This window comes from Streptomyces sp. NPDC050423 (assembly GCF_040655445.1).
Taxonomy (GTDB): domain Bacteria; phylum Actinomycetota; class Actinomycetes; order Streptomycetales; family Streptomycetaceae; genus Streptomyces.
Window position 1 is genome coordinate 1 of sequence record NZ_JBFAJY010000039.1, and the last position, 56,829, is coordinate 56,829.

The window sequence follows — 56,829 nt, forward strand, 5'->3', positions numbered from 1 at the left end:
GTGGGGGAGTTGGAGGGGTTGGGTGCTGTGGTGTCGGTGGTGGCGTGTGATGTGTCGGATCGTGGTGCGGTGGCGGGGTTGGTTGAGGGTGTGGGGGCTGGGTTGGTGGGTGTGGTGCATGCGGCCGGCGCGGGTGATAACGGGTTGGTCGGGTCGATGGACGGGGCTCGGTTGGATCGGGTGTTGGGTGCGAAGGCTGATGGGGCTTGGTATTTGCATGAGTTGACGCGGGATCGTGAGCTGGCGTTCTTCGTGATGTTCTCGTCGGCGGGTGGTTCGGTGCTGGCGGCGGGTCAGGCGAACTATGCGGCGGCGAATGTGTTCCTGGACGCGTTGGCGGTGCACCGTCGCGCGGAGGGTCTGCCGGCCACCTCACTCGCCTACGGGCTGTGGGCGGGCGCGGGGATGGGCGAGTGGCTGGGTGAGGCGGATCTTGAGCGGATGAGGCGTCAGGGGCTGCCGGCGTTGAAGCCGGAGCAGGGTCTCGCGTTGTTCGACGCCGGTCTCGCTTCGGGCCGGGCCGCCCTGGTTCCCCTTCCGATCGACGTCACCGCACTCCGTACCCGTACCGACACCATCCCCGCACTCCTGCGCGACCTCGTCCCCACCACCAGGCGGCGCAGTGCGGTGTCCAGGACGGACGCGACGTCTCTGCGGCAACGATTCGCACAGGCCGATCCGGCAGGGCAGGAGGCCCTCCTCAGGACGCTCGTCATGGAGCGGGCGGCCGCACTCCTCGGCCACAGCAGCGCGGACGCCCTCGACGCCGAACGGGACTTCCTGGAGGCCGGGTTCGACTCGCTGAGCGCGATGGAACTCCGTAACGTCCTGATGAAGGACACCGGACTGCGGCTTCCTCCGATGGTGGTCTTCGACAGCAAGAGCCCGGCCGAGCTCGCCCGGATACTGCGTACGGATCTCCTGGCGTCGGCGCCCCTCACGGCCGACGACACCGACCAGGCGGGGCCGGGCGGAGCGGGAGCCTCCGAGGGGGCGGACGGGACGGAGCGCGCTTCCGCTTCCGCCGAGGCCCCCTCGGTCGGCAGGGCGCCGGAGACACTCCGTGACCTGTTCCACTCCGCCGTCGTCTCCGGCCGCGCGGACAAGGGCTTCGCGCTCCTCCAAGCGGCAGCCGACGTCCGGCCCGGCTTCGCCTCGGTGGACGAGATCGACCGGCTGCCCGCCGCGGTCCGGCTCGCGGACTCCTCCGAGGGGCCGCACCTCATCTGCCTCAGTACACCGATGGCCACCGGGGGCGTCCACCAGCACGCACGTCTGGTGTCCCACTTCGGAGGCAGGCACAAGATCTCCGCACTGCCCGTCCCCGGATTCCTCGCGGGCGAGAGCCTGCCCACGTCGTCCGACGCGGCCGTCCAGGCACTCGCCCGGAGCGTGCTCGACGCGGCTGACGGCCAACCGTTCGTCCTGCTCGGCTACTCGTCCGGAGGCACCCTCGCCTACGCCACCGCCGGACACCTGGAACGGGAATGCGGGGTACGCCCGGCGGGCGTCATCCTGCTGGACACGTTCAAGGTGCACGACGGCGGGAGCGACGGCGTCCCCCTCGACGGCCTCGCACTCGGCATGTTCGACAAGGAAGCGGTGTTCGGCCGGTTCGACAGCAGCAGACTCTCCGCGATGGGCCGCTGGGTGGAACTGGTACCGAAGCTTCCGCTCACCCCGGTCGAGGCCCCGGTGCTCTTCGTGCAGTGCACCCAGTCCTTCGTGCCGGACGGGGATGACACGTCCCCCGACCTGGTCAGCGGCCGTGCCGAGCCCTGGGAAGCCGGCCACACGCTGCGAACCGTGCGCGCCAACCACTTCACCCTCGTGGAGGACCGTGCGGAGGAGACGGCGCACGTCATCGACGAGTGGCTGGCGTCGGAGGAGTGGCCGGCGTCGAACGAGACTGCGGCCGACGCCCTGACAACCGAATGACCACCGGCCAACCGGCCAACCGGCCAACCGGCCAACTGGCCAACTGGCCAACTGGCCAACTGGCCAACCGGCCAACCGGCCGAACGCCCGGAGACGCCGGGCCCGAGCGGCCCGAGCGGCCCGAGCGGTCGCGGCGACTGAGCACAAGACCCACCACAGCTCCCATCCGCAAAACAGCGTGAGTGAAGCGAAGCGAGGCGAAGTGACGTGACTGTGGCACCCAGCACGAAGGGAACCCTGCCGTTCGGCGAGCACGAGACGTGGTACCGGGTGACGGGCGACCTCCGCTCCGACCGGCCCACTCTCGTCGTCGTGCACGGCGGCCCCGGATCGACCCACGACTATCTGCAGAACCTCTCCGACCTGGCCGACGACGGCTGGTCCGTCGTGCACTACGACCAGATCGGGAACGGCGGCTCGACGCATCTGCCCGACCGGGGAGCGGACTTCTGGACCGTGGACCTGTTCGCCGCCGAACTCGACAACCTGCTGACGGGTCTCGGGATCGCCGACAACTACGTACTGTTCGGCCAGTCCTGGGGCGGCATGCTCATCACGCACCACGCCGCGGCACGCCCGGCGGGCCTGCGCGGTCTGGTCATCGCCAACTCGCCCGCCTCCTATCCGCTCTGGCTCCAGGAGGCCAAGGTCCTGCGCGACCAGCTCCCGCCCGGCGTCAACGACACGCTGCTCCGGCACGAGGCCGCCGGAACCACCGAGACGGACGAGTACCACGGGGCCATGCGCACGTTCTACGAGCGCCACGTCTGCCGTCTCGAACCCTGGCCCCGTGACTACCTGGCCTCGTTCTACGAGGTGTACAACGACCCCACCGTCTACTACGCGATGAACGGCCCCAGCGAGTTCCATGTGAACGGCACCCTGCGCGACTGGTCGGTCATCGACCTCTGCCCGGACGTCGACGTGCCCACCCTGCTGATCTCCGGGCGCCACGACGAAGCCACACCCGCGACGGTGCAACCGTTCCAGGACCTCATTCCGGGAGCGCGCTGGGAGATATTCGAGGAGTCCAGCCACCTGCCGCACCTTGAGGAACCGGAACACTTCCGTCAGGTCATGAAGGAGTTCCTCCAGGAGATCGCCCCCGGCTGACCCCTGAGCGTCGCCGGCCGCACGTTGCATAGAGTGCTGAGAACATGCCGCGCCTCCGGTGCGGCGTCCCGGGTGTCATCGGTAACCCTGAACAAATGCATGGCTGTGCGGCAACACGGATGTGCGAATGTGTGGCCGCGCGGTGGTGACAACTGGGACAGTAGTGATCAGGTAGTCGCAAGGCGTGTCCGGAGTGGAGTACAAGTCCGGGCTGCCTGTCGCGGCGGGGTACCCCGGGCACGGGTCCGGGGTTTCGTTGAGAGGGCGGTTGTGATGGTCACCGGTCGTGTGGTGCGGTTCGACGGCGTGAAGGGCTATGGATTCATCGCCCCCGATCATGGAGGCGAGGACGTCTTCCTGCATGTCAACGACCTTCGTATTCCCGAGGCGTCTCTCAGGCCCGGTCTGATGGTCGAGTTCGAGATCGAGCAGGGCGACCGGGGCCTGAAGGCGTCCTCGGTGCAGCTCGCCCCCGGCAGCAGCGGCGGCACGGGGTCGGCGGCGGCTCCGGCGTCCGCGTTCTCGGGGCGTCCCGAGACCCCGGGCAGGCAGGTCGCGGACGGCGACGACGTGTTGTGCGATGTGCTCAACTCGCAGGAGTACGTGCGGGACGTCACGGAGGTGCTGCTGGAATCGGCACCTGGCCTCACCGCGGCGCACATCCTTCAGGTACGCCAGGGGATGCTGCAGTTCGCCAAGAAGCACGGCTGGGTCGAGGGCTGAGCCGGTAGGCCGGCCGGCGCTGTCGCCGGCCGCGGCCCGGGGAGCACGGACAGCGGCGGGCGTGTCGTCCGCCGTCCCCGCTGTCCGTCCCCGTCGCCCGCTGTCCGCCGTCCGTAGGCTGTGACGAACGGCACCGGCCCCAGGCCTGTCCGGCGCCGTGTTAGCGCCGGTTAACCTGCCTCTCATGACCGTATCCCTCGAAGTAAGCGGCGGCGTCGGCACGATCCGGCTGGACCGTCCGCCGATGAACGCACTGGACACCGCCACCCAGGACCGGCTGCGCGAGCTGGCCGAGGAGGCCTCCGGGCGCGACGACGTGCGCGCCGTGGTGCTCTACGGCGGCGAGAAGGTGTTCGCGGCGGGCGCGGACATCAAGGAGATGCAGGCGATGGACCACCCGGCGATGGTCGTCCGGTCCAAGGCCCTGCAGGAGTCCTTCACCGCGGTGGCCAGGATCCCCAAGCCCGTCGTCGCGGCCGTCACCGGCTACGCGCTCGGCGGCGGCTGCGAACTGGCCCTCTGCGCCGACTTCCGGATCGCCGGCGACAACGCCAAGCTGGGGCAGCCGGAGATCATGCTCGGCCTGATCCCGGGTGCGGGTGGCACCCAGCGGCTCGCCCGTCTGGTGGGCCCCGCCAAGGCCAAGGACCTGATCTTCACCGGCCGCCACGTGAAGGCCGACGAGGCTCTCGCCATGGGCCTGGTGGACCGGGTGGTGCCCGCCGCCGAAGTGTACGAGCACGCGCACGCCTGGGCCGCCAGGCTGGCGAAGGGCCCGGCCCTCGCGCTGCGTGCCGCCAAGGAGGCCGTCGACGCCGGGCTGGAGACGGACATCGACACCGGCCTCACGATCGAGCGGACCTGGTTCGCCGGACTCTTCGCCACGGAGGACCGGGAGCGCGGTATGCGCAGCTTTGTGGACGAAGGACCGGGCAAGGCCAAATTCCTCTGACCGAACGCCAGTTGGGAACAGATCGCGGCGCGTTCATCCGTGCGGGCGGATTAGCTGAGCCTTAAGGCAACCTTAAGGCTCAGTGCTCCGCCCGTGCCGGCAAAACCGTTCGGGCGCGGTGTTCGCGCAGGTCGGCGGGGGTGTGGACGAGGGCATTCTGCCACTGGCATATGCCAAGAGCTCTCTGTGGAATTGCTGATTCCGGGTCGGGGATTCCCTCGGAACGGCCACGGGAGGCCCGCCGTGCAGCCATGATGGTGTCCATGGCGGGCCTGGAGGGTGTGGAGCAGTCGCGACAGCGCAGCAGCGCGGCAGCGGCACGGAGGATTCCGGCCGTCGAGGACGAACAGGCGTTCAAGGCGCTGGAGTTGTTCGGGAATCCGACGGAGGACGAAGTCCGGCTGCCCTCCCGTCCGGAGTCCGCGGCCACCGCGCGCCGGCTCACTTCCTGTGTGGTGCTGCGTCAGTGGGGGCTCTCCCCGCAGACCGGCGAGCACGCCGTTCTGCTCGTGTCCGAACTCGTCGGCAACGCGGTGCGGCACACCGGCGCCAGGGTCTTCGGTCTGCGGATGCTGCGCCGTCGCGGCTGGATCAGGATCGAGGTGCGTGACCCCTCGCGCGGACTGCCGTGTCTCATGCCCGTCCAGGTGATGGACATCAGCGGGCGAGGCCTCTTCCTCGTCGACAAGCTCTCCGACCGGTGGGGCGTGGATCTGCTGCCGCGCGGCAAGATCACCTGGTTCGAGATGCGGATCTCCGACCGCTGACGGCCGCCCGGGTCATCGGCCCGGAGGGCCCCGGACGCACAGAAGCCCCCGGATCGGCCGTGATGCGGCGCTGCGGGGGCTGCTGTGTGGGGGCCGTGAAATGGGGGGTGTGTTCACGGCCGCTTATGACGACCCGGCCCGGGTCAGTGCGGGTCGTGTCACCGACTATGGCAGACGGGCGACTCCATCGCCAAAGCCGCAAAATGCTCATGAGGTGATGAATTCGGGCAATTCTTCAATGAATCATAGGTGTGCTGGGTCACCTGCCTGGAAATCTATGAATGCCGACCAGCCCACGCGAGTGATTCATTGATCGCCGAGGGGCCGGGCGGTGCGCATCCGTGTGACCTGCGAAAGTGGCGGCAAGGGTCAATTGTCATTTTTCTGACATCTCGCACTTAATGTTCTGCACATGAACGACTCCGGCACACCGGTGCACCGCCGCAGCGCCCTGCGCGCAGGAGCTGGGGCCGCGCTCGCCGCGGCCCTCGCCACCGGTTGCGGGGACCACGACACCGCCGGGACCGCGGCGAAGACCCTCACCCACCCGGCACCGAAGAAGCCGGCCGCCACCGCCGGGGCGCCCGCCCCCGCGCCCGCCCCGCGCCGCTTCCCCGGGCAGCCGGTGCAGATCGACCACGGTCCCCGCGACCGGGCGCGCGTCGCCCTCACCTTCCACGGCCAGGGCGACCCCGCCATCGCCCGGACCGTGCTGGCCGAGGCCGAACGGGCCCGCGCGCAGGTCACCGTCCTGGCCGTCGGCAGCTGGCTCGACGAGCACCCCGAGATGGCCCGCCGGATCCTCGACGGCGGCCACGACCTCGGCAACCACACCCAGCGCCACATCGACATCTCCTCGATGGGCGAGGCCCAGGCGTACGCGGAGATCACCGGCTGCGCCCAGCGGCTGCGCCGGCTCACCGGCTCCATCGGCACCTGGTTCCGTCCCTCGCGCACCCAGTACGCCACCCCGCTCGTCCAGCGGCTCGCCGTCCGCGCGGGGTATCCGCACGTCCTCTCGTACGACGTGGACTCCCTCGACTTCACCTCGCCCGGCGCCGCGGCCGTCACCCGCAAGGTGGCCGGGGAGATCCGTAACGGATCGGTGGTGAGCATGCACTTCGGCTACGCGGACACGGTCGCCGCGCTGCCCCTCCTTCTCACCGAACTCGACCGCCGCGGACTGCGTGCGGTGACGACCACGGAGCTGTTGACCTGATGCTTCCCTCCACCACGCGCACCGCGGCCCTGCTCGGGGGCGTCCTGTTCGCCGTACTCACCGGTTGCGGCACCCCCGCCGGCAAGGGGGCGTCGGACGCGGCCAGCGAGGCGGCCGCGCCACCCGCCAGACCCAAGCACGTCACCCCGCCGGCGCCGCCCGGACTGGCCGGGATGCCGCCGGTGCTCGATCCGGCGAACGTGTACGCGGCCGACGCCGCGGGGAAGCTGTCGCCGGCCGTCAAGGGCTTCCCGTCCCGGGTGTACGTACCCAACACCAACTCCAACACCGTGACGGTGATCGACCCCGCCACGTACAAGGTCGTCAAGACCATCCCGGTCGGCCGTCAGCCGCAGCACGTCGTCCCGTCCTGGGACCTGAAGACCCTCTGGGTCAACAACGACCTCGGCGACAGCCTCACCGCGATCGACCCGGCGACCGGCAAGGCGGGGAAGACGGTCGCCGTCTCCGATCCGTACAACCTCTACTTCACCCCGAACGGCAAGTACGCCATCGTGATGGCGTCGATGGACCGTCAACTGGTCTTCCGCGACGCGCACACCATGAAGACGGCCAAGGCCGTCCCGGTCAGCTGCGCGGGAGTGAACCACGCCGACTTCTCGGCGGACGGCCGGTACTTCATCGTCTCCTGCGAGTTCTCCGGCGAACTCCTCAAGGTCGACACGGAGAAGATGAAGGTGGTGGGCCAGCAGAAACTGCCGTTCAAGGGCGCCATGCCGCAGGACGTGAAGCTGTCGCCCGACGGAAGCACGTTCTACATCGCGGACATGATGGCGAACGGCATGTGGGTGCTGGACGGAAAGAAGTTCACCACCCCGAAGCTGCTGCCCACCGGCAAGGGCTGCCACGGGCTCTACGTCAGCCGCGACGCCAAGGAGATGTACATCTCCAACCGCGGTGAGGGCTCCGTCTCCGTCTTCGACTTCGCACAGAGGAAGCTGGCGAAGAAGTGGCACCTGCCGGGCGGTGGCAGCCCCGACATGGGCGGGGTCTCCGCGGACGGCAAGGTCCTCTGGCTGACCGGGCGTTACAACTCCGAGGTGTACGCGATCGACACCACCAGCGGCAAGCAGCTCGCCCGGATCCCGGTGGGCAGCGGACCGCACGGCCTCGCCGTCTACCCGCAACCGGGGCGCTACTCGCTCGGCCACACCGGCGTCTTCCGGTAGGAGGCCCGCCCGCGGCGTCTTCCGTTCTGGGCGCCGCCCGCCGGTGGCTCACCCCTCGATCAGCAGCGCCTCCGAGCCCACCGGCCGGTAGCCCGCCGCCTGGAACGTCCGCACACTGCGGGCGTTCCCCGGCGACTGCTGCGCCCACACCACCGTGTCCGGCACCAGATGCCGGGCCGCCCGCGCCAGCCGTTCGCCGAGCCGCTGCCCGCGCGCCTCCTCGGCCACCTCGATCGCGGTCTCCCAGCGCCCCGCGACACCGCGCCCGAGGATCAGCACACCGCCCTGCGTTCCCCAGACCCGCACCTCGTCACGGAACCTCATCGCCCGTGCCACCCGGGGGTGTTCGGGGTCCCGGATCTCCCGCAGCTCCACCTCCGGCGCGCCCGGCAGCGCGGGCGCGACCGTGAGCAGATCGATCGTGTTCATGTGCCGTCCGGTCCGGGCCAGCAGCGCGCCCAGGAAGTGCGGATTCATCGTCGCGGCGAGCGCGTCGCCCGGGGCGGCGGCCAGGGCGTCCCGCACCCACCGCGGGTCCTCGTCCGTGAACACCACCGAGTGCGCGGTGAACGCCAGCACCCCGGCGTCCCGTACGTTCGGCTGCCGCACCACCGTCGTGGCCCCGTCCGGCGGCGGGAACCGCCCCTGCGCCGCGGCTGCCAGGATCCCCGCCAGTGCATCGGTCATCGCGCCGCGCTCTCCCCGCTCCGGGCCACCGTCCGCCGGGCGGCGGACGGACCCACCCATGATCGACGACCGGCCGCCGCGATCGCCATCCGTCGCGCCCGTTAATCTGACCCCGTCATACAGGCATTACGAAGGGGCGGAACAGTGGCGGACATCGAGTCGGCGCGCAAGGCGTTCGAGCGGTTCGACCTGAACGGCGACGGGCTGATATCGGCTGCCGAGTACACGAGCGTCATGGCTCAGCTGGGGGACCCCTATGTCACCGAGCCGGTCGCGCAGGCCGTGATCAACTCCCACGACGCGAACGGCGACGGGCTCCTCACCTTCGACGAGTTCTGGGCCGCGCAGAACAAGGGCTGACGGCCGCGGACCCCCGGCCGGCGGGCCGGGGGCCGCGGACCCGCCCCGCTCACGAGCCGGGCGGGACGGACGAGCCGGACGGGACGGACAGGCCGGCGGCCCCGTCCGATTCGAAGGCCTCGTCCGGCGTCGCCACCGGGCGGAACACGTCGTGCAGCCGGCCCGCCCGCAGCAGCCGCAGGATCCTCGGGCAGTCGCAGATGAGCCAGAACCGCCCGTCCCGGTCCAGCGCCCGCCGCCGGGCCCGGCACAGCAGCGTCAGCCCCGAGCAGTCGAGGAAACTCACGTCGGTCAGGTCGACCACCACATGCGGTGACCGGTCCGACGTGGCGACGTCCAGGGCCGGTGCGATGAGGGCCGCGGTCGCGATGTCGATCTCGTCGCGCAGGGCCACCACCGTCCGGCCGTTCCTGCGGTACACGCGACCGCACGGCTCGGGCAGGGGGACCAGTACGGGGGATGCCGTGGGGGACAGCCTCTCGGTCATGATGCCTCTCCTCGCAGCGCCGAATCCGCGGAGGCATCCGGGCCTGGGTGGCTGTCAGTGAGGTGACAGTCGGTGAACCTAACCCGAGGCTCGCGTCGGGTGGGGATGCAGAAACGTTCGAGCCTGCCGTAATGCGTCCTTCCGGGTGAATGTTCGATGGTGCCGTGGACGTCGAAGGCTATTTGTATGGTTGTCGGTCAGAAAAGGGGGTGGGCGGTGCTCCGCTCACGTGTGCCCGCACCCGCCCGCCGCAGGTCCGCGCCGGCCGTACTCGTCACGGCGGGGGCCGGCCTCCTGGCCTTGGCAGCCGCTCTGCTGGGCGCCGCCGCCGTCGCCCGCGGCACCGGTGAACTGCGCATACCCGGCGCCGGAACCGCCACCGTGCTGCGTACGGTCCTCTTCGGCGCCCTCGCCGTTCACCTCGGCGGCCTCGCCGCCACCGCTCTGGCCCGTTCCCTGCCCGGCCGGCCGGAGACCGCCCCGCGCAGCTGGGCGGCGGCGGCCTCGGTCGCCGGGGCGCTGGCCGCGGCCGGACAGATCGTCCGGCTCGCCCGGGTCAGCGATCTCGGCCTCGTCGAGACCTACGGGACCCGCGAGGGCGGGCTGCTGCTGCTCACCGCCAACGGCTTCGCCCTCGCCGCGTGCTGCGCGGCGAGCAGGCGCCCGGCACTGGCCGCCGCCCCGCTCGCGCTCGTCATCGGCGCGGAGGCGTTGCGCGCCCACCCCGAGGCGTACAGCCCGGCGGTGGGCGCCGCGCTCACCGTCGTCCACCTGACCGCCGCGTCGCTCTGGTGCGGCGGGCTGCTCCACGTGCTGCGCACCATGCGGCTGTGGCGGCGGAACGGGCCCGGCGCCGCCCGCGCGCTGCTCGGCCGCTACGCCCGGCTCGCCGGGTGGCTGTACGCGGCCCTGGCGGTGACCGGTACGTTCAGCGCCCTGCGCCGGCTGCCGCCGGATACCGTCCTCACCTCGGCGTACGGGCGCACCCTGCTGGTCAAGCTGGTGCTGATGGCCGTGGTGAGCGCGCTGGCGCTCGGCGCGCGCCGGGGGCTGGCGTCGGACCCGGACCCCGCGGTCGCCCGGCGCAGGGCGCGCCGTGAACTGGCCGCGCTGGCAGCGGTCGTCCTGGTGTCGGCGGTCCTGACCGTCGTACCCGACCCGCACTGGCTCAGCACCCGCTGAGACGTGGCCGGGCACTCCCCGCGCCCCGCGCGCTGCATCCCGCTCCCCGCGCCCCGCTCAGCGCCTGTCACGGTACGGCGGCCAGCCGCACAGCTCGTCGTCGCGCGGGGCGCGCACCGTCGCGGGGGCGCCGGGGCCGAAGAGCATCACCGGACGCGACGCGTCCCAACCGGGCCAGCCCGGGTCGCCGGAGACGGCGAACCGTACCCACGCCGCGTGCATCGCGTCGGCCAGCTCCTGCGGGGCGTCCTCGCCCGCGAGTACCACCGCGTCCGGCCGGCCCAGATTGTCGAAGACGAAGCCGATCTCCAGCCCGTGGCAGGAACCGAGCCGCTGTACGGGGGACGGCCAGCCGAACTCGTAGAGGTGTGTGCCGCCGGCTGCGCCGATCCGGGCGTCGGCCAGCCGGTTCAGCGGTACGCGCAGGAGCAGGTCGGTGGCGAGGGCGCCGAGCAGTTCGCCCGGGGTCGCGCCGGGCCGGTTCGCGCGGTAGGTACGGGCCGTGGCGCCCGGCACCCTGAACTTCAGCAGGGCCAGCCGGAGTCTCGTACGGGAGAGCCGTTCGGTGAGCCCGCTGGGAACGAACCAGAGCCGGTACTCCTCGGTGTTGGAACCCATCAGCAGATCGATGCCGGACGCGGCGCCGTCCCGCAGCGCCTCGGCCGGCTCGCGGGGCAGCAGATCGCCGTCCACCACGATCTGGAAGGAGTTCCCGCCGGTCAGCGGGGAGCCGCCGCTCGTCACCGCGGTCTGCGCCGCCAGGAGCGCGGCGGGGTCCACGGCGGCCAGGGCCCGTGCCGTCGCGGCCACCCCGAGCCGTTTCGCGATCAGTTCGGTGGTGCGGCGGCCCTTGTCCACGGGGAGCGCGGCCGGGGCCCCGCTCTGCAGCACCGCGCGCCGGAACAGGCCCCGGGCCCGTGGCGCGGAGAGCAGCGCGCCGATGCTGATGGCCCCCGCCGACTCGCCGCACACCGTCACCAGGTCCGGATCGCCGCCGAACGCCGCGATGTTGTCCCGCACCCAGCCGAGCGCCGCCAGCTGGTCGAGCAGCCCGCGGTTGGCGGGCGCGTCCGGGAACACCCCGAACCCCTCGATGCCGAGCCGGTAGTTGAGCGACACGAGGACCAGACCGTCGCGGGCGAAGGCGGCCCCGTCGTACAGCGGGACGGCGGACGAGCCGTGCAGCAGCGAGCCGCCGTGGATCCAGACGAGGACGGGCAGCCCGGTGCGGGCGGGCGACGGCGTCCACACATTGAGGTTGAGGCAGCCGTCGCCGGGCACCTCGGGATCGGGCAGCAGCCGGTCCAGCGGCGGGGAGTACGGACGCTTGGGCGCGGTCGGGCCGAGGGCCACCGCCTCCCGTACGCCCTCCCAGGGTTCCGGTGGCGCCGGGGCCCGGAACCGGTGGGCGCCCACCGGCGGTGCCGCGTACGGGATGCCGCGGAAGACGGCGACGCCCGGTTCGTGTGTGCCGCGGACGGTGCCGTGGGCCGTGGCGGCGTGCGGAGCGGTCCGGTCGGCGCCGGATGCGGATATCGGAGGAGGTACGGCAGTCATGAGATGCCTCCAGCCCTTCTGCGGTACGGCCGGCGAGTTCGGTTCATCGGACTGCCGCCTGCCATCGGGCGTACGTACCAGCAGATCACGGCAGGGGGTGGCCGACCATTCGTGAGGGTGGCGGCCCTTGTGCGGCCGGCCCCTGATTCCTCGGTCCTGGTGCGGTCCTGGTGCGGTCTTGTGCGGCCGTGAAGGGACCGGAAGTGGCCGCTTTGCGTGCACGCGTTTCCGGCCGCGGGCGGGTGGGCCGGTGCCGGACGAGCCATCGGGGCTACGAATGTCCGGAAATCGCTGTCGAGTGCGTGGGTGCCGGTGCCGTGGGCCGTCTCGGCGGGGCCCGGCAGGGGCGTCGGCCCCCGCCGAGGGCCCCCGCCGGGCGTCCGTCAGGTGTCCTTCAGGCGACGAAGTTCCGGGACAGGGCGTCCTGTTCGTCGATCTCCACGAGGTCGGGACGGGTGTAGCGCTCCGCCCGCGCGTGGTAGTCGAAATCCCCTCGGACGAGCCCCCGGTAGTCCCGTACACAGCGTTCCAGAGCGACTCGCTGGGGGCCCTCGATTCCCGCCGCCTCCATCTCCTCGACGAGTTCCTTCTCCGCCCGTTGCACGCGCTCGGCAATGCGGGCCAGCAGGATTCCGGCCTCGTCCGCCGCCTCCTGGAGCGTGCCCCCGCGGTCCCGTTGGATCAGCCGGACGGTATTGTGCTCATAACCGAGCAGGGCTTCCTTCTCGAATGAGCAGATATCGTTGCAGAGGCCTGAGTGGTCGGTCACCGCATTACGTAGCGCGATATAGGCGGGAAGGCTTCGGGCGGATTCCGTGAGGTCGATTCCGGCCGTGATCTCATGCAGGTCGAGGAATGGCTGCATGGCCACCGAATCGCGGCGGTGCTTCACGAAATCGGCCATGCTCGGCACATGGCCGGCGGCCCGGTCGACGGCCTCGGCGTAGTACGTCCACAGCCAGGCGGCCGTGTCCCTGCGGAACTGCCGCACCCAGTGCGGCGGCCGGTCCGTGCAGGTCCGGACCAGTAGCTCGTCCAGGGCGTGCTCCATGGGGCCGACCGGTGTCCGGGCACCGTCGAGTACGTCCACCAGATGCGCGATGGCGGATTCGCACAGCCCGGGGTCGCGGCCGGCCGGGCCGTCGTCGAACTCGTCGTCGACGAGGAAGGCCCAGAAGAGCCACTGACAGAACAGGTCGAGGTGCTTCTGCGACGCCTCGGGAAATATCAGAGATATCCACAGTTCGGGGCGGGTCCGGATCATCTTCTTGTGGGCCACCGGAGAGAGGGCGAGGTTTCTGGTCTCGGCCCATTCCCAGGCGGCCTGCCTGGTCCTGTCGACTCCCGGATTACATCCCGTGCTCTCGAACGGCATGTGGAATTCTGGAAGCGCAATCTTACTCATGGTGCACCTCGTCCAGACGAATGCGAACAGGGAAGGGGGATGCGCGGAACGAATCGCGCACGCACGGCCGGAGCGGCGAGCGGCGAGCGGTGAACGCGGCTCTGCCGATCGGCGCTTCGATACGGCCGCGTCCTCGGGGACAGCTGTCCGCACCAGCCGAACGAGAGGGCGGTGGGACCGTGAACCGGCTGCGGCGGACCGCCGCAGGAGCGGATCAGCGGCGGCGGGGCGGCTGGTCGGTACGAGGGGGCCGAGACGCTGTTCGTGAAACGGCGCGGCCGGGCCGGACGGCCGGATCCCGTCGGGGGTGCGTCACGGGAGGGGCGGCTGTCATCGCTGTCCTCTTTCTTCCGCCGGGGCCTGGGCGTCGGAGCCGGGCCCGTGGGGCTCATGGCAGCGGACCGCCTGACGTGCACGGCGATTGCGTCACCACTCGTCACGACCAGTGAACTCCCAGTATGCGGGGGAGGGAAGCCGCCTGTGACTGAAAATGTGTGTTCGACAGGAACGCCTGCTCAGTTATGAGCAGTTGGACTACTCCCGTGTTGGCCGAGGTGGCGGACGCCGGGGGTGGGGCCGGCCGATTCGACGCACACGTCTGCCTCACCGGCCCCTCTCACCGTAGGGCCGGTTCAGCCGGCCAGCGAGGCGAGCCAGCCCGTCAGGATCCGGTTGACCTCCTCGGGGCGCTCCTGCTGGATCCAGTGGCCGCAGCCGTCCAGGACGTGGGAGGAGACCAGGCCGGGCAGCGTCGTGGGGTACGCCGCGATGGCATCGGCCAGCCAGGTGGTGGAGGCGTCCAGGGACCCGCCGAGGAAGAGGGACGGCTGAGTGACGGGTGCGCCGTCGAAGTCCGCGAGATCCTCCCAGTCCCGGTCCATGTTCCGGTAGCGGTTGAGTGCCCCGCTCATCCCCGTCCGCTCGAACTCGCCCGCGTAGAAGTCGAGGTCGGCCTCACCGAGCCAGCCGGGCCGCCGGTCGGGGAACCGCTCGCGCAGTGTCCCGCCGGACCCGGCGAAGTGCGGGTCCGGGGCGTCGGGCGCGGGCATGGTGTCGGCGGAGAACGCCGCGTAGAAGCCGGCGAGCCAGCCGCGCACGTCAGGCTCGATCTCGGCCTCGGCCCGGCCGGGCTCCTGGAAACGGGCGACGTAGAACTCCTCGCCCCCGCCCATCCCCGCGAAGACCTCGCTGGGGCGCGGACCGCCGCGCGGGGCGTAGGGAACGCTCAGGAGCCCCACCGCGCGGAAGACATCGGGCCTGATCAGCGCGGAGTTCGCCGCGATCGTCGCGCCCCAGTCATGGCCGACGACCACGGCACTTCGCTCCCCGAGCGCGTGCACCACGGCGGCGTTGTCCTCGACCAGTTCGAGCATCCGGTACGCCGCGACGTCCCCGGGCCGGGAGGACCGCCCGTATCCCCGGACATCGATGGCGACCGCCCGGTATCCGGCAGCGGCCAGCGCGGGCAGCTGGTGGCGCCACGAGTACCAGGACTCCGGGAATCCGTGCAGCAGCAGCACCAGGGGTCCGGTGCCCTGCTCCACCAGGTGGATACGGCCGGCGGGAGAGGGCACCGTGCGGTGCGTGGGCTCCGGGGACGGGGCGGGCTGATGCGACATGGGTCCTCCGCGGTTCTCGGTCTGCGCCGGTCACGGTCGGGTCCTGTAGGCCGACCGCGCTCCGGACCCGTACCGCCCGGAAGCGGTCGGCGGCCCGGAACACGATCATGCGCCGGACGCCGGGCCGGCCGCGAGCTCTGTTGCCGCTTCGGCAAATGGACAGGCGCCACTCACCGGATGACCGGCGCCACTACCGGATGACCGGCGTCACTCACCGGCTGAGCGGTGCTGGTCACCGGATGGCACGAGGCATGCACCGGATGTCAGGCGCCATTCACCGGCTGCCAAACGGCACTCACCAGGTGACGGGCAACGACCGGAGCCCGGGCATCGCCGCGTCCGGCTGGTGTGGCCGTGCTCGGCCAGGAGGGCCTGGACTTGGTGAACGGCCCTGGTGATGGTGCCGCCGTTGACTCCGAAGGGCTGGGCGATCAGGGCTCCGCGAGGTCCTGAAGCCGAACTGGAGTCCGGGAAGTCTCCCGGACTCGATATATTCCGGGAGTTCGGCGGACCCGCTCTCATGGTTCCCAAGAAATACGACGGGTTCGCGGCCTCCTTGACGGATGGCCTGTACGTCCAGCGGCTGTTGGGCGCGCGCTCCCCGTCCCTGTCCCTGGCCGGTGCCGAGGGGATCGAGGTACGGCCGCTCGGGGACGCGCAGGTGCTGCCGGGCTCCGAAACCCGTGAAGTGGTGCTGATCGACGTCGATGTGCCGGGCGACTACATATCGTCCGTGGGCGACCCCCAGGCCCTGGACGCCGCGCTCGCATGTATCAAATGGTGCCCCTCTGATGGGTTCAGGGGGTCGATTCGATACATCCTGGCGACGGCCGGCGGGCCGGGTGGATCCGAATGGTGAACGAGGGGAAGGCCCTGACAGCGCTGAAAGATGGAAACGCACTGGTCAGGGCCTATGTTTGCCTAGCACTCGATGATGTTCACCGCGAGCCCGCCCCGCGCCGTCTCCTTGTACTTGACGCTCATGTCGGCGCCGGTCTCCTTCATGGTCTTGATGACCTTGTCGAGGGAGACCTTGTGGCTGCCGTCGCCGCGCAGCGCCATCTTCGCGGCCGTGACGGCCTTCACCGCCGCCATGCCGTTGCGCTCGATGCACGGGATCTGCACGAGGCCGCCGACCGGGTCGCAGGTCAGGCCCAGATTGTGCTCCATGCCGATCTCGGCGGCGTTCTCGACCTGCTCGGGGGTGCCGCCCAGCACCTCGGCGAGGGCGCCCGCGGCCATGGAGCAGGCGGAGCCCACCTCGCCCTGGCAGCCGACCTCGGCGCCGGAGATGGAGGCGTTCTCCTTGAACAGCATGCCGATGGCTCCGGCGGCCAGGAGGAAGCGGACGATGCTGTCGTCCTTCTCCGCCTCGGTGGCGCCGCCGGCCGCGAAGTTCACGTAGTAGTGCAGCACCGCCGGGATGATGCCGGCCGCGCCGTTGGTCGGGGCGGTGACGACGCGGCCGCCCGCGGCGTTCTCCTCGTTGACCGCCATCGCGTAGAGGGTGATCCACTCCATCGCGTGGGTCTGAGGGTCGCCCTCGGCGCGCAGCTGGCGGGCGGTGTTCGCGGCGCGGCGGCGGACCTTGAGGCCGCCGGGCAGGATGCCCTCGCGGGACATGCCGCGGGACACGCACGCCTGCATGGAGCGCCAGATGTCCAGCAGGCCCGAGCGGATCTCGTCCTCGGTGCGCCAGGCCCGCTCGTTCTCCAGCATCAGGGAGGAGATCGACAGGCCGGTGTCACCGGCGAGCCGCAGCAGTTCGTCGCCGGTGCGGAACGGGTTCTTCAGCACGGTGTCGTCGAGGACGATCCGGTCCTCGCCCACCGCGTCCTCGTCGACCACGAAGCCGCCGCCGACCGAGTAGTACGTCTTCTCCAGGAGCGGGGCGCCGTCGCGGTCGTACGCGAAGACCGTCATGCCGTTCGCGTGGTACGGCAGGGCCTTGCGGCGGTGCAGGATCAGCTGTTCTTCGGCGTCGAAGGCGATGTCGTGCATGCCGAGGAGGTTGAGCCGGCCGGTGGAGCGGATCTCGGCGACCCGGTCGTCGGCCGTTTCGACGTCGACCGTACGGGGGGACTCGCCCTCCAGGCCGAGCAGGACGGCCTTGGGGGTGCCGTGGCCGTGGCCGGTGGCGCCGAGCGAGCCGAACAGCTCGGCGCGTATCGAGGCGGTGTGGGCGAGCAGGCCCTCGTTCTTCAGCCGGCGCGCGAACATACGGGCCGCGCGCATCGGGCCGACCGTATGGGAGCTGGACGGGCCGATGCCGATCGAGAACAGGTCGAAGACCGAGATGGCCACGGGTGACTCCTCAAAGCGCTGGTAGACGCCGTTGTCTGCCGGGTGGTGCGGTACGGGCCGGGTCGGCCCGGAGAGCGGGGGACAAGGGATGGGGCACCGCGCTCACTGTTCAGTGTGCGTGGTGCCCCGCCCCAACGTGCAAATGCGCAGGTCCGGACTACAGACCGGGGTACAGCGGGAACTTCTCGGCGAGCGCGACGACGCGGGCCTTCAGGTCGTCCGCGTCGTAGGACGGCTTGAGGGCGGACGCGATGATCTCCGCGACCTCGGTGAAGTCCTCCGCCCGGAAACCGCGGGTCGCCAGGGCCGGGGTGCCGATCCGCAGGCCCGAGGTGACCATCGGCGGCCGCGGGTCGTTCGGGATGGCGTTCCGGTTGACCGTGATGCCCAGCTCGTGGAGCCGGTCCTCGGCCTGCTGGCCGTCCAGCTCGGAGTTGCGCAGGTCCACCAGGACCAGGTGCACGTCCGTGCCGCCGGACAGGACGGAGACGCCGACCTCGGTGACGTCCGGCTGCACCAGACGCTCGGCGAGGATGCGGGCGCCGTCCAGGGTGCGCTGCTGGCGCTCCTTGAACTCCTCGGTCGCCGCGACCTTGAACGAGACCGCCTTGGCCGCGATCACGTGCTCCAGCGGGCCGCCCTGCTGACCCGGGAAGACCGCCGAGTTGATCTTCTTGGCGAGCTCCTGCGTCGACAGGATGACGCCACCGCGCGGACCGCCGAGGGTCTTGTGCGTGGTGGTGGTGACGACATGGGCGTGCGGCACCGGGCTGGGGTGCAGACCCGCGGCGACCAGACCGGCGAAGTGCGCCATGTCGACCATCAGGTACGCGCCGACCTCGTCCGCGATCCGGCGGAAGGCGGCGAAGTCCAGCTGGCGCGGGTACGCGGACCAGCCGGCCACGATCAGCTTCGGCTTGGACTCCTTGGCGAGGCGCTCGACCTCGGCCATGTCCACGAGGCCGGTCTCGTCCACGTGGTACGGGACCACGTTGTAGAGCTTGCCCGAGAAGTTGATCTTCATGCCGTGGGTCAGGTGACCGCCGTGGGCCAGGTTCAGGCCCATGATCGTGTCGCCCGGCTTCAGCAGCGCGAACATCGCGGCGGCGTTGGCCTGCGCGCCGGAGTGCGGCTGCACGTTCGCGGCCTCGGCCCCGAAGAGCGCCTTGACGCGGTCGATGGCGATCTGCTCGATCACATCGACGTGCTCACAGCCGCCGTAGTAGCGGCGGCCGGGGTAGCCCTCGGCGTACTTGTTGGTCAGGACGGTGCCCTGGGCCTCCATGACCGCGACCGGAGCGAAGTTCTCCGAGGCGATCATTTCGAGGGTGGACTGCTGACGGTGGAGCTCGGCGTCGACAGCGGCGGCGACGTCCGGGTCCAGCTCGTGGAGGGAGGAGTTGAGAAGCGACATCAGGTGGTCCCTTGGGGTCTCAGTTGCCGGAGAACGCGGTGTACTCGTCGGCGGAGAGCAGATCCTCCGGCTCCTCCGCGACACGTACCTTGAACAGCCAGCCGCCTTCGAACGGTGCGGAGTTCACCAGCGAGGGGTCGTCCACCACGTCCTGGTTCGCGGCCGTGATCTCGCCGGTCACCGGCGAGTACAGGTCGCTGACCGACTTGGTCGACTCCAGCTCACCGCAGGTCTCGCCCGCGGTCACCGTGTCACCGACCTCGGGGAGCTGGGCGTAGACGACGTCACCGAGCGCGTTGGCCGCGTACTCCGTGATGCCGATCGTGGCCACACCGTCCTCGACGGCCGACAGCCACTCGTGCTCCTTGCTGTACCGCAGCTGCTGGGGGTTGCTCATGACCTGAATTCTCCTGTACGCGGGGGAGTGCTGATGAACGATGGTCTTACGGTGTGAGACAGGACTGCGTCACGTACGCGGTGCCCTGTTCCGCCTGCGGACTACTTCTGGCGCTTGTAGAACGGCAGCGCCACGACCTCGTACGGCTCGTGGCTGCCCCGGATGTCCACCGCGACGCCCTCGGTGCCGGGCGCGGCGTGCCCGGCGTCGACGTACGCCATGGCGATCGGCTTGCCGAGGGTGGGCGACGGGGCGCCCGAGGTGACCTCGCCGATGACCTGGCCGCCGGCGACGACGGGGAACCCGGCGCGCGGGACCCGGCGGCCCTCGGCGACCAGGCCGACGAGCTTGCGGGGCGGGGCGGTCTCGGCGCGTTCGGCGGCGGCCTCCAGGGCCTTGCGGCCGACGAAGTCGCCCTCCTTCTCGAACTTCACGACCCGGCCGAACCCGGCGTCGAACGGGGTCAGCCCGGTCGTCAGCTCGTGCCCGTACAGCGGCATGCCCGCCTCCAGGCGCAGCGTGTCGCGGCAGGAGAGCCCGCAGGGGATCAGGCCGCGCGAGGCGCCGGCCTCGGTCAGCGCCCGCCACAGCTGCTCGGCGTGCCCGGGGGCGACGAACAGCTCGAAGCCGTCCTCGCCGGTGTAGCCCGTACGGGCGATCAGCGCGGGGACCCCGGCGACCGTGCCGGGCAGTCCGGCGTAGTACTTCAGCCCGTCCAGGTCGGCGTCGGTGACGGCGGCCAGGATGGCGGAGGACTCGGGGCCCTGGACGGCCAGCAGCGCGTACGCGTCGTGGTCGTCGCGCACCTCGGCGTCGAAACCCTCGCCGCGGGCGGTCAGCTCGTCCAGCACGATCTGGGCGTTGCCGGCGTTGGCGACCACCATGTACTCGGTCTCTCCCAGCCGGTACACGATCAGGTCGTCCAGGATGCCGCCGTCCTCGGCGCAGATCATCGTGTAGCGGGCCCGGCCCACCGACACGGTGGCGATGTTGCCGACCAGCGCGAAGTTCAGCAGATCCACGGCCGCCGGGCCGGTGACGGTGATCTCGCCCATGTGGGAGAGGTCGAAGAGGCCGGCCTTCGTGCGCACGGCGATGTGCTCGTCGCGCTCACTGGCGTACCGCAGGGGCATGTCCCAGCCCGCGAAGTCGGTCATCGTGGCGCCCAGCGAACGGTGCAGGGCGTCGAGGGTGGTGAGACGGGGGGCGGTGCTCATGGATATGGCTCCCAGGGCATGACGACGAGGACGATCCCTCCCCATCTGTCATCGGAACCTGAGAGGTTCGCCGAGAGGCCCCGGAGGGGTTCGGCTTGCACCTTGGGTGGAGCCGCTGGGCGACTCGCTTTTCAGATCTGCCTCATCCACGCGGTACGGGGCCTGAGAGATTCAAGGGAGGATCTTGCTCCTTCGGCGCCCGGCCCGGAGGCCGGAACTCTCCCGCGCGGATTCAAGCGGCCTTTATGCAGTTGGCCGGGTCATCATCGCACGCATCGCCGGGCAGTGGGGCGCCGGTACCCCACCGGATCCGGCGGGTCGCACGCTTGTGTCGCATTACCTTTTCTTTACACTTCGTGGCAGGTGTGGGTCGGCCGACAGGGGGATGGCGATGACGTTGCAGCGGTACGCGACGACCGCGGGGGTCGCACACGGGGCACTGCCCGCACAGCCGGGCGCACCGGCCCGGGAGACGCGGGGCCCGCACGGACCCGTCGTACGGGATCTGCGGGGCCGGTCCGGGCGCGGCCCGCGCGGCCTGCACTTCGTGGCGGGTGACGTCGTGGTGGTATCCGGGCTGCCGGGCAGCGGCAAGTCGACGCTGATCAGGCGGGCCGTGTCCGCCCGCGTCATCGACTCCCAGGACACCAGGGACCGCTGGGCCGCTCTGCTGCCGCGCTTAGTCCCGTACGCCCTCTACCGCCCGTTCGTCCGCGTCGCCCACTACTGGGGACTGTGGCAGGTGCTGCGCTCCGGCGTCTCCGTCGTCGTCCACGACTGCGGCACCCAGGCCTGGGTGCGCGGCTGGCTGGCGCGCGACGCCCGGCGGCGCGGCGGCGTCCTGCACCTCGTCCTGCTCGACGTCACCCCGCAGACAGCGCGGGCGGGCCAGCTGGAGCGGGGGCGCGGCGTCTCCGGGTACGCGTTCGCCCGGCACCGCAGGGCCCTGCGGAGGCTGCTGCGGGACACCGAGACGGGCACACTGCCGCTCGGCTGCGTCTCGGCGGTGCTCCTGGACCGCGAGGCGGCGGCGCTGCTGACGCGGATCACCTTCGCGGACGCGCGGGGCGAGAACCGGTAGCGGGCCTTCCGATGCCCGGACACCCGGCGCGCGGCGCTAACCTCTTGCTGCACGGCACGGGGCGAGAGAGGGAAGCAGTGGACATTCCGGCACAGGGCCACACCGTTCCGCAGGGCGGATGGCCGGCCAACGAGCTCGAAGAAGTGCTGAGCGCCTCGCTCGGCAACCCGGAAGCGGGCGGCCGGCTCGTGGAGGTGCTCGGCCGCAGCCATCTCTGGGTGCCCCTGCCCAACGGCGGCGGACCGGACGCCACCGATCTGGACCTGCCGACACTGGAGATCGACGGCGCCGCGTACGTCCCCGTGTTCAGTTCCGAGCAGCAGTTCCTCGGCTGCGTCGGCGCCCGTATGTCCTTCACCGTGGCGCCCGCCGTCGAGTTCGCCCGCGGACTGCCCCCGCAGCTCGGCATCGCGGTGAACCCGGGCGGCGCGGTCGGCATGCCGCTCCCGCCGCCCGCCGTCGCCGAACTCTGCCGGTCCGGGCGCAGCCTGCTCGACGGACCGGCCAGCGGCGGCCGGGTCCGGCTCTACGAGCCGGACTGGAAGGAGGAGCCCGTCGACTTCCTCGCCGCCGCCGCCGGTGAGTTCGAGGAGAGCGGTGTCGTGCTCAGCGCCCGCAGGACCCTGGCCAGCATCGAGGGCGGCGACCCCGTCCTCTTCGTCGGCGTCGAGTTCTCGACCTGGGACGGTGCCGGGCGCAACGCCCCCATGGACGCGCTCGGCCGCGCGCTCGGCCGCGTCGAGCTGCCGTGGCCGGTCAACCTGGTGCTGCTCGACGTGGCGCAGGACCCGGTCGCCGACTGGATGCGGGCGAGGATCCGGCCGTTCTATCAGCGGGCAGGCGAGTAGCGCCGCCCGTCGGTCCGCGCGGGACGGCTGCGGCCCATGGCGTCAAGTCGGTGTCAGGACCGGCGCCTAAGCTGGTTTGATGGCTGGTGCCTCGGCACCGCGCCGTACCCGCGTGCCCCGGGAGCGGCAGGCCGACACAGTGGATCGAAGAGGGGCGGGACCCAGGGTGAGTGCGTCAGGCACCGCGGCGGCCGGGAAGGTCGAGCACATGCTGCGCCAGGTGACACCCGGGCGCTACGACGCGTACGAGGCCTTGCTCCAGGCCCTGGCGGCCGACCGGATCTGGATGCTGCTCTGGCACGGCCGGGCCGGTTCGCCCGACGCCCAGTACGGCAACATGGAGATCGACGGCCTCGGCTACGCCCCCTGTGTCACCTCCGCCCAGGAGCTCTCCGCCAGCGGCTGGAACCGCGCCCATGAGGTGGTGGGCGGCCGCGACATCGCCCGCGCCCTCTTCCCCGACCGCTGGGGCATCTGGCTGAACCCGCACGCCCCGGGCGGCGGCGTGGGCATTCCCTGGCTCGACCTGCGCCGGATCGCCACCGGCCTCGACCGGATGCCCGCCGGTCCGCTGCGGATCAGCGACCCCGCCGTCGAGACCCCGCAGTTCTACGCCCAGCTGACGCAGAACGCCCACCACACCCCGGCGATCCGCTCGCTGCGCCGCGCCTGGGTGCAGCCCGCGCTCGGTGTCCCGTACCTCGCCATCGGCCTCGATCTGTACGACACCAGCCAGCCGTCCGTCGACGCGGTGCGCGCGATGATGCAGCAGTCGATCGGCACGGTCCCGGAGGGGCTGCCGGTCTCCACCGTCGCCATGTCCGACGAGTACGACCCGGTCGCGATGTGGCTGCGGGGCAACTCCCGTCCGTTCTACGACCGCGAGTCGCACGCTCCGGCCGGCCGGAGCGGCGTCGTCGCTCCGGGTTACGGCTACCCGCAGCCGCCCGGTCCGGCCCCGCACGCCTACTAGGCCCGCCGGGCCCGCTCACCCGAGCGGACAAAGCACCCTCGGGCGGACAAGGCAACCGCCGTGGTCACCCAAATAGCCACCCAATAACGCCTGTTGGGTGGCATGTCCGTTCTGATGGATTAGTGGCCGAGTGGTCCGCTCACTCGATCAAGCTGTCCGGATAACGGAAGCTCACTGACCGCATCACGTTTGAGCAAACATTCCCCGTCAGGTCTGGCGGGTGATCGCAACCGCGTTGAAGACTCCCGACTAGTGGGGATCGTCGCTCCTTTGTACGAGGTTGCCCCGGCGGACATTTCGTGGACGCTTCAGACGCTTCAGACGTATCTCAGTACCAGGACATCAGCCGCATGATCGTGCGCGGCTGATGCGCGCCAGGCCGTTACCGCGGCGAGCAAGGGCCGGCCACCGCCGGCGGGAGGGGTCAAAGGCACTGTGACCGCACCGATCGAGACCACCGGATCGGCTGCCGAGGCTCAGCCGGAGGCAGTACTCACGGGAGTCAAGCAGAGCCAGATCGAGGGCCGTTCGCTCGGACAGATCGCCTGGACGCGCTTCAAGCGCGACAAGGTGGCCGTTGCCGGCGGCATCGTTGTCATCCTGCTGATCCTGCTCGCCGTCCTCTCCAAGCCGATCCAGGCCGTCTTCGGTCTGGACCCCAACGCCTTCCACCAGGAACTCATCGACCCCGCGCTGCTCGCCCCCAAGGGCGACTGGGGCGGCATGAGCTGGAGCCACCCGCTCGGCGTCGAACCGCAGTACGGGCGCGACATCATGACCCGCATCATCGAGGGCTCCTGGGTCTCCCTCGTCGTCGCCGTCGGCGCCACCCTGCTCTCCGTGGTGATCGGCGTCTTCTTCGGTGTGGTCTCGGGCTTCTACGGCGGCTGGGTGGACACGGTCATCAGCCGCATGATGGACACCTTCCTGGCCTTCCCGCTGCTGCTGTTCGCGATCTCCATCTCGGCGGCACTCCAGGACGGCGCCTTCGGCCTGACGGGGCTGCCGCTGCGGATCGCGGTACTGATCTTCGTGATCGGCTTCTTCAGCTGGCCGTACATGGGACGTATCGTCCGAGCCCAGACGATGAGCCTGCGCAACCGCGAATTCGTCGAAGCTGCCCGGTCGCTGGGCGCCCGGGGACCCTTCATCCTCTTCCGGGAGCTGCTGCCGAACCTGGTGGCACCCGTTCTGGTCTACTCCACGCTGCTGATCCCCTCGAACATCCTCTTCGAGGCCGGTCTCAGCTATCTAGGGGTCGGTATCGCCCCGCCGCAGGCCTCCTGGGGCGGGATGCTCACCAACGCGATCGACTTCTACCAGAACGACCCGATGTACATGATCGTGCCGGGCGTGGCCATCTTCGTCACGGTCCTGGCGTTCAACCTGTTGGGAGACGGGCTGCGCGATGCCCTCGACCCCCGCAGCAAGTAGTGCCCGGGTCCTCGTCACAACGACGTGCGACATGCCATGGCAACCATCGATTGAGGGGAATTTCCTCAGGTGAAGACCAGAAAAACGACAGCGGTGGTTGCCACGGCTGTGGTCCTGATGCTGGGCGCCTCCGCGTGCAGCGGCTCCAAGGACGACAACGGCGGCGGCGGCGACAAGGGCGGCTCCGGCACCACTGACGCCGCGCTGACCTCGATCGTCAACAAGTCGGACAAGAAGGGCGGGACGCTCAAGCTCGAACTGTCCGACGAGCCCGACTCCCTCGACCCCGGCAACACGTACTACGGCTGGGTGCAGAACTTCTCCCGCCTGTACGGCCGTTCGCTCACGTCGTTCAAGCCGGCCGCGGGCAAGGACGGCCTGGAGGTCGTCCCGGACCTCGCCGAGAGCCTCGGCAAGGCGAGCGCGGACGCGAAGACCTGGACGTACAAGATCAAGAAGGGGCTGAAGTACGAAGACGGCTCCGTGATCACCTCGAAGGACGTCAAGTACGCCGTCGAGCGCTCCAACTTCGCGCCGGAGGCCATGTCCAACGGCCCGACGTACTTCAAGTCCCACCTCATCGGCGGCGACAAGTACAAGGGCCCGTACAAGGACAAGAACCCGGACGGCATCGCCTCCATCGAGACGCCGGACGACAACACGATCATCTTCAAGCTGAAGGACGCCTTCGCGGACTTCGACTACCTGGCGACCTTCACGCAGACGGCCCCCGTGCCGGCCGCGAAGGACACCGGCGCCGACTACGTGAAGCACATCATGTCCTCGGGCCCGTACAAGTTCGAGTCCTACGAGGAGGGCCGCAGCGCGACCCTCGTGCGCAACCCGAACTGGGACCCGAAGACCGACTCGCTGCGCCCGGCCCTGCCGGACAAGGTGACGATCCGGTTCAAGGTCAAGCAGGAGACGGTCGACAACAACCTGCTCGCCGACAACATCACCGCTGACGCCGCCGGTACCGGCGTCGCCCCGGCGACCCAGCCGAAGGTCCTGACCAAGGCTGATCTGAAGAAGCAGACCGACAACCCGTACGCGGGCGCCACCTCGTACATCGGTCTCAACGTCAACGTGAAGCCGTTCGACAACATCCACTGCCGCAAGGCCGTGCAGTGGGGCATCGACAAGGCGTCGGTCCAGGCCGCCCAGGGCGGCGACCCCAAGGGTGACGTCGCGACGACGCTGCTGCCGCCGACGGTCAACGGCTACTCGAAGTTCGACCTGTACGAGTCCGCCGGCCACAAGGGCGACGAGGCCAAGGCCAAGGACGAGCTGAAGCAGTGCGGCAAGCCGAACGGCTTCGACACCAAGATCTCGGCCCGCTCCGACCGCCCCGCCGAGATGTCCATGGTCACCGCGGTGCAGGCCTCGCTCAAGAAGATCGGCGTCAACGCCGAGATCAAGGCCTTCCCGACCGGTAAGTACTTCTCGAACTTCGCGGGCAACCCGAGCTACGTGCACGCGAACAAGCTCGGCATGATCATGAGCGCCTGGGGTGCCGACTGGCCGACCGGCTTCGGCTTCCTGGACCAGATCATCAACGGCGCGTCCATCAAGCCGTCCGGTGGCAACAACGTTCAGGAACTGAACGACCCGAAGATCAACAAGCTGCTCAACGAGGGCATCGCCAACACCGACACCGCCGCCCGTGAGAAGGCGTGGGGCGACGTCGACAAGGCCGTGGCCGAAGGTGCGACCGCAGTGCCGCTGATCTACCGCAAGAACCTGCTGCTCCGGCCGAAGTCCGCGACGAACGTCACGGTCACCCAGGCCTACCTCGGCATCTACGACTACGTGCTGATGGGTTCCGCCAAGTAGGAACGGCCCCGCTCCCCGGGCCGCGCACGCGGCCCGGGGAGCGGGCCCCCGGGCCCGAGAATTGTCCTGAAAGGCAGGTGAAGGCACGGTGTCCGACCGGACGGGTTCCCCCCGGCAGACAGTTACCGGCGCCGGATAGCTGTGGCTGCGTACATCATTCGACGCGTCTTCGGCGCGGTGCTGCTGCTGTTGATCGTCAGCGCAGTCACCTTCGCGATCTTCTTCCTCGTCCCCCGGATCGCCGGGCAGACGATGGACCAACTGGCAGCCCAGTACGTGGGCAAGGACGCCAACCCGCAGTCCATCCTCGCGGTCAAGCAGAATCTCGGCCTCGACCAGCCGCTTTACATCCAGTACTGGCACTTCATCAAGCAGCTCTTCGTCGGCGCCGACTTCCAGTTCGGCCCCGAGGCCACGCACTGCGGCGTGCCGTGCTTCGGCTACTCGTTCAAGCGACACGTCGAGGTGTGGCCCGAGCTGACCGCACGCATTCCGGTCACGTTCTCCCTGGCGATCGGCGCCGCGGTGATCTGGCTGATCAGCGGTGTGGCGATCGGTGTCGTCTCCGCGCTCAAGCGGGGTTCGATCCTCGACCGCTTCTTCATGGCCATCGCGCTCGCCGGTGTCTCCCTGCCGATCTTCTTCACCGGCATGCTCGCGCTCGGTGTGTTCACCGTGCAGTGGCCGGTCTGGGAAGGCGGCGTCAACTATGTGCCGTTCACGGACAACCCGCTGGACTGGGCGTGGAACCTGCTGATCCCGTGGTGCTCGCTGGCCTTCCTCTACTCCGCGCTCTACGCCCGCATCACCAGAGCCGGGATGCTGGAGACGATGGGCGAGGACTACATCCGAACGGCCCGTGCCAAGGGTCTCCGGGAGAGCCAGGTCATCGGCAAGCACGGTCTGCGGGCCGCGCTCACCCCCATCGTCACCATCTTCGGCATGGACTTCGGCCTGCTGGTCGGTGGCGCGGTCATCACCGAGACCGTGTTCTCCTTCCCCGGACTCGGCCAGTTCGCCATCAAGAGCGTGCAGGAGAGCGACCTGCCCATCGTGATGGGCGTGACGCTCGTCGCGGCCTTCTTCATCGTCATCTGCAATCTGCTGGTGGACCTGGTGTACGCCGCCATCGACCCCAGGGTGAGGTACTCGTGACCGAGCTTTCCAAGGCACAGACCGCGGCGGCCGACGAGCCCGCCGCCGCGCGCGCCGGCGGCGACGAGGCCTTCCTCTCCGTACGGGACCTGCGCATCCACTTCAAGACCGACGACGGGCTGGTCAAGTCCGTCGACGGCGTCAGCTTCGACGTGAAGCCCGGACAGACCCTCGGCATCGTGGGCGAGTCCGGCTCCGGGAAGTCCGTCACCTCGCTCGGCGTGATGGGCCTGCACCGCACGGCCCCCAACGCCCGTATCTCGGGCGAGGTCTGGCTGGACGGCGAGGAGCTGATCGGCGCCTCCGACGCCCGGGTGCGCGAGCTGCGCGGCCGCAAGATGGCGATGATCTTCCAGGACCCGCTCTCCGCGATGCACCCGTACTTCAAGGTCGGCGCGCAGATCGTGGAGGCCTACCGGATCCACAACAAGGTCAACAGGAAGACCGCCCGCACCCGGGCCATCGAGATGCTCGACCGGGTCGGCATCCCCGAGCCGCACAAGCGGGTCGACGCCTACGCGCACGAGTTCTCCGGCGGTATGCGCCAGCGCGCCATGATCGCGATGGCGCTGGTCAACAACCCGGAACTGCTCATCGCCGACGAGCCGACCACCGCTCTGGACGTCACCGTCCAGGCGCAGATCCTGGACCTGATCCGGGACCTGCAGAAGGAGTTCGGCTCCGCCGTCATCATGATCACGCACGACCTCGGGGTCGTCGCCGAGATGGCCGACGAACTCCTGGTGATGTACGGCGGCCGCTGCATCGAGCGCGGGCCGGCGGAGAAGGTCTTCTACGAGGCCCAGCACCCGTACACCTGGGGCCTGCTCACCTCGATGCCGCGCATCGACCGTGAGCAGACCGAGCGGCTGATCCCCGTCAAGGGCCAGCCGCCGTCGCTGATCAACGTCCCGAGCGGCTGCGCCTTCAACCCGCGCTGCCCGTACGCGGACATCCCCAAGGACGACCTCACCCGCATGACGCGTCCCGAGCTGCAACAGGTCGGCGACGGGCACTTCTCCGCCTGTCACATGTCGCCGGAGGAGCGGACCCGGATCTGGACCGACGAGATTGCGCCGAAGCTGTGAGCGAGGCGAGTGATGTGAGCGACGTGAGCGAGAAGAAGGATCCCCCGGTGCCGGAGAAGGACGTGACGATCCCGGAGCAGGCCACCGCCTCGCGCGAGCCGCTGCTCAGGGTCGAGGGCCTGGCCAAGCACTTCCCGATCCGCAAGGGACTGCTCGGCCGGCAGAGCGCCGCGGTCAAGGCCGTCGACGGCATCGACTTCGAGGTGTACCCGGGGGAGACCCTGGGCGTCGTCGGCGAGTCCGGCTGCGGCAAGTCGACGATGGGCCGGCTGATCACCCGGCTGATCGAACCGAGCGCCGGAAAGGTCGAGTTCGACGGCCGCGACATCACGCACCTGTCCATGGGCAAGATGCGGCCGATGCGGCGCGACGTCCAGATGATCTTCCAGGACCCGTACTCCTCGCTGAACCCGCGGCACACGATCGGCACGATCGTCAGCGCGCCGTTCAGGCTCCAGGGCGTCGAGCCCGAGGGCGGTCTCAAGAGCCACGTCCAGGAGCTGCTGCAGCTGGTCGGGCTCAGCCCCGAGCACTACAACCGCTATCCGCACGAGTTCTCCGGCGGTCAGCGCCAGCGCATCGGCATCGCCCGCGCGCTCGCCCTGCGCCCCAAGCTCGTGGTGGCCGACGAACCGGTCTCCGCGCTGGACGTGTCGATCCAGGCGCAGGTGGTCAACCTGCTGGACGACCTCCAGGACGAGCTCGGGCTCACGTACGTGATCATCGCGCACGACCTCTCGGTCATCCGCCATGTGTCGGACCGGATCGCGGTCATGTACCTGGGCAAGATCGTCGAGCTGGCGGACCGCAAGTCGCTGTACTCGGCGCCGATGCACCCGTACACCAAGGCCCTGATGTCCGCGGTGCCGGTGCCGGACCCCCGGCGGCGCGGGGTGAAGAGCGAACGCATCCTGCTCACGGGCGATGTGCCCTCGCCGATCTCGCCGCCCAGCGGCTGCCGGTTCCACACCCGGTGCTGGAAGGCGACGGAGATCTGCAAGACGCAGGAACCGCCGCTGATCGCGCTGAAGACCGGCCACCAGGTCGCCTGCCACCACCCGGAGAACGCACCGGACCAGGCGCCCGGACAGCCGGTTCTGGCCGAGGCGCGGGAAGCGGTCGCGCTGATCACGAAGGCGGAGCCGGAAAGCCCCGCCGAGGAGCCGTCCGAGGCCCCCGCCACCCCCGCCGAGGCCGCGGAGGACAGCCCCAAGGAGTAGTACCGGCACAATTGCCCGGTGCTCAACGAACTGTTCACGCCCTCCGTCCAGCATGCGCTCGACATCGTCGGGATCTTCGTCTTCGCGATCTCCGGCGCTCTGCTCGCCGTACGCAAGAACTTCGATGTCTTCGGCATCGCGGTACTCGCCGAGGTCACCGCGCTGGGCGGAGGGCTGTTCCGTGACCTGATCATCGGAGCCGTGCCACCGGCCGCCTTCACGGATCTCGGCTACTTCACCACGCCGCTGCTCGCCGCCGGTCTGGTCTTCTTCCTGCATCCGCACGTCGAGCGGATCCAGGTCGGCGTCAACGTCTTCGACGCGGCCGGGCTCGGGCTCTTCTGCGTCACCGGGACGGTCAAGGCGTACGACTACGGCCTCGGCCTGACCGCGTCGGCGGCGCTCGGGCTGGCCACCGCGGTCGGCGGCGGTGTGCTGCGGGACGTACTCGCCAACGAGGTGCCCTCACTGCTGCGCTGGGACCGCGACCTGTACGCGGTGCCCGCGATCGTCGGGGCCGTGATGATCGTGCTCTGCATCCGCTTCGACGCGCTCAACGCCTTCACCAGCGGGGCCGCGGTGATCACGGCGTTCGTGCTGCGGCTGCTGGCGCTGCGCTACCACTGGCGGGCGCCGCGCGCCTACAACAGGCGCTCGGCGACGGCGGAGGAGGGGTAGCGCCGCCGGCCCTCAGCGTCTCACCGAGCCATCTCACCGAGTCATCACCGAGTCATCTCACCGAGCGAGAAAAGCTACCGCTCAGTAATAGGATCGGTGTACCGTGCGTTCCATGGCACAGGCAGCAACGCAGGCGGCAGAGACCGCGCAGGCGACCATCGGTGACAGCGAGTTCGACCGGGACACCGCGGTCACCCTCCGCGAGGAAGGCGTCTACGACGCCGAGCTCTCCGCCGGCTGGACGATCATCCAAGCCGTCAACGGCGGCTACCTGCTCGCGATGCTCGGCCGCGCACTCGGCCAGGCGCTCCCGCACCCGGACCCCTTCTCGGTCTCCGCGCACTACCTCACCGCGTCCGTCCCGGGCCCCGCGGTGATCCGCACCCAGGTCGTCCGGACCGGGCGCACCCTCTCCACCGGCGAGGCCTCCCTCTTCCAGTACGCGCAGGACGGCGCCGAGGTCGAGCGCATCAGGGTCCTCGCCACCTACGGCGACCTGGACGGCCTGACGGGCGACATCCGCACGTCGGCGAAGCCGCCCGCCATCCCGCCCCGTGAACACTGCCTGGGTCCGGGTGACGGCCCGGCCCCGATCCCCGGCAGCTCCGCCATCACCGAGCGGCTCGACATCAGGCTCGACCCGGCGACGATCGGCTGGGCCGTGGGGCAGCCGTCCGGCAAGGGCGAGATGCGCGGCTGGTTCGGGCTCGCGGACGGCCGCGACGCCGACCCGCTCTCGCTGCTGCTCACCGTCGACGCCCTGCCGCCGACCTCGTTCGAGCTGGGGCTCAAGGGCTGGACCCCGACCATCGAACTCACCACCCACATCCGCTGCCGCCCGGCCCCCGGACCGCTCCGCGTCTCCATCACCACCCGCAACCTCGCGGGCGGCTTCCTGGAGGAGGACGCGGACGTCTGGGACAGCGCGGACCGGCTGGTCGCGCAGTCCCGCCAGCTCGCCAGGGCGCCGCGCGGCTGACGCCCCGCGAAGGCCGGAACCGGGGGATGCTGGTGCGGTGAAGTCCGACCGGTTGCTCTCGATCCTGCTGCTGCTCCAGACCCGCGGCCCGGTCCCCGCGCCCGAGCTCGCCGAGCGCCTCGACGTCTCCGTGCGCACCATCTACCGGGACGTCGAGGCGCTCTCCGCGTCCGGCGTACCCGTCTACGCGGAACGCGGCAGGCACGGCGGGATCGCCCTGCTGCCCGGGTTCCGCACCGATGTCACCGGGCTGACCGCCGACGAGGCGCGCGCCCTGTTCGTACTGGCGGCGGACGGCGCCCACGCGGCGCTCGGGCTCGACACGGCCATCGGTTCCGCGCTGCGCAAGGTGATGGCGGCGCTGCCCGCCCCGCACCGGCCCGCCGCCGAGCTGACCAGCCGCCGGATCCTCGTCGACCCGGTGCGCTGGATGAGCGGCCCGCGCGCCGCCGTCGACATCGCCGAGCTGCACGACGCCGTGTTCACCGACCGGCGGCTGCGGCTGGACTACCGGCACAGCGGTACGCGGACCGAGCGCGCCTACACCGTCGATCCGTACGGCCTGGTGGTGAAGGCGGGCGTCTGGTACCTGGTCGCCGACCGCGACGGCGAGCCCCGGCTCTTCCGCGCGGACCGGGTGCGGCGGGCCGTCCTCACCGCGGAAACGGTGGTGCGCAGGCCGGGGGTGGAGCTGGCGCGGGTGTGGGAGCTGCTGCGCCGCCAGGTCGAGGAACGGCAGGGCGGCGTGATCCTGCGGGTCCGGGTGCACCGCTCGCGGCTGGATCTCTTCCTGCGGCTGAACGCAGGGGTGCTCACCGGGGAGCCGCGGCCCGAGGAGCGGGACGGCGAGTGGCTGCGGGCCGAACTGGCCGTGGAATCGGTGGAGTGGGCGCGCTCCCTGCTCTCCTTCGGCCCGAACGTCGAGGTCCTCGCACCGCCCGCGGCGCGCTCCGTGGTCGCCGCGCACGCGGCCGCGGTCATGGCGCTGTACGGGGATCCGGACCCGGGCCGGTCCGCGGGAAGCGGGTGAGCGCCGCGGTCGGCCCGGCCGGACCTCCCGGGCGGAGCTGTGGAACGTACGGTCCAGGACCCGGTCGTCGGCGTTCATGGGCGCTGGCGCAGGGGCCGCCCGGGGTCAGGGGCGTCGTCCAGCCAGTGCCGCCGGCCGAGTGTGACCAGGCGCAGCCGGCGCCGGGCGACCTCGGCCACCGTCCGCCCGCCGTCCGGACCCGCGTCCAGCATCGCCGACGCGGTGATCACCATGTGGTCGACGTAGAGGCCGCCCAGCATCAGCAGATCCTCCTCGCTCCAGCCCCGCGACTCCGGCTCCCCTGCCAGCGCCGCCGCCACCTCCTGGGCGAACAGCCGGAGCTGGGCGGAGATGGCCTCGCGGACCGGGCCGACCCCGCCGTGCTGCTCACGGGCGATGAACCGGAAGTGGGCGGGCTGCTCGCGGACATGGCGCGTTATCAGGCCGACGCCGCGGTCCAGCCGGACCTCGCTGTCGCCGGTCTCGGCGAGGATCGCGCCGATCATTCCGTGCAGGCTGCCCAGCGTCTGCTCGACGAGAGCCACCCCGAGCCCGGCGATGTCGTCGAAGTGCCGGTAGAAGGCCGTGGGCGCGACACCGGCGGCGCGGGTCACCTCGCGCAGTCCCAGGCTGCTCAGGCTCTGGTGCTCCAGCAGTCCGAGAGCGGCGTCCAGCAGCGCCTGACGCGTCTTCAGCTTCTGGGTCTGGCGGATGCCGGCGGTGTGACTCATGCCATTCAGTAAACAACTGTTCTCCGGGGTGGGGAAGGGATGCCGGGTCTAGACTGACAAGTCAGTGAACACTCGTACTCTCAATTATGGAAAGGCCGGCCATGCTCGTCCTCGTCGTCGCCCTGCTCCTGCTGGGGATCGTGCTGGGAGCGGCGGCCCAGATCCCGCTGCCGCTGACTCTCGTCCTCGGCGCCCTGATCGGCTGCTGGCTGCTGGTCTTCGCCGTGCGCGAGCGGACGGGCACGCAGCGCCGGTCCCGGTGACGGGCGCAGCGCTCCGCCGTCCGTTCGCCCCTACCGCATCCGTCCCCTGAGGAGTCCGCACCATGACACTCACCACACTCACCCGCCGCTCCGGAACGACGGACGCCACCGGGCCGGGCGCCCCGGCCGGCGCACCTCGGGACCGTACCCGGCGCCGCGCCGCGCCCGGCGCCGTCCGGTCCACCAGGGACGCCGACGCCCTCGCCGTCGCCTCGTTCGTACTCGGTCTCGTCGGTCTGCTGGTGATGAACATCCTGCTGGGTCCGGCGGCCGTCGTCCTGGCGGTCATCGCCCTGGCCCGCTCCACCGCCCGCCGCGGCCGCGCCCTGCTGGGACTCGCACTCGGCATCGCCGACCTGGTGGTCCTGGCCTTCCTCGTCACCGGAAACGGCGTCGTCGCCTGGAACTTCGGCGGCTGACAGAGCGCGATTCCCGCCGCTCTCCCCACCGGATCGGGCTCCGGACCGGGGCGGGCGAGACGCACCTTCCGCGGTGCGCGGGCACCGGGACGCCATGCGCCCGCCGTACGCCCCGCCGCAGGCTCGTAGAATCGAGCCCACCATGGCTTACCTCGACCACGCCGCGACCACGCCGATGCTCCCGGAAGCGATCGCGGCGATGACCGCCCAGCTCGCCGTCACCGGCAACGCGTCCTCCCTGCACGCCGCCGGGCGCCGGGCCCGCCGTACCGTCGAGGAGTCCAGAGAGACCCTCGCCGACGCCCTCGGCGCCCGCCCCAGCGAGGTGGTCCTCACCTCCGGCGGCACCGAATCGGACAACCTCGCGGTGAAGGGCCTGTACTGGGCCCGCCGCGACGCCGACCCCCGCCGCACCCGGGTGCTGGCCAGTCCGGTCGAGCACCACGCGGTGCTCGACGCCGTGGACTGGCTCGCCGAGCACGAGGGCGCGACCGTCGAGTACCTCCCCGTGGACCGGTACGGGCGTGTCCACCCGGACGTGCTGCGCGAGGCGCTGGTCCGTAATCCCGACGATGTCGCGATGATCACCGTGATGTGGGCCAACAACGAGATCGGCACCGTCATGCCGGTCCGGGAACTGGCCTCCGTCGCCCGCGAGTTCGACGTGCCCATGCATGCCGACGCGGTGCAGGCCTTCGGGCAGCTGGAAGTCGACTTCGCCCGCTCCGGACTGGCCGCGATGACCGTCAGCGCGCACAAGATCGGCGGCCCGTTCGGCGTCGGCGCGCTGCTGCTCGGCCGTGAGTACACCCCCGTTCCCGTGCTGCACGGCGGCGGTCAGGAGCGCCATGTGCGCTCCGGCACCCTCGATGTGCCCGGCGTCGCGGCGTTCGCCGTCGCGGGACGGCTCGCCGCCGACGGGCGCGAGGACTTCGCGCGCGAGATCGGCGGCCTCCGCGACGAACTGGCCGCGGCCGTGCTGGCGCAGGTCCCGGACGCCCTCCTCGGCGGCGATCCGGCCCCCGGCGGCCGGCTCCCGGCGAACGCGCACTTCACGTTCCCCGGCTGCGAGGGCGACTCGCTCCTGCTGCTGCTGGACGCCCAGGGCATCGAGTGCTCGACCGGCTCCGCCTGCACGGCCGGGATCGCCCAGCCCAGTCACGTCCTGCTCGCCACCGGTACCGACCCGGACCTGGCGCGCGGCACCCTGCGCTTCTCGCTCGGCCACACCACGACCAAGCAGGACATCGACGACGTGGTGCGGGCGATCGGCCCGGCGGTCGAGCGCGCCCGGACGGCCGGGCTCAGCTAGGGCCTTTCGTCTGGACCCCGCGAGCCCAGCATGATCCAGACGAGAGGCCCTGGATCTCGCGTCCGTGCCGGGACCCGACCGTCAGGGACTCGGTCGCTCCGGTGTCCGGCGCCGATCCGCCGGACAGCCAGTGGCCGACCAGGTCGGCGTAGAGGGCGGACGACCGCAGGAGCTCCTCGTGGGTTCCGGTCGCGGTGCTCGCCCCGTCCATCACCAGGATCCGCCGGGCGCGCAGGGCCGAGCTGATGCGGTGCGCCACGATGACGAGTGTCGTGCCCCGGGCCACGAACGCCTCCTCCGCCTTCGCCTCCGCCGTGGGGTCGAGATGGCACCCGGCCTCGTCGAGCACCACGATCGAGGCCGGAGAGGCGTAGGCACGTGCCAGGGCGATCAGCTGCTTCTCGCCGGAGGACAGTTCCGGACCGTTCAGGCCCACGGGACCGTCCATGCCGCCGAGGCGCTCGGCCAGTTCCGTGGCGCCGACCGCGGCCAGCGCGGCCGCCAGCCGGCCGTCGGTGGCCGCCGGGCACAGATACCGCAGGTTGTCGCGGAGCGTACCGGTGAACACGTACGCCTCCTGGGGTATCAGCACGACTTCGCGGCGAAGCCACCGCGTGTCAACCTCGTGCACGGGTACCCCGCCGATGCACAGGCGGCCGCTGCCCGGACCGGCCAGCCCCGCGATCAGGAGGGTCAGGGTCGATTTGCCGACACCGCTGGGTCCCACGACCACCAGATGCGTGCCCGCGGTGACATCGAGGGACAGTTCGCTGATCACGGGGACGGCGTGAGGGCCGTAGGCATACGTCAGCCGGTCCGCCGTGAGGTCCGCCGACGCCGGGGTACGGCCGGACGCGCGATCGGCGGGGCCGATCGCCGTAGCGGTCTCCGCCAGCCGGCGCAGTACCGTGTCCAGCTCCACACCCCAGGAGCCGAGCACAGCGACCAGCGAGCGCAGTGCGGGAGCGATTCCGCTGAGCAAGTAGCTCGCCGCGCCCAGGAGTTCGCCCACGGTCAGGGCGCCGCTCCGGAGCAGCCGGGGGGCGGTGAGCAGCAGCGCGAGCATGGGTAGCTGGCAACCCACCGAGACCAGCAGCGTGTTGCCCGCCGACGTCCGTTCGGTGGCGCGGGTCGCCATTTGGTGCTCGGTGATCCGTGCCGTGACGGAGGCCGCCGCACGGTCGCGCGCACCGCACGCCAGCACGTCGCGGATCCCGTCGAACGTCTCGCCCGCGGCCGCGGCCAGGCGCTCCTCGGCCAGGAGCTCGGTACGCTGCCGCAGGGCGAGCCTCCGCAGCCGCGGCACGCACAGGACGAGCGTGAGCAGGACCGGCGGGAAGGCGATCGCCGCCACCGGGGCGGACAGCGCGGCGAGCCCGATGAAGGCCATGGCCAGCGAGATCCCGAACTGCCGTGCCGACCGCAGCAGTGCGGAGACCAGGGAGCGCGCGGATTCGACCTGGCCGGTCATGCGTGACACCCCGGCACCCGCGCCGCCCCCGGCCCCGCGGACGGCCCGGTCGATGGAACCGGCGACCACGGTGGTGACCAGCTCGTCACGCAGGGGTTCGACGAGCCGGCCCAGATGCAGGGTGAGGGTGCGTGTCACAGCTGCCCGGATCACCATCGTGATACCCAGCAGGCCCAGCCAGCCGAGGCCCACCGCCGGTCGTCCCGCGAGGAACCCGCGGTCCAGGGCGGTTGCGACGAGGAGGCCGGAGAGCAGTGCCGGCAGCGCTTCGAGCAGGGACCAGGCCGCCACCGCGGTGGCCGTGGACCGGTGCCGCACCAGGTATCCGCCGAGCATGCGCCAGCCGGGAGCGGCGGGCGGGCCGGGCGGGGTGGTCCCGGCGTCCGAGCCGGGAGCGGCGGGCGGGGCTTGCGGGGTGTGGGTCACGAGTCCTCCTCCACGGGTCGGGCGGTCGCGCCGAACAGGTCCCGGTAACCGGGCAGCGCCCACAGCTCCCGGTGCGGGCCCATGGCGCGGATCCGTCCGCCGTCCAGCCACGCCACCAGGTCGGCACGGGCCGCCGTGGACACCCGGTGTGCGATCACGATGCGGGTCCGGTCGGACCAGGCGGTGGCGAGCGCCGCGTCGACCTGGGCCTCCGTCGCCGTGTCCAGGCTGGACGTGGCATCGTCCAGGACCACGACCGCGGGATCATGGACCAGTGCGCGCGCCAGCCCCAGCCGCTGGACCTCGCCACCTGACAGGGGCGCCCCGGACAGGGGCGTGTCGTATCCCGCCGGCAGTCGGCGTACGAAGTCGTCGGCCCGCGCGGCCCGCGCGGCGGCGGTCACCTCGCTGTCGGACGCGGTGGGACGGGCGAAGGCGATCATGCCGCGTACCGTCTCGCCGAGCAGTGCGGGGCGCTCGAACGCGTAACCGACCGCGGAACGCAGTGCGTCCGGGGTGAACCGGGTCACCGGAACGCCGTCGATGAGTACGTCGCCCTCATCCGGGTCCCGCAGCCGTCCGACCAGCGCGGCCAGTGTGCTCTTGCCGGAGCCGGACCTGCCGACCACGGCCAGTGCCGTGCCCGCGGTGATGCCGAGATCGACCGAGTCGAGGACGGTCCGGTCGCCCGACCGGACGGTGACGCCCCGGAAGTCCACCGTCCGGCTGTGGGACCCGGGGCCGGAGAAGCCGGTTCCGGCGGTGGCCACCGGCTGATCGGTGACCTCGATGACCCGACGGGCCCCCGCGGTCGCCATGCCGAGGGCGAAGAGAGCGTCGAGCTGGTCGAGCATGGCCATCGCGACAGCGGTGTAACCGACCACCGCTGTCAGCTGCCCCGCGGTGATGTCACCGCCGACCAGCGCGTAGCCCCCGACGCTCAGGATCAGCACCTCCACCGCGGGGAGCAGCAGCCCGACCTGCCAGCCAGTGTCGCGCTGCAACCGCCACAGGCGGAGCCCGGTGGCGGACAGGCCGGGGAGCGGCGCGAGTACCCGGGACATCTCACGGTCGGTGGTGCCTGCGGCACCGATGGTCCGGGCGCCACCGATCGCTTCGAGCAGCAGGGCGGAGATCCTTCCCTGCGCCTCCTGGTAACGGGTGAAGAGTTCGGAGCTGCGGCGCATGAACAGGCGGGCCGTCAGGACCACCGGGGGCACCCCGAGCAGGAAGGCCGCCCCGAGCCGCCAGTCGATGATCCACAGGGCGACCAGACCGCCGAGCGAGGTCAGGACGGACGCCGAGGCGGTCACCACGGTCAGTCCGGCCCGTCCGGCCTGCGCGCAGTTGCCCGACAGCCGGCTGGTGAGGTCCCCCGAGGGGAACCGCTGCCCGCCCGGCAGCCCGGCGTCGAGAGCGGCGCCGGCCAGATTCCGGCGCAGCGCGGCGACGGCGTCCGCGCCGTAGAAACCCCCGGCCAGTGTCTGCACGGCGGAGGCAGGCACCAGGACGGCCACCACCAGAGCGAACCAGTACACGGGCGCGGCGGCGACCCTGCCGTCGATGACCGAGTCGAGCGCGGCGGCCAGCACTCCGGGAAGCGCCAGTGTGCCGGCGGCACCGGTGACGGCCGCGGCACTCGCGGACACGAACCAGCCGCGGGAGTACGACGTGGCGTCGATCAGCAGCCGTTGGGGGGACGTCATGGTTTCCTCCGCGAGGTGGCACCGGTGGGACGGCCGACGGCCCCACGGACGGACGGCCGTCCCACCGGCCCACCGGTCCTGGCCCGCCGCCGCCGGACGGGGGGGCGCTGCGGGGACCGGTTCGCGCTGTCCTCGCCGGGCCGGGCCCCGGGGGCGTGCGGGGCACGCCCCCGGGATGGTCGCTACTGCTGGACCAGGCTGGTCCAGGAACAGGTCCAGGTGCAGGTCGCGGCGCACTGGCTGAGCTCGGCGGTCTCTTCGCCGTCCAGGGTCTGGAGCTCGTTGACGTCGATCGTCATGGCGTGTCCTTTCGTCGGTGGTACGGGGGTGCCGGCCGGTCCGACTCCCCGGGGGTCTCACATGTGCCTTCGCCTACTGCTGGACCAGGCTGGTCCAGGAGCAGGTCCAGGTGCAGGTCGCGGCGCACTGGCTGAGCTCGGCGGTCTCTTCGCCGTCCAGGGTCTGGAGCTCGTTGACGTCGATCGTCATGGTGATTCACCTCCAGTCACGGGTTCGTCGTCGCGCACCGCCGGGTCCGGCGGTGTCACACGGCCGGGTGAGCGGCCATGAGGTCAGGGGTGGGCGGTGGGGCGGTGGCGTCCCCGGAGACCAGGAACGCCACCAGCCGCCGGGCGAGTTCGGCGCCACCGGCTTCTTCCAGTGGGCTGTGTCCCGACCCCGCCACCTCCAGGAAGTCGAAGTCGGTGTGCTCACGCCTGCCCACCTCGATGAGTCGCTGTCGCAGCAGCCGGGACTGCTCCACCGGCACCGTGAGGTCGTTGGCGCCGTGTACGACGAGCAGCGGTGTCCGGATGCGACCGGCCAGCTCCCAGACGTCCCGCGCGCCCAACTCGTCGTCGGGCGGGGTGCCGTGGCCGTGCCGGTCGATCAGGGCCCGGGTGGGCGCCTCCGCCTGCGCGTACAGGCGTGCCGCGGACAGGAAGGGGGCGATCACCGCGCACCGTGACCAGGCCGATGGGTCGGCGCTCACGGCCAGCAGGGCGAGGAAGGCCCCGTAGCTGACACCGTGGAGCGCGGGAGGTTCCGCCCCGGTGCTCCGGTGTGCGGCCAGCGTGCCGACCAGGCTGCGTATGTCGGCCAGGTCGGGGACGCCCCAGGCGCCGTGAATGGCGGCGGAGTGTGCGCGGCCGTACCCCGTACTGCCCCGCTGGTTGGGTGCCACCACTGCGGCCCCCGCCTCGATCAGGCGGTGCAGGGTCGGCTGGAAGCGCAGCTCCCAGGCGGCTTCGGGGCCGCCGTGCAGGGCGACCACGACAGTCGCACTGGTCCGCCAGTCACCCAGGCAGACCGCCTCCAGGCTTCCGTCGGGGGTGTCGAACCGCTCGGTGCGGGCACCGGAGGCTGCCGGGAGGACCGCGCCGGCCGCCGTGGCGGCCGGCGCGGTCGTCGCGGAGACCGGCGCGGCGCCGGTTGCCCCGCCGGTGATGCCGGTGGGACCGGTCGGCACGGTGACGATGCCGGTGGGGTGGGAGGGGTGCGAGTAGACCACTCGTAGCCCCTTCTCGCCCCAGCCGGCCACGGGATGGAGCGCACCGGACGGCAGGCAGGTCCGGCTCCACCGGTCCTCGGCCACGTCATAGAGGACCAGGTCCGCCTTGGCCCCCTTGGTGACCCGCAGGGCCACCCGTTCACCGGACGGATCCGCCGCCAGGGGCAGCACCGCCCCGTCCAGGGAGCCGAATCCGGCCGGGAAACACACATCTGCGGGATCACCGGCCGACGTACGGCCGATGCGCAGGGTCCCTCCGCCATCACTGGCGACCAGGAGCAGCCCGGAGCCCGGTGCGGACAGCAGGAGCCGGTGGACGCGTGCCTCGGCCGGGGCCGGCATCGGGGACCAGGTCGCGTCGGCGAGGTCCACGATGACGGGCCGGCACCCGCCGTCCCGGCTGAGGTCTGCCGCGTACCGGAGCCCGGTGGTGTCCAGGGGGAAGAAGCCGGCTGTCCGGCCGGGCAGGGACACGGGCCGGACCAGCCGCAGTGGTGTGTCCCGGACCTGCCATATCCGGGTGTGGCCGCGGGCCTCGGCCTCGATCGCCAGTGCGAGGATGCCCATCGGTCCGCCGGGGACCAGCCTCAGCCCCTGCGCCTCGACCGTGACCGACTGCGTCCGGCCGGCGTCGGCCGGTTCGCACAGGACGAGTCGGTGACGGCCGACGCCGTTGCGCAGGAGGAGGAGCCGGCCGTCGTCGGTCGGCAGCGGCTGGGTGGACGTGGACTCGGCCGTGGCCGTCTCCCGGTGGCACACCCCGGCTTCGCCGTCGAGGTCCCACCACTGCGCGACGAACCCGCCGTCCGCGACGTCGGCCAGGCAGGCCGCGTGGCGCGCCCGCGAGGAGAAGCGGAAGCTGATCCGGTTGCGCGGCCGGTTCACGACGCACCGGCCATGGCGGGGGCGGAACGCTCACCGGGGGCAGGCAGCGAGAGCGAGTCCGGCATCCACAGCCGGCTGCCGCCGTCCCGCAGCCGCAACAGCATGCCGACGGCTCCTGCGAGCCCCGTGCCGTACCCGATGGAGATCCCTTCCAGCGTCTCGTCGGGAACCACCAGCAGCCCGTCCCGGACGGCGGCGCGGGCGTGGACGCACGCGGCGAGTTCCATGGCCCAGCGCAGGTAACGCGGTTCGTCGAGGGCCGCCGCCAGGTCCAGGAGGAATTCCGCGTTCCCGGAGAGCCCGTGGCAGGCGGCGGGGGAGGCCTGCCACATCGTGCCGCGCACGGTGGCCGCACCGAGTTCGGCGAGATCCCGGTGGCGCGCCTGCCCGGTGGCCTGCCACAGGCGGATCAGGAAGGTGCCCACGCCGGAGGCACCGGTGCACCAGTGCGGGGTCCGGGACGCGTCCGAGACCTTGGCGTCGGCAGGCCACCAGGCCTGTCCGTTCTCCACCTCGGCGGCCTCGGCCAGTGTGTCGCCCGCCGTGTGCGCCATCTGCACGAAGTCCTCGCGACCGGTGGCCCGGCCCGCCGCCAGCAGGAAGGCGCCGATCCCCGCCACACCGTGGGCGAACCCGTAGTGGCGAGCGCCGGCGAGCTGGGAGTCGAAGGTGGCGGGTATCGGCCAGATGACACCGCAGGGGTGGTTCTCCGCCGCGGCCAGGAGCGTCTCGCCGCAGGCGACGACCCGGTCCCGGAACGCGGTCTGCCCGGTGGTCCGCCAGAAGTGCAGCTGGGTCATGCCCGCACCGGCCGCTCCATGGCAGATGTCACGGTTGGGCCAGTCGACCGGGACGTCCAGGGCCAGGCGGATCGCGGTCTCCGTCACGGCGTCGTCGCCGAGGAGCCGTGCCGAGTCCAGCAGCGCCCACGCCGTACCCGACCGGCCGAAGTGAAGCCCGGGCAGGGTCACGCCGTCGGCTGTGCGCCCGGCCCCCGGATCGGACAGCCGCTCCCGGATCCACTCCGTCACCTCGGCGACACCGTCGCGGAGTCCGGCGCCGGATCCCGCCGCGGCGGCGCCCCGGGTCATGACCGCGAGGGCCCCGGCAGCTCCGTACTGCACGTTCAGCGGGTCGGTGCTCGCCCCGAATCCGCTCAGCGGCCACAGATGACCCTCCCGGCCCGTCCCCCGGGTGCGGAGCATGTGGGTGAGGCCGTCGGATATCAGCCGGTCCCGCTGTGACGCCCCGATCCGCACATCCGGTGAGCCGGCGGAATCGGTCCGTCCGCTCCTGGCCGCCGGGGCGGCGCCGGCCGTCCGGAGCGCCGTCAGGAAGTCCCGTACCCGGGTGAGTTCCCACCGGACCGCGGGATCGGCGGCGCACAGCGCCAGGAGTGCCGGGAGCAGTGGCGCGGCCCATGGGCGGTCCGCCACCGCCAGGGCGGCCAGTGCCCGGATGCGCTCGTCGGCGGGTCGCGGGTCCGGGACGTCCGCCGGGAGGAGCGGATCCACTCCGGTCGCCAGGTACAGGAGTACGGCGCCGAGGCTGTACAGGTCCCCTTCGTACTCCGGGGTGGTGAACGCGCGTCCGGTCAGCGAGGTGAGCTCCGGTCCGGCGTATCCCGGGGTGTAGCCGCGACGGGTCGGTACCCCCTGCGGTGCCAGGAGTTCGACGTCGATCAGCCTCACCCGCCCGTCGGAGGTGACCATGAGGTTGTTGGGGGACAGATCACGCAGTACGTGGCCGGTCCCGTGGACCCCGGCCACCACATCGAGGATCTGGTGTGCCAGATGCAGGAACTCGGCCATTCCCGGGCACGGATTCCCGGACACCCACTTGCGCAGGGTCTGCCCCGTCACCTGTTCCTGTACCAGGAACAGGTTCCCGCCCTGGGCGAACGTCTCGATCGCCCGCGGGGTGAAACCGAGGGGCGCCAGCAGGTCCAGCATCCCGGCCTCGTACCGGAGGGTGTCCTGGAGGTCGGTGCCGTCGATCCGGACACCGACGTGGGGCCGGGCTTCCTTGATGACCACGTCCTGCCGGGTGTCCCGGTCCGTCGCGAAGTACACGCCGCCCTTGTAGGCGTGCCGGATGGCCTTGCTGACGGTGTACCGGCCGTTGAGCAGGACCACGGTCCGCTTCGCCGGTGCGGGGGGCTTCGCCGTGGTGGCCGCCGGTACGGGCGCCGCCGTCCTCGTGGGAGCGGCGGGCGGCTCCGGCACGGAGAGGGGGAAGGGCTCGGGTGCCCAGGCGGGAGTGGTGACCCACGCCTTGCGCCGGTCCTCTTCCAGGCCGCCGTCCGGGCGCCTCAGCCTGACCTCCACGCTGCCGTCGTTCGTCATGGTCCGCACGCCGTTGAACACGCCGTAGCGGTAGTGCACGAGACTGTCGGGGCGGTAGCGCCGGTCGGAGAGGATGCCCGGCCCCCGCAGGCCGTCCGTGGCTTCGTGCAGTCTCCGTGCGAGCCGACGGAAATGGCCGGGTCCGTCCGGGTACACGGTGATGAACTTGCCGCCGCTCCCGCGGTCCGCCTGAGCGCCCGTCAGTTCCGTGATCCGTTCGACGGTGCCCGCGAACTTGAAGGAGGCCCGCTCCTCGATCAGCACCTCACTCGCCACGGCGAGGACCAGCGCCGCCGACAGCGGTGTGGCGGAGAGGTGCAGCTTCCAGCCCTGCTCGTCCGACTCGTGCCCGTCCGGACGGACCGAGCACCAGAAGGCACCGGCCCGCACGGTCCAGTCCTTCGCGTCGGCTCGGTGCAGAACGCCCTCGACGATCCCGGGCAGCAGGGTGGTATCCGACACGAAGTACGTGGGGTCGCTGCTCGTCACACCGTCATCGGCCACGGAGATTCCTTCCGGAGTACGGCGCCGTCGCACGCCGGCGGACTCCGGCGGGCATGGCGGGGGAGCTGGAGAAGAACTGACTGGAGGGGAGCTGGGAACCGACCGTGTGCGGGCACGGTGAGCCGTTGTGATCGCGTCGTGGGAACCCGCCCGGGGGGCGATCGGGTCCGGTACGCCGTCCATGAGGTCGACCGCCCCGATTGAGGCGGCAACTTCCGCTTGGAGCAGGCCTGTTGATGAGGAAACGTACTTCCTGGGCAATGTGTGGCGACAATGCGCCAGTCGTGCATATCGTGTGCGCGAAGACCCCCCCGATCTCCACGTGTGACGGTATAGCTGCGTCGCGTACCGGTGTACCACCCGTTCAGGGGGGCTTGCGGACAGCGGTCGGGAAGGTATGCGGGACGATGAAAATGGCGCTCCACCGTGCGCAGACCTCCATGGTTCTGGCGACCGCGCTCTATCGCGGAAGCCATCTCGTGGCAGGGATCTCCGCCGTTCTCCAGCACCAGCGGCATCGCCCGGTGCAGTGGGCGATGCTGGGCGCCGTCCTGGCGTGCAGCGCCGTGGTGTTCGCCGACACCAGGCGACGCGGCTGCCCGGGTCCCTGGGTCGTGTGGCTGGACGTCCTCGTCACCGGTTCCTTATTGCCCTTCGTCGCGTACGCGTGGGGCGGGGCGCGGGCATCGGAGTCGATCGCGTGGGTCATGCTGCTGGGCGGTTCGTCGGCCGCGCTCGCGACGGTCGGCCTGCGCCGGCGTGCGGCCGCGACCGCCATCGTGCTGCTGTTGGTGACGCATGCGAGCGGCTACGTCGCGGTCGCCGCCGATACGGCGGTCATCGGAGCGCATCTGAACGCACTGGTCTTCTCCGCGGTGATCTCCAGAGTGCTCTGGTGGTACCTCCGCAGACAGGGCACGTTGCTCGACGCGGCCAACGATCGCGCACTGGCCGCCGAGGCGCAGCGGGCGCGGTACGCGGAGCGGATCAAACACCACCGGGCCCTGCACGACACGGTGCTGGCGACCCTGACGGCGATCGCCGGCGGTGTCGACGCCGGAACGAACGAGGTACGGCGCCGCTGTGCCCGCGAGGCCGCGTACCTGAGGAGGCTGGTCGAGCAGACCGGCGACCAGGAAACCGGTTCGGAGATATTCACCGCCCTTGAGGAGTCCGTACGGTCCGCGGAATCCCTTGGTCTCCGGGTGACCGCCAGGTACCACGAACTGCCCTCGGTGCCCGCGGACATAGCCCGCGCCATGGCGGACGCGGTCACGGAGGCGCTGAACAACGTCCGGCGGCACGCCGGGACCGGGCACGCGTACCTGACCGTCACCGGCGATTCCGGCCGGCTGACCGTCGCCGTGGTCGACCAGGGACACGGTCTCGTCCCCGGCCGGGCCGCCCCGGGACTCGGGCTCACCCGCTCGGTGCACGGGCGGATGCGCGAGATCGGCGGCCGCTGCACGGTGGACGGTGCCCCCGGCGAGGGTGTCAGTGTGGAGCTCCGATGGCCGGGGTGATCACGGTGGCGGTGGTCGACGACGACCGCATGCTGCTCGACGGGATCCGCTCGTGGCTCGGGAACGTGCCCGGCCTGCGGCTCGTGGGCCGCGCCTGCACGGTGAGCGAACTGCTCGAGGAGTGGCAGGGGCCGGCGGATGTCGTCCTGCTGGACCTGATGCTGCGCGACGGCAGCCGGCCCGCCGAGAACATCCGCCGGATCCGCGGGTTCGGCAGCCGGGTCCTGATGATCAGCGTGGTGGCTGACCGCGACCGGATCATCGCCGCCATGGCGGACGGGGCCGATGGCTATCTCACCAAGGACCACGACCTGTCCGTCCTCGTCGCCGCGATCGAGGAGATCGCGGCGGGCCGCACCGCGCACTCCCCGGAGCTCGCGTTCGCCTGGGCCTACAGCCCGGACCGGCCCAGGCTCTCACCGAAGGAACGGGAAGTGCTCGTCGGGTACGCCTCGGGCCTCACGCTGAAGGCGACCGCCCGACGGGCCGGTATCAGCCCGAACACCGCGAAGTACTACCTCGACCGGGTCAAGGACAAGTACCAGCAGGTGGGCCGGCCGACGTACACCAAGATCGACCTGTCGCTCCGTGTGCGGGAGGACGGCTGGTTCCTCCCGGGCATCCGCTCCGGTGCGCCACCGCAGCACTGAAGCGCGGCCCCGGCACCGCCGGCGCTCCGCGGCCGGCGGCTCGGCCCCTGGGGGCTGTGGCTCTCACCGCTTGCGGGGCTCAGCCGAATCCGGGCCGGTCCGCCGGTCGAGGACATCTCCTGAGCCCGTCCGGCGATCGAGGACGGGCCGGCACCGTCACCGGGCGCGGTCCGCCGCCCGGACCAGCTTCATGTACCGGTCCCAGTCCCAGTGCTTGCCCGGGTCCGTGTGATCGGCGCCCGGCACCTCCACGTGCCCGATGATGTGCTTGCGGTCCACCGGTATCCCGTACCGCCCGCATATCGCCGCGGTCAGCCGGGCGGACGCCCCGTACATCGCCGCCGTGAAGTCCTGCGGGCGGTCCACGAAGCCCTCGTGCTCGATGCCGACACTGCGTTCGTTGTACGAGCGGTTCCCCGCGTGGAACGCCACGTCCAGCTCGCGGATCATCTGCGCCACATGACCGTCCTTGCGCACCACGTAGTGCGCCGCCGCACCGTGCCCCGGGTCCTGGAAGACCCTGACCGCGCTCTGGAAACTGCCCTGGGTGACGTGGATGACGACCCGGTCGATGCCGTAGTCGTCGGGGCGGTCCGCCCGCCGCCAGTTCGACGGGGACGCCGCCGTCCACTCGGCCCGCGCGTAGTCCACCGCGCCCGGCGTACGGGGCTTCTCCACTCCCGGCAGCCGCCACCAGGCACTTTTCAGCCGGTCCCGGGCCAGCGCCGCCGTGCCGACCGCGGTGACGGCACCGCCGATCAGCACCGAACGCCGGCTGATGCCGGCGCCGGATCCCTCGGCGCCCGTCGTGCCCTTGGTCCCCATGTGATCGACAACGCATATCCATGAGCATTCCGTTCCCGGTGCCCCGTACCCTGGTGGAGCTATGACTCAGACTTCCCAGCGCCCCCTCCGTGTCCTCGCCGCCATGTCGGGCGGTGTCGACTCCGCAGTCGCCGCGGCCCGCGCCGCCGAGGCGGGACACGACGTGACCGGTGTGCACCTCGCCCTCTCCGCGAACCCGCAGTCCTTCCGGACCGGAGCCCGAGGCTGTTGCACGATCGAGGACTCCCGTGACGCCCGCCGCGCCGCGGACGTCATCGGTATCCCCTTCTACGTCTGGGACCTGGCGGAACGCTTCCGCGAGGACGTCGTGGAGGACTTCGTCGCGGAGTACGAGGCCGGCCGCACCCCCAACCCGTGCCTGCGCTGCAACGAGAAGATCAAGTTCGCGGCACTGCTCGACAAGGCCCTCGCCCTGGGCTTCGACGCGGTCTGCACCGGCCACTACGCCACCGTGGTCCTCGCCGCCGACGGCACCCGTGAGCTGCACCGCGCCTCCGACATGGCCAAGGACCAGAGCTATGTGCTGGGCGTCCTGGACGAGCGACAGCTCGCCCACGCCATGTTCCCGCTCGGCGACACCCTCACCACCAAGGACGAGATCCGCGCCGAGGCCGAGCGCCGTGGCCTGGCCGTCGCCAAGAAGCCCGACAGCCACGACATCTGCTTCATCGCCGACGGCGACACCCAGGGCTTCCTCGCGGACCGCCTCGGCGGCACGGCGCAGGGCGACATCCTCGACGAGTCCGGTGCCAAGCTCGGCACCCACGAGGGCGCCTTCGGCTTCACCATCGGCCAGCGCAAGGGCCTGCGCATCGGCCACCCCGCGGCCGACGGCAAGCCGCGCTACGTCCTGGACATCTCCCCGGTGAACAACACGGTCACCGTCGGCCCCATCGAGGCCCTGGACGTGACCGCGCTGACCGCGATCAAGCCCCGCTGGTGCGGCACCCCGCCGGCCGGCACGGGCACGTACACCGCCCAGCTGCGCGCCCACGGCGGTGAGACCGAGGTGACGGCCGAACTGCTCGACGGGACCCTCAGCGTCTCGTTCACCGAGCCGGTGCGAGGGGTGGCCCCGGGCCAGGCGGTCGTGCTGTACGACGGCACCCGGGTGGTCGGCTCCGCGACGATCGCGACGACGGTGCGCCGCGAGACGGCCGCCGCGGGCTGAGCCACCCCGGCCCACCGCTTGGACTCCGCGCGGAAACGCCCGACCCCTGTACGGGCGTGGCCGCGCGGAGTGCTTTCAGGCCCCCCTCAGGACGCCTGGCCCACGTGCGCGTTCCGGGTGAAGAACTCCGCCAGCACCGGAGCGACCGCCTGCGGCGCCAGCTCCCGGGCCTGGCCCGTCAGCGTGCGGTGGCGGCCCCGGGGGAGGGCGTCCGCCAGCAGCCGGGTCGCCGCCCGTGCGGAGGCCGGGCTGAAGCCGCCGCTGACCACCAGGGTCCGCGCCCGGACGGAGGCGAACCGCTCGGCCGGCACCGTGCCGTCACCGAGCAGCGAGTCGTCGTACGCCAGGGTGTGCGCTACGGACTCAAGACTCCGCCACAGCGGCGCACTCCGCATCCTGGCGATCAGATCGGCCGGGACGCCCGTCACGGACAGGAACAGCTCCACCGCCCCGCCCCGGTCCCCGGCGGACAGCAGCCGGTGCAGCCGGGCCGTGCAGTCCGCCTTGAACCGCAGACCGGCGGCGCCGGGGGTGTACGGCGGCTCGTGCACCGCGAGCAGGTTCACCGGGAGCCCGGCGGCCTGCGCCTCCAGGGCCAGCGCGCCGCCGGCCCCGGTGCCGAACACGGAGGGGCGGCCGCCCACCGCCTCGGCGACCGCGCTCAGGTCCTCGATCTCGCGCTCCACCGCGTACGGGGCGCTGTCACCGCTGTCGCCCCGGCCGCGCCTGTCGTACGTGACGACATGGAAGCGCGGCGCCAGCAGACGGGCCAGCGGCGCCTCGGTCGCGGCCGTGCCCAGTGCCCCGCTCACCAGGATCACCGGGGGGCCTTCACCCCGGCACCGGTACGCGATCAGGGTGCCGTCGCGGGAGAGAGTCTTGTCCATGTGAAGGTGGACTGCGGGGCGTCCGGAAACTCATCGCCGGACGCGAAGAAGATTTGAGATTTCTCTTCTCCGCAGCTCAGGACGGTGTGTGACGTCAGGTCAACTGGCGTCGGTCGAGGGTCAGGACGCGACGGCCTCGGTGTCGTAGAAGCAGAAGTGGTCCTTGATCGCGGCGACTTCCTCCTTCGGCTCCGGGTACGCCCAGACCAGATCCGCCGCGTCCGGCAGCGACCAGTAGGACGCGTCCCCCTTGAACGGGCAGTGGGTGCGGGTGTCCGACGCGGTCAGCAGCTCGGTCCTGACATCCTCGGGAGGCAGGTAGTACCGGACCGGACAGCCGGTCTCGCGCAGGACGAGCGGGCGCCGGCTCTCGGCGAGCAGCACGCCCTCGCGGACCACACGCACATGCTCGGTGCCGGGCTCGACGGTGATGAGATGTCCTCGGGTGGCAGTCATGTGTTTCTCAGCGGCGCAGCACTCCCGTTTCTTCCCCGGCGGCACGGCTGTCAGTGACGGGTCCTACCGTGGACGCCATGAAGATCTGCGTATTCCTCTCCGCCGCCGACCTCGACGAGCGCTACACCCGGCCCGCCCGCGAATTCGCCGAACTGCTGGGCCGCGGCGGGCACACTCTGGTCTGGGGCGGCTCGGAGAGCGGGCTGATGAAGGTCGTGGCCGACGGGGTGCAGGAGTCGGGCGGGAAGCTGGTCGGGGTGTCGGTGGACTTCCTGGCCGCGAAGGCACGCACCAACGCCGACGAGATGGTGATCGCAAGCGATCTCGCCGAGCGCAAGGCGCTCCTCCTGGAGAAGGCCGACGCCGTCGTGATCATGGTGGGCGGCACCGGCACGCTCGACGAGGCCACCGAGATCCTGGAGCTGAAGAAGCACGGCAAGCACACCAAGCCGGTCGTGCTGCTCAACACGGCGGGCTTCTACGACGGCCTGCGCCAGCAGTTCCAGCGCATGGAGGACGAGGGCTTCCTGCCGCTCCCGCTGACCGACCTGGTGTTCTTCGCGAAGGACGGGGTGGGCGCCCTGGCCTACCTGGAGGAGTGGTCCGGCCTGCAGTGATGTGCCGGCGCCGGGGTGGACGGGTGCGACGATGGGCGCATGTCCACTCACCTCATCACCGGCGCCGGTTCCGGCATCGGCGCAGCAGTCGCCCGCCGCCTCACCGAGCGCGGGGACGATCTCGTACTCCTGGCTCGTGACGCGGGCCGCGCCAAGGAACTCGCCGCGCTGCACCCCGGCGCCCGCACGATCGTCGGCGACCTCTCCAACCCGGACCGGCTCTCCTGGGCCTTCGCCCAGCAGCCGATGCCGGAGCGGCTCGACTCCCTGATGCACATCGCGGGCGTCGTCGAGCTCGGCCGGGTCGGCGAGCTCACGCCCAAGGCCTGGCACCTCCAGCTCAACGCCAACCTCGTGGCCCCGGCCGAACTGACCCGGCTCTTCCTGCCGCAACTGCGCGTCGCCCAGGGACACGTCCTCTTCGTCAACTCCGGCGCCGGGCTCGCCGCCCACGCCGAGTGGAGCGCCTACGCGGCGAGCAAGCACGGGCTGAAGGCACTGGCCGACTCGCTGCGCCACGAGGAGCACGGCAACGGGGTCCGGGTGACGTCCGTCTACCCCGGGCGCACCGCGAGCCCCATGCAGGCCAAGGTCCACCAGCAGGAGGGCAAGGAGTACGACCCCGAGCGCTGGATCGACCCGGAGTCGGTCGCCACCACCATCCTGATGGCGATCGACCTGCCGCGCGACGCCGAGGTCAACGACCTCACGGTCCGCCCCGGCCGCTGACGGCACGGACGGCGAACCGCCGTAGGCTTCCCGCGTGAGCGAGAAGAGCAAGTTCAGCGGGTGCCCGGCCACCGGAATCGGTTCGATGCCCGGAGGGGACGCACGGGAGGCGGCGAAGACCGTCACCGGCTCCTTCGGGGACGGCCAGGGCGTGCCGTACCTGGCGGAACTGCCCGCGCGCGGACCGGGTGCGGACATGATCGGACGGACCATCGGGCTGCTCGTCGAAATGTACGGACACGTCGAGCCGAGCGGCTGGCGGATCAGCGACCGGCCGGGGCGCGACACCCGCCGGGCCCGATCCTGGCTCGGCGAGGACCTCGACGCGCTGGAGGAGTTCACCCAGGGCTACGAGGGCCCGCTCAAGGTGCAGGCCGTCGGCCCCTGGACGCTGGCTGCCGCGCTGGAGCGCCGGGGCGGCGAGGCGGTGCTCGGTGACCCGGGCGCCTGCCGCGACCTGGCGGACTCGCTGGCGGAGGGGCTGCGCGACCACCTCGCCGAGGTACGGCGGCGGATGCCCGGCGCCCGGGTGATCCTCCAGCTCGACGAACCGTCCCTGACCGGGGTTCTCCTGGGGCGGGTCAGGACGGCGAGCGGCTACCGCACCTACCGGGCGGTCGACCGCCAGCTCGTCGAGTCCACCCTGCGCGAGGTGCTGGGCGCGGCGGGCGAGGACGCCTCGGTCGTCCACACCTGTGCGCCCGAGGTGCCGTTCGCGCTGCTGCGCCGGGCCGGGGCGGACGGCATCTCGTTCGACTTCTCCCTGCTCACCGAGCGTGAGGAGGAGGCGATCGGGGAAGCCGTCGAGGGCGGGACCCAGTTGTTCCTCGGGGTGGTGCCGGGCACCGACCCGGCCTCGGGCGGATTGTCGGACCCGGGCGGTAGCGTCATAGGTGTCAGGACGCTGTGGCGCAGGCTGGGGCTGAATCCGGGGACTCTGACCGAGTCCGTGGTCATCACGCCCTCGTGCGGGCTCGCGGGTGCGTCGCCCGCGTACGCACGGGCCGCGCTCGCCCACTGCGGCCGGGCCGCGAGATCGCTCGCAGACAACCCTGAGTAACGGGGCACTGGGTAACGGGAGGACGGGACGATGGCCGGCGAAGAGCAGACGGCAGTGCCAGCGGAGGCACTGACCGCGGTGCCAGCGGAGGCACGGGAGCGGCACGCGCTCCTCGCCGAGCAGATCGAGGAGCACCGGTTCCGCTATTACGTGAACGACCAGCCGGTCGTCAGCGACGCCGAGTTCGACCGGCTGATGCGTGAGCTGGAGGGCCTGGAGGACACGTATCCGCAACTGCGCACGCCCGACTCGCCGTCGCAGAAGGTCGCAGGGCCCTACCGGACGGAATTCACCTCCGTCGAGCACCGCGAGCGGATGCTGTCCCTGGACAACGCCTTCGACGACGACGAACTGGCCACCTGGGGCGAGCGCGTCGCCCGGGACGTCGGCGCCACCGGCTACCACTTCCTGTGCGAGCTCAAGATCGACGGCCTCGCGGTCAACCTCACCTACGAGCACGGGCTGCTGACCCGGGCCGCCACCCGCGGCGACGGCCGCACCGGCGAGGACATCACGCCCAACGTCCGGACGATCGCGGAGATCCCGCACCGGCTGAAGGGCGACCGCATCCCGGCGCTCGTCGAGATCCGCGGCGAGGTCTTCTTCCCGATGGACGGATTCGAGGCGCTCAACGCCCGGCTGGTCGAGGCGGACGACAAGCCCTTCGCCAACCCGCGCAACGCGGCGGCCGGTTCACTGCGCCAGAAGGACCCCAAGGTCACCGCCGGCCGGCCGCTGCACATGGTGGTGCACGGCATCGGGGCCCGTGAGGGCTTCGACATCGACTGCCTCTCGCACGCCTACGAACTGCTGCATGAGTGGGGACTGCCCACCGCCAAGTACAACAAGGTGGTGGACTCCCTGGACGGGGTACGGGAGTTCATCTCCTACTTCGGCGAGAACCGGCACTCGGTGGAGCACGAGATCGACGGTGTCGTCGTCAAGCTCGACGAGATCCCCCTCCAGGGCCGGCTCGGCTCGACCTCCCGCGCACCGCGCTGGGCGATCGCCTGGAAGTACGCGCCGGAGGAGGTCAACACCAAGCTGGTCAACATCCGGGTCGGCGTCGGCCGCACCGGGCGCGTCACCCCGTACGCCCAGGTGGAACCCGTCGAAGTCGCGGGGTCCGAGGTCGAGTTCGCCACCCTGCACAACCAGAACGTGGTCCGGGCGAAGGGCGTCCTGATCGGCGACACGGTGGTGCTCCGCAAGGCCGGCGATGTGATTCCGGAGATCCTCGGCCCGGTCGTCGACCTCAGGGACGGCACCGAGCAGGCGTTCGTCATGCCGACCGAGTGCCCCGAGTGCGGGACGGAGCTGCGGCCCATGAAGGAGGCCGACATCGACGTCCGCTGCCCCAACGCCCGCTCCTGCCCCGCGCAGCTGCGTGAGCGCGTCGCCTATCTGGCGGGCCGCAAGTGCCTGGACATCGACCACTTCGGCTATGTCGCGGCCGCCGCCCTGACCCGTCCGCTGGAGCCCGCCGACCCGCCGCTGCGCGACGAGGGCGACCTGTTCGGGCTGACCGTCGACCAGCTGCTGCCCATCCGGGCCTACGTCCTCGACACGGACAGCGGACTGCCCAAGCGGGATCCGAAGACCGGTGAGGAGAAGACCGCGCTGGTCTTCGCCAACCAGCAGGGCGAACCGAAGAAGAACGCCGTCGCGATGCTGGACGCCATCGCCGAGGCGAAGAACGCGCCGCTGGCCCGGATCCTCACCGGGCTCTCGATCCGCCATGTCGGTCCCGTCGCCGCACAGGAGCTGGCCCGTCAGTTCCGGTCCATCGACCGGATCGACGGGGCCACCGAGCAGGAGCTGTCCGACGCCGACGGGGTCGGACCGATCATCGCGGCCTCGGTCAAGGCGTGGTTCGCCGAGGACTGGCACCGGGAGATCCTGCGCAAGTGGCGGGAGGCCGGGGTCCGGATGGAGGACGAGGGGGCCGGCGAGGAGGAGGGGCCGAGGCCGCTCGAAGGGCTCACCGTCGTCGTCACCGGCACGCTGGCCTCGCACACCAGGGATGGCGCGAAAGAAGCCCTCCAGAGCCGCGGAGCGAAGGTGACGGGTTCCGTTTCGAAGAAGACCTCCTTCGTGGTGGTCGGCGACAACCCCGGTTCGAAGTACGACAAGGCCATGCAGCTGAAGGTGCCCGTGCTGAACGAGGACGGCTTCGCCGTGCTGCTCGCGGACGGACCCGACGCGGCGCGCGAGGCGGCGGTGCCGGCCGAGGCGGAGACCGGGACGGAGACCGAGGAGGGGGCCGGGGAGTAGAACCGGCCGAGGGGCGGGGAACCGTGGGTGTGTACGCCCCGGATTCACCCGGTCGGCGCCCAGCAGACGCTGACGGGTGGTCGGTTCGCATTCGGGCAAGAGATGTAGACGGCTGCCCCTGGAAGCCCTCTGCGGCCTACTGTTGAGGGATGCGCCCGCGGCGCCCGGCCACCGGGTGTGCCGGGCGTGGTGGCAGGGAACGGAACCATCAGGTGACATCGGCACCGCCGGCTGTGAGAGGGACGGAATGAAACCGACCGAGAACGCCGCACCGGTGTCGCGGCTGCAGGGTTTCGCCGGACTCACGCCCAAGGTGGGCGCTGTCGTCGTGGCCCTCGCCACCGTCCAGCTCGCGACCGGCTTCTACCGGACCGTGAGCGGCGGACACGCGCTCTTCCCGGACGGCAGGGCCGGCTGGTCGCTCGCCGTGCTCACCGGGATCGTCGTCGGTCATCTGGTGGCGCTCGGCCGCGACCGCTGGTGGGGCGGCACCGGTTCCGGGGCTGCCCTCACGCTCGCCGTGCTGCTGCTCTACGGCTGGGTGCCCGCCGGCCTGGTCAGCCTGGTCGTGGTCGTACTCGTCGGGATGGCCCGCAGGCACCGCTGGTGGCAGGGACTGCTGCACGGGGCGGTGGACATCCTGGGAGTGGGTGCGGCGGCGCTGGTCATGGCCGCGTTCGGTGAGGTCCAGACCGTCGAGTCGCCCTGGCAGCCACTCGACTGGGGCATCGACGTCGTCCCGGAAGTCCTCCTCGCCGCCTCCACCTATCTGCTCGTCACCCGGGTGCTGCTCTGGTACGCCCGGCCCCAGGGCGGCGGGCTGCCGACCGTCGCCCGCACCGCACTGCTGCGGCAGGGCCTCGTCGCCGTCGCCCTGCTCGGCATCGCACCGCTGATCTGCGTCGTCGCCATGGCCATGCCGGTACTGCTGCCGCTCTTCGCGGTCCCGCTGATCGCGCTCGACTCCACGCTCTGGATCGCCCGCGCCAGGGCCGAGGAGCAGCTGCGCGACCCGCTGACCGGACTGCCGAACCGCCAGTGGCTGCTGGAACGCACCTGGACGGCCCTGGAGGAGGCCGAGAGCGTCGGCACCCGGGCCGGCCTGGTCCTGATCGACCTCGACCGCTTCCGGGCGGTCAACGATACCCTGGGCCATCTGGCGGGTGACCGGCTGCTGCTCCAGATAGCGGAACGCCTGCGCCTCGCCCTGCCGCGCGGGGCGGAGGCGGCCAGGCTCGGCGGAGACGAGTTCGCCGTCCTGCTGCCGACCGCGGACTCCGCCACCAGCGCCCAGCGGGTCGCCCGCCACCTGGTCGCCGCACTCTCCTCCCCGCTCGACCTCGACGGGCTCACCCTGGTGCTGGAGGCCAGCGCGGGCGTCGCCGTCTACCCCGACCACGCGCTGGACGCCGAGGGCCTGCTGCGCCGCGCGGACGTGGCGATGTACCAGGCCAAGCGCGACCGCACGGGCGTCGAGGTGTACGAGTCGAAGCGCGACAGCAACACCCCGGACCGGCTCGGGCTCCTCGGTGATCTGCGGCGCGCGCTGGACGCCGGCGAGGTCGAGCTCCACTACCAGCCGAAGGTCCGCTTCGACGGACAGGTGGCCGGTCTCGAAGCCCTGGTCCGGTGGGTGCACCCGGAGCGGGGGCGGGTCCCTCCGGACGAGTTCATCGCCATCGCCGAGTCGTCCGGGCTGATGCCGCACCTCACCGAGTACGTACTGGAGACGGCGCTCGCCCAGGTCGCGAGATGGCGGGCGCAGGGGCTGTTCGTCCCGGTCGCGGTCAACGTCTCCCCGCGCGACGTGCACACGCCGGGGTTCGCGGGCGGCGTCGCGGCCCGGCTGGCCCGGCACGGCGTTCCGGCCGGGGCCCTCCAGCTGGAGATAACGGAACACGTACTGCTCGAGGACCCGCAGCGGGCCGCGGACACACTGGCCGGGCTCACCGGGCACGGCGTGAAGATGTCCCTGGACGACTTCGGTACGGGGTACTCCTCCCTCGTCCATCTGCGCCGGCTGCCGGTCAGCGAGCTCAAGATCGACCGGTCCTTCGTGGCCCGGCTCGCCATCGACCACGAGGACGCGGAGATCGTCCGCTGCACGATCGACCTGGCGCACTCGCTCGGCCTGCTGGTCGTCGCCGAGGGCGTCGAGGACGACGAGACCTGGGAGCGCCTGCGGGACCTGCGC

At 71.2% G+C, this 56,829-nt stretch carries 51 protein-coding genes, 1 pseudogene and 1 riboswitch (1 of these 53 only partly in view); of the genes and pseudogenes, 33 read left to right on the forward strand and 19 right to left on the reverse strand.

The window, feature by feature from the left end; translation table 11 throughout:
- The 8 genes and pseudogenes from AB0I52_RS25600 to AB0I52_RS25635 all read left to right on the forward strand — a co-directional run bounded on the left by AB0I52_RS25600 (position 1) and on the right by AB0I52_RS25635 (position 7,902).
- Positions 1–1,938 (forward strand): KR domain-containing protein, encoded by a 1,938-nt coding sequence (locus tag AB0I52_RS25600; protein WP_363076306.1) that lies wholly within the window; start codon positions 1–3, stop codon positions 1,936–1,938.
- A 12-nt stretch (positions 1,939–1,950) separates the two neighbouring features.
- Positions 1,951–2,079: pseudogene (locus tag AB0I52_RS25605) on the forward strand (dioxygenase); the annotation flags it as partial.
- Positions 2,080–2,145: 66 nt separating this feature from the next.
- Positions 2,146–3,051, forward strand: coding sequence for a proline iminopeptidase-family hydrolase (locus AB0I52_RS25610; protein WP_363076308.1), 906 nt, complete (start codon positions 2,146–2,148; stop codon positions 3,049–3,051).
- Between the two features lie 273 nt (positions 3,052–3,324).
- Positions 3,325–3,774, forward strand: coding sequence for a cold shock domain-containing protein (locus AB0I52_RS25615; RefSeq protein WP_363076310.1), 450 nt, complete (start codon positions 3,325–3,327; stop codon positions 3,772–3,774).
- Between the two features lie 184 nt (positions 3,775–3,958).
- Positions 3,959–4,726 carry an enoyl-CoA hydratase-related protein gene (locus tag AB0I52_RS25620; RefSeq protein WP_363076312.1) on the forward strand — a complete coding sequence of 256 codons (768 nt, stop codon included), beginning with the start codon at positions 3,959–3,961 and terminating at the stop codon, positions 4,724–4,726.
- A gap of 251 nt (positions 4,727–4,977) precedes the next feature.
- Positions 4,978–5,493: an ATP-binding protein gene (locus tag AB0I52_RS25625; protein WP_363076314.1), complete on the forward strand. Its 516-nt coding sequence runs from the start codon at positions 4,978–4,980 to the stop codon at positions 5,491–5,493.
- A 412-nt stretch (positions 5,494–5,905) separates the two neighbouring features.
- Positions 5,906–6,712 (forward strand): polysaccharide deacetylase family protein, encoded by an 807-nt coding sequence (locus tag AB0I52_RS25630; RefSeq protein WP_363076316.1) that lies wholly within the window; start codon positions 5,906–5,908, stop codon positions 6,710–6,712.
- The gene (locus AB0I52_RS25635; protein WP_363076318.1) at positions 6,712–7,902 is read left to right on the forward strand and encodes a YncE family protein; all 1,191 of its coding nucleotides are present in this window, start codon (positions 6,712–6,714) and stop codon (positions 7,900–7,902) included. The genes AB0I52_RS25630 and AB0I52_RS25635 overlap by 1 nt, the downstream gene beginning before the upstream one ends.
- A 48-nt stretch (positions 7,903–7,950) precedes the next feature.
- Here AB0I52_RS25635 and AB0I52_RS25640 read toward each other — a convergent pair whose 3' ends face one another.
- Positions 7,951–8,589 carry a GNAT family N-acetyltransferase gene (locus AB0I52_RS25640; RefSeq protein WP_363076320.1) on the reverse strand — a complete coding sequence of 213 codons (639 nt, stop codon included), beginning with the start codon at positions 8,587–8,589 and terminating at the stop codon, positions 7,951–7,953.
- Between the two features lie 144 nt (positions 8,590–8,733).
- Between AB0I52_RS25640 and AB0I52_RS25645 the strand changes: the two genes are divergently transcribed.
- Positions 8,734–8,949 carry an EF-hand domain-containing protein gene (locus tag AB0I52_RS25645; protein ID WP_362962944.1) on the forward strand — a complete coding sequence of 72 codons (216 nt, stop codon included), beginning with the start codon at positions 8,734–8,736 and terminating at the stop codon, positions 8,947–8,949.
- Between the two features lie 49 nt (positions 8,950–8,998).
- Here the strand turns inward: AB0I52_RS25645 and AB0I52_RS25650 are convergent, their stop codons facing one another.
- Positions 8,999–9,436, reverse strand: coding sequence for an STAS domain-containing protein (locus tag AB0I52_RS25650; RefSeq protein ID WP_363076323.1), 438 nt, complete (start codon positions 9,434–9,436; stop codon positions 8,999–9,001).
- A 216-nt stretch (positions 9,437–9,652) separates the two neighbouring features.
- Between AB0I52_RS25650 and AB0I52_RS25655 the strand changes: the two genes are divergently transcribed.
- Positions 9,653–10,618, forward strand: a complete 966-nt coding sequence (locus AB0I52_RS25655; RefSeq protein WP_363076325.1) for a CopD family protein — start codon at positions 9,653–9,655, stop codon at positions 10,616–10,618.
- A 57-nt stretch (positions 10,619–10,675) separates the two neighbouring features.
- On the opposite strand, the gene AB0I52_RS25660 is transcribed toward AB0I52_RS25655, so the two are convergent.
- The 3 genes from AB0I52_RS25660 to AB0I52_RS25670 all read right to left on the reverse strand — a co-directional run bounded on the left by AB0I52_RS25660 (position 10,676) and on the right by AB0I52_RS25670 (position 15,199).
- Positions 10,676–12,175, reverse strand: a complete 1,500-nt coding sequence (locus AB0I52_RS25660; RefSeq protein WP_363076327.1) for a carboxylesterase family protein — start codon at positions 12,173–12,175, stop codon at positions 10,676–10,678.
- A 394-nt stretch (positions 12,176–12,569) separates the two neighbouring features.
- Positions 12,570–13,550 carry a terpene synthase family protein gene (locus AB0I52_RS25665; RefSeq protein ID WP_363076420.1) on the reverse strand — a complete coding sequence of 327 codons (981 nt, stop codon included), beginning with the start codon at positions 13,548–13,550 and terminating at the stop codon, positions 12,570–12,572.
- 662 nt (positions 13,551–14,212) lie between these two features.
- The gene (locus AB0I52_RS25670; protein ID WP_363076329.1) at positions 14,213–15,199 is read right to left on the reverse strand and encodes an alpha/beta hydrolase; all 987 of its coding nucleotides are present in this window, start codon (positions 15,197–15,199) and stop codon (positions 14,213–14,215) included.
- Positions 15,200–15,719: 520 nt separating this feature from the next.
- Between AB0I52_RS25670 and AB0I52_RS25675 the strand changes: the two genes are divergently transcribed.
- Positions 15,720–16,058 (forward strand): hypothetical protein, encoded by a 339-nt coding sequence (locus AB0I52_RS25675; protein WP_363076331.1) that lies wholly within the window; start codon positions 15,720–15,722, stop codon positions 16,056–16,058.
- 62 nt (positions 16,059–16,120) lie between these two features.
- Here AB0I52_RS25675 and AB0I52_RS25680 read toward each other — a convergent pair whose 3' ends face one another.
- From AB0I52_RS25680 to gcvT, 4 genes are all read right to left on the reverse strand, one after another.
- A complete protein-coding gene (locus tag AB0I52_RS25680; protein WP_363076333.1) occupies positions 16,121–17,503 on the reverse strand; it encodes an L-serine ammonia-lyase in 1,383 nt (460 codons plus the stop codon).
- Between the two features lie 157 nt (positions 17,504–17,660).
- Positions 17,661–18,917 (reverse strand): serine hydroxymethyltransferase, encoded by a 1,257-nt coding sequence (gene glyA / locus AB0I52_RS25685; RefSeq protein ID WP_363076335.1) that lies wholly within the window; start codon positions 18,915–18,917, stop codon positions 17,661–17,663.
- 19 nt (positions 18,918–18,936) lie between these two features.
- Positions 18,937–19,314 (reverse strand): glycine cleavage system protein GcvH, encoded by a 378-nt coding sequence (gcvH, locus tag AB0I52_RS25690; RefSeq protein ID WP_363076337.1) that lies wholly within the window; start codon positions 19,312–19,314, stop codon positions 18,937–18,939.
- A gap of 101 nt (positions 19,315–19,415) precedes the next feature.
- Entirely contained in the window at positions 19,416–20,531 is a 1,116-nt protein-coding gene (gene gcvT, locus AB0I52_RS25695; RefSeq protein ID WP_363076339.1) for a glycine cleavage system aminomethyltransferase GcvT, read from the reverse strand.
- A 141-nt stretch (positions 20,532–20,672) separates the two neighbouring features.
- Positions 20,673–20,766: riboswitch (glycine riboswitch) on the reverse strand.
- Positions 20,767–20,922: 156 nt separating this feature from the next.
- On the opposite strand from gcvT, the gene AB0I52_RS25700 reads away from it, so the two are divergent.
- The 11 genes from AB0I52_RS25700 (at position 20,923) to AB0I52_RS25750 (ending at position 32,850) form a co-directional block, all read left to right on the forward strand.
- The gene (locus AB0I52_RS25700; RefSeq protein WP_363076341.1) at positions 20,923–21,612 is read left to right on the forward strand and encodes an AAA family ATPase; all 690 of its coding nucleotides are present in this window, start codon (positions 20,923–20,925) and stop codon (positions 21,610–21,612) included.
- A 77-nt stretch (positions 21,613–21,689) separates the two neighbouring features.
- On the forward strand, positions 21,690–22,460 hold the full coding sequence (locus tag AB0I52_RS25705) for an enhanced serine sensitivity protein SseB (RefSeq protein WP_363076343.1): 771 nt from the start codon (positions 21,690–21,692) through the stop codon (positions 22,458–22,460).
- Between the two features lie 166 nt (positions 22,461–22,626).
- Positions 22,627–23,433 carry an enhanced serine sensitivity protein SseB C-terminal domain-containing protein gene (locus AB0I52_RS25710; RefSeq protein ID WP_363076345.1) on the forward strand — a complete coding sequence of 269 codons (807 nt, stop codon included), beginning with the start codon at positions 22,627–22,629 and terminating at the stop codon, positions 23,431–23,433.
- Positions 23,434–23,868: 435 nt separating this feature from the next.
- Entirely contained in the window at positions 23,869–24,867 is a 999-nt protein-coding gene (locus tag AB0I52_RS25715) for an ABC transporter permease (RefSeq protein WP_363076347.1), read from the forward strand.
- A gap of 117 nt (positions 24,868–24,984) precedes the next feature.
- On the forward strand, positions 24,985–26,700 hold the full coding sequence (locus tag AB0I52_RS25720) for an ABC transporter substrate-binding protein (protein ID WP_363076422.1): 1,716 nt from the start codon (positions 24,985–24,987) through the stop codon (positions 26,698–26,700).
- A gap of 141 nt (positions 26,701–26,841) precedes the next feature.
- Complete coding sequence (locus AB0I52_RS25725; protein ID WP_363076349.1) at positions 26,842–27,855, forward strand: ABC transporter permease; 1,014 nt, start codon at positions 26,842–26,844, stop codon at positions 27,853–27,855.
- Entirely contained in the window at positions 27,852–28,943 is a 1,092-nt protein-coding gene (locus tag AB0I52_RS25730) for an ABC transporter ATP-binding protein (RefSeq protein ID WP_363076351.1), read from the forward strand. The genes AB0I52_RS25725 and AB0I52_RS25730 overlap by 4 nt, the downstream gene beginning before the upstream one ends.
- A 47-nt stretch (positions 28,944–28,990) precedes the next feature.
- On the forward strand, positions 28,991–30,163 hold the full coding sequence (locus tag AB0I52_RS25735) for a dipeptide ABC transporter ATP-binding protein (RefSeq protein WP_363076424.1): 1,173 nt from the start codon (positions 28,991–28,993) through the stop codon (positions 30,161–30,163).
- An 18-nt stretch (positions 30,164–30,181) separates the two neighbouring features.
- Positions 30,182–30,841: a trimeric intracellular cation channel family protein gene (locus tag AB0I52_RS25740; RefSeq protein ID WP_363076353.1), complete on the forward strand. Its 660-nt coding sequence runs from the start codon at positions 30,182–30,184 to the stop codon at positions 30,839–30,841.
- A gap of 112 nt (positions 30,842–30,953) precedes the next feature.
- On the forward strand, positions 30,954–31,820 hold the full coding sequence (locus AB0I52_RS25745) for a thioesterase family protein (RefSeq protein WP_363076355.1): 867 nt from the start codon (positions 30,954–30,956) through the stop codon (positions 31,818–31,820).
- A 37-nt stretch (positions 31,821–31,857) separates the two neighbouring features.
- Positions 31,858–32,850 (forward strand): WYL domain-containing protein, encoded by a 993-nt coding sequence (locus AB0I52_RS25750; protein WP_363076357.1) that lies wholly within the window; start codon positions 31,858–31,860, stop codon positions 32,848–32,850.
- A 74-nt stretch (positions 32,851–32,924) separates the two neighbouring features.
- Here AB0I52_RS25750 and AB0I52_RS25755 read toward each other — a convergent pair whose 3' ends face one another.
- Positions 32,925–33,581 carry a TetR family transcriptional regulator gene (locus AB0I52_RS25755; RefSeq protein WP_363076359.1) on the reverse strand — a complete coding sequence of 219 codons (657 nt, stop codon included), beginning with the start codon at positions 33,579–33,581 and terminating at the stop codon, positions 32,925–32,927.
- A gap of 86 nt (positions 33,582–33,667) precedes the next feature.
- Here AB0I52_RS25755 and AB0I52_RS25760 point away from each other — a divergent pair, with 86 nt between their 5' ends.
- From AB0I52_RS25760 to AB0I52_RS25770, 3 genes are all read left to right on the forward strand, one after another.
- A complete protein-coding gene (locus AB0I52_RS25760; RefSeq protein WP_363076432.1) occupies positions 33,668–33,844 on the forward strand; it encodes a hypothetical protein in 177 nt (58 codons plus the stop codon).
- A 62-nt stretch (positions 33,845–33,906) separates the two neighbouring features.
- Positions 33,907–34,263, forward strand: a complete 357-nt coding sequence (locus tag AB0I52_RS25765; RefSeq protein ID WP_363076361.1) for a DUF4190 domain-containing protein — start codon at positions 33,907–33,909, stop codon at positions 34,261–34,263.
- 142 nt (positions 34,264–34,405) lie between these two features.
- Complete coding sequence (locus tag AB0I52_RS25770) at positions 34,406–35,575, forward strand: cysteine desulfurase family protein (protein ID WP_363076363.1); 1,170 nt, start codon at positions 34,406–34,408, stop codon at positions 35,573–35,575.
- Here AB0I52_RS25770 and AB0I52_RS25775 read toward each other — a convergent pair.
- The 6 genes from AB0I52_RS25775 to lanL all read right to left on the reverse strand — a co-directional run bounded on the left by AB0I52_RS25775 (position 35,568) and on the right by lanL (position 44,422).
- Positions 35,568–37,472, reverse strand: a complete 1,905-nt coding sequence (locus tag AB0I52_RS25775) for an ABC transporter ATP-binding protein (RefSeq protein WP_363076365.1) — start codon at positions 37,470–37,472, stop codon at positions 35,568–35,570. The genes AB0I52_RS25770 and AB0I52_RS25775 overlap by 8 nt on opposite strands.
- On the reverse strand, positions 37,469–39,178 hold the full coding sequence (locus AB0I52_RS25780) for an ABC transporter ATP-binding protein (RefSeq protein ID WP_363076367.1): 1,710 nt from the start codon (positions 39,176–39,178) through the stop codon (positions 37,469–37,471). Before AB0I52_RS25780 ends, AB0I52_RS25775 begins: the two co-directional genes overlap by 4 nt.
- 182 nt (positions 39,179–39,360) lie before the next feature.
- Positions 39,361–39,477, reverse strand: coding sequence for an ALQxL family class IV lanthipeptide (locus tag AB0I52_RS25785; protein WP_362962886.1), 117 nt, complete (start codon positions 39,475–39,477; stop codon positions 39,361–39,363).
- 73 nt (positions 39,478–39,550) lie between these two features.
- On the reverse strand, positions 39,551–39,667 hold the full coding sequence (locus AB0I52_RS25790) for an ALQxL family class IV lanthipeptide (RefSeq protein WP_362962886.1): 117 nt from the start codon (positions 39,665–39,667) through the stop codon (positions 39,551–39,553).
- 55 nt (positions 39,668–39,722) lie between these two features.
- A complete protein-coding gene (locus AB0I52_RS25795) occupies positions 39,723–41,573 on the reverse strand; it encodes an alpha/beta fold hydrolase (RefSeq protein ID WP_363076370.1) in 1,851 nt (616 codons plus the stop codon).
- Positions 41,570–44,422, reverse strand: coding sequence for a class IV lanthionine synthetase LanL (gene lanL, locus AB0I52_RS25800; RefSeq protein WP_363076372.1), 2,853 nt, complete (start codon positions 44,420–44,422; stop codon positions 41,570–41,572). Before lanL ends, AB0I52_RS25795 begins: the two co-directional genes overlap by 4 nt.
- 407 nt (positions 44,423–44,829) lie before the next feature.
- On the opposite strand from lanL, the gene AB0I52_RS25805 reads away from it, so the two are divergent.
- Together AB0I52_RS25805 and AB0I52_RS25810 are read left to right on the forward strand one after the other, a co-directional pair.
- On the forward strand, positions 44,830–45,945 hold the full coding sequence (locus tag AB0I52_RS25805) for a hypothetical protein (RefSeq protein ID WP_363076374.1): 1,116 nt from the start codon (positions 44,830–44,832) through the stop codon (positions 45,943–45,945).
- On the forward strand, positions 45,933–46,595 hold the full coding sequence (locus AB0I52_RS25810) for a response regulator transcription factor (RefSeq protein ID WP_363076376.1): 663 nt from the start codon (positions 45,933–45,935) through the stop codon (positions 46,593–46,595). The genes AB0I52_RS25805 and AB0I52_RS25810 overlap by 13 nt, the downstream gene beginning before the upstream one ends.
- 156 nt (positions 46,596–46,751) lie before the next feature.
- Here the strand turns inward: AB0I52_RS25810 and AB0I52_RS25815 are convergent, their stop codons facing one another.
- The gene (locus tag AB0I52_RS25815; protein ID WP_363076378.1) at positions 46,752–47,420 is read right to left on the reverse strand and encodes an N-acetylmuramoyl-L-alanine amidase; all 669 of its coding nucleotides are present in this window, start codon (positions 47,418–47,420) and stop codon (positions 46,752–46,754) included.
- Positions 47,421–47,481: 61 nt separating this feature from the next.
- Between AB0I52_RS25815 and mnmA the strand changes: the two genes are divergently transcribed.
- On the forward strand, positions 47,482–48,612 hold the full coding sequence (gene mnmA / locus AB0I52_RS25820) for a tRNA 2-thiouridine(34) synthase MnmA (RefSeq protein ID WP_363076380.1): 1,131 nt from the start codon (positions 47,482–47,484) through the stop codon (positions 48,610–48,612).
- Between the two features lie 86 nt (positions 48,613–48,698).
- Here the strand turns inward: mnmA and AB0I52_RS25825 are convergent, their stop codons facing one another.
- Both AB0I52_RS25825 and AB0I52_RS25830 read right to left on the reverse strand, forming a co-directional pair.
- Positions 48,699–49,499: an alpha/beta fold hydrolase gene (locus AB0I52_RS25825; RefSeq protein ID WP_363076382.1), complete on the reverse strand. Its 801-nt coding sequence runs from the start codon at positions 49,497–49,499 to the stop codon at positions 48,699–48,701.
- A gap of 120 nt (positions 49,500–49,619) precedes the next feature.
- Entirely contained in the window at positions 49,620–49,955 is a 336-nt protein-coding gene (locus AB0I52_RS25830) for a DUF427 domain-containing protein (protein ID WP_362962870.1), read from the reverse strand.
- Between the two features lie 77 nt (positions 49,956–50,032).
- Between AB0I52_RS25830 and AB0I52_RS25835 the strand changes: the two genes are divergently transcribed.
- The 5 genes from AB0I52_RS25835 to AB0I52_RS25855 form a co-directional block, all read left to right on the forward strand.
- A complete protein-coding gene (locus AB0I52_RS25835) occupies positions 50,033–50,572 on the forward strand; it encodes a TIGR00730 family Rossman fold protein (protein ID WP_363076384.1) in 540 nt (179 codons plus the stop codon).
- Between the two features lie 39 nt (positions 50,573–50,611).
- Positions 50,612–51,301, forward strand: coding sequence for an SDR family oxidoreductase (locus AB0I52_RS25840; protein ID WP_363076386.1), 690 nt, complete (start codon positions 50,612–50,614; stop codon positions 51,299–51,301).
- A gap of 34 nt (positions 51,302–51,335) precedes the next feature.
- The gene (locus AB0I52_RS25845; protein ID WP_363076388.1) at positions 51,336–52,361 is read left to right on the forward strand and encodes a methionine synthase; all 1,026 of its coding nucleotides are present in this window, start codon (positions 51,336–51,338) and stop codon (positions 52,359–52,361) included.
- 30 nt (positions 52,362–52,391) lie between these two features.
- Positions 52,392–54,635 (forward strand): NAD-dependent DNA ligase LigA, encoded by a 2,244-nt coding sequence (ligA, locus tag AB0I52_RS25850; protein WP_363076390.1) that lies wholly within the window; start codon positions 52,392–52,394, stop codon positions 54,633–54,635.
- A 247-nt stretch (positions 54,636–54,882) separates the two neighbouring features.
- On the forward strand, positions 54,883–56,829 hold the 5' portion of the coding sequence (locus AB0I52_RS25855) for a bifunctional diguanylate cyclase/phosphodiesterase (RefSeq protein ID WP_363076392.1). Its footprint extends 225 nt past the window's final position; the window shows 1,947 of its 2,172 coding nt (coding positions 1–1,947); it begins with the start codon at positions 54,883–54,885; its stop codon lies beyond the right edge, outside the window.

Bases quoted from the DNA above. Each gene is read 5' to 3' on its own strand.
- mnmA (WP_363076380.1), top strand. From the start codon at position 47,482: ATGACTCAGACTTCCCAGCGCCCCCTCCGTGTCCTCGCCGCCATGTCG.
- AB0I52_RS25720 (WP_363076422.1), top strand. From the start codon at position 24,985: ATGCTGGGCGCCTCCGCGTGCAGCGGCTCCAAGGACGACAACGGCGGC.
- AB0I52_RS25615 (WP_363076310.1), top strand. From the start codon at position 3,325: ATGGTCACCGGTCGTGTGGTGCGGTTCGACGGCGTGAAGGGCTATGGA.
- AB0I52_RS25675 (WP_363076331.1), top strand. From the start codon at position 15,720: ATGGTTCCCAAGAAATACGACGGGTTCGCGGCCTCCTTGACGGATGGC.
- AB0I52_RS25660 (WP_363076327.1), bottom strand. From the start codon at position 12,175: ATGACTGCCGTACCTCCTCCGATATCCGCATCCGGCGCCGACCGGACC.
- AB0I52_RS25650 (WP_363076323.1), bottom strand. From the start codon at position 9,436: ATGACCGAGAGGCTGTCCCCCACGGCATCCCCCGTACTGGTCCCCCTG.
- AB0I52_RS25670 (WP_363076329.1), bottom strand. From the start codon at position 15,199: ATGTCGCATCAGCCCGCCCCGTCCCCGGAGCCCACGCACCGCACGGTG.
- ligA (WP_363076390.1), top strand. From the start codon at position 52,392: ATGGCCGGCGAAGAGCAGACGGCAGTGCCAGCGGAGGCACTGACCGCG.
- AB0I52_RS25840 (WP_363076386.1), top strand. From the start codon at position 50,612: ATGTCCACTCACCTCATCACCGGCGCCGGTTCCGGCATCGGCGCAGCA.
- AB0I52_RS25780 (WP_363076367.1), bottom strand. From the start codon at position 39,178: ATGACGTCCCCCCAACGGCTGCTGATCGACGCCACGTCGTACTCCCGC.
- AB0I52_RS25815 (WP_363076378.1), bottom strand. From the start codon at position 47,420: ATGGGGACCAAGGGCACGACGGGCGCCGAGGGATCCGGCGCCGGCATC.
- AB0I52_RS25700 (WP_363076341.1), top strand. From the start codon at position 20,923: ATGACGTTGCAGCGGTACGCGACGACCGCGGGGGTCGCACACGGGGCA.
- glyA (WP_363076335.1), bottom strand. From the start codon at position 18,917: ATGTCGCTTCTCAACTCCTCCCTCCACGAGCTGGACCCGGACGTCGCC.
- AB0I52_RS25665 (WP_363076420.1), bottom strand. From the start codon at position 13,550: ATGCCGTTCGAGAGCACGGGATGTAATCCGGGAGTCGACAGGACCAGG.
- gcvH (WP_363076337.1), bottom strand. From the start codon at position 19,314: ATGAGCAACCCCCAGCAGCTGCGGTACAGCAAGGAGCACGAGTGGCTG.
- AB0I52_RS25760 (WP_363076432.1), top strand. From the start codon at position 33,668: ATGGAAAGGCCGGCCATGCTCGTCCTCGTCGTCGCCCTGCTCCTGCTG.
- AB0I52_RS25790 (WP_362962886.1), bottom strand. From the start codon at position 39,667: ATGACGATCGACGTCAACGAGCTCCAGACCCTGGACGGCGAAGAGACC.
- AB0I52_RS25755 (WP_363076359.1), bottom strand. From the start codon at position 33,581: ATGAGTCACACCGCCGGCATCCGCCAGACCCAGAAGCTGAAGACGCGT.
- AB0I52_RS25625 (WP_363076314.1), top strand. From the start codon at position 4,978: ATGATGGTGTCCATGGCGGGCCTGGAGGGTGTGGAGCAGTCGCGACAG.
- AB0I52_RS25770 (WP_363076363.1), top strand. From the start codon at position 34,406: ATGGCTTACCTCGACCACGCCGCGACCACGCCGATGCTCCCGGAAGCG.
- AB0I52_RS25620 (WP_363076312.1), top strand. From the start codon at position 3,959: ATGACCGTATCCCTCGAAGTAAGCGGCGGCGTCGGCACGATCCGGCTG.
- AB0I52_RS25825 (WP_363076382.1), bottom strand. From the start codon at position 49,499: ATGGACAAGACTCTCTCCCGCGACGGCACCCTGATCGCGTACCGGTGC.
- AB0I52_RS25745 (WP_363076355.1), top strand. From the start codon at position 30,954: ATGGCACAGGCAGCAACGCAGGCGGCAGAGACCGCGCAGGCGACCATC.
- AB0I52_RS25805 (WP_363076374.1), top strand. From the start codon at position 44,830: ATGAAAATGGCGCTCCACCGTGCGCAGACCTCCATGGTTCTGGCGACC.
- AB0I52_RS25630 (WP_363076316.1), top strand. From the start codon at position 5,906: ATGAACGACTCCGGCACACCGGTGCACCGCCGCAGCGCCCTGCGCGCA.
- AB0I52_RS25635 (WP_363076318.1), top strand. From the start codon at position 6,712: ATGCTTCCCTCCACCACGCGCACCGCGGCCCTGCTCGGGGGCGTCCTG.
- AB0I52_RS25835 (WP_363076384.1), top strand. From the start codon at position 50,033: ATGAAGATCTGCGTATTCCTCTCCGCCGCCGACCTCGACGAGCGCTAC.
- AB0I52_RS25765 (WP_363076361.1), top strand. From the start codon at position 33,907: ATGACACTCACCACACTCACCCGCCGCTCCGGAACGACGGACGCCACC.
- AB0I52_RS25785 (WP_362962886.1), bottom strand. From the start codon at position 39,477: ATGACGATCGACGTCAACGAGCTCCAGACCCTGGACGGCGAAGAGACC.
- AB0I52_RS25830 (WP_362962870.1), bottom strand. From the start codon at position 49,955: ATGACTGCCACCCGAGGACATCTCATCACCGTCGAGCCCGGCACCGAG.
- AB0I52_RS25810 (WP_363076376.1), top strand. From the start codon at position 45,933: ATGGCCGGGGTGATCACGGTGGCGGTGGTCGACGACGACCGCATGCTG.
- AB0I52_RS25640 (WP_363076320.1), bottom strand. From the start codon at position 8,589: ATGACCGATGCACTGGCGGGGATCCTGGCAGCCGCGGCGCAGGGGCGG.
- gcvT (WP_363076339.1), bottom strand. From the start codon at position 20,531: ATGAGCACCGCCCCCCGTCTCACCACCCTCGACGCCCTGCACCGTTCG.